The 57,671-nt window shown below is 37.6% G+C and carries 55 protein-coding genes and 2 tRNA genes (2 of these 57 cut by a window edge); 17 read left to right on the top strand and 40 right to left on the bottom strand.

The window, feature by feature from the left end; translation table 11 throughout:
- The 7 genes from ggt to ABXZ36_RS09770 form a co-directional block, all read right to left on the bottom strand.
- A protein-coding gene (gene ggt / locus ABXZ36_RS09800) for a gamma-glutamyltransferase (RefSeq protein WP_354615338.1) crosses the window boundary here: on the bottom strand, positions 1-541 show its 5' portion. Its footprint begins 1,175 nt before the window's first position; 541 of the gene's 1,716 nt are visible here — the first part of the coding sequence; the start codon lies at positions 539-541; its stop codon lies off the left edge, out of view.
- A 239-nt stretch (positions 542-780) separates the two neighbouring features.
- Positions 781-1,695: an MBL fold metallo-hydrolase gene (locus ABXZ36_RS09795; protein WP_354615337.1), complete on the bottom strand. Its 915-nt coding sequence runs from the start codon at positions 1,693-1,695 to the stop codon at positions 781-783.
- Between the two features lie 268 nt (positions 1,696-1,963).
- Positions 1,964-2,647, bottom strand: coding sequence for a class I SAM-dependent methyltransferase (locus ABXZ36_RS09790; RefSeq protein ID WP_354615336.1), 684 nt, complete (start codon positions 2,645-2,647; stop codon positions 1,964-1,966).
- Positions 2,648-2,708: 61 nt separating this feature from the next.
- Positions 2,709-4,877 (bottom strand): molybdopterin-containing oxidoreductase family protein, encoded by a 2,169-nt coding sequence (locus ABXZ36_RS09785; RefSeq protein WP_354615335.1) that lies wholly within the window; start codon positions 4,875-4,877, stop codon positions 2,709-2,711.
- 287 nt (positions 4,878-5,164) lie between these two features.
- Positions 5,165-5,563 carry a response regulator gene (locus ABXZ36_RS09780; protein ID WP_354615334.1) on the bottom strand — a complete coding sequence of 133 codons (399 nt, stop codon included), beginning with the start codon at positions 5,561-5,563 and terminating at the stop codon, positions 5,165-5,167.
- A gap of 7 nt (positions 5,564-5,570) precedes the next feature.
- Positions 5,571-6,404 carry a sensor histidine kinase gene (locus tag ABXZ36_RS09775; RefSeq protein WP_354615333.1) on the bottom strand — a complete coding sequence of 278 codons (834 nt, stop codon included), beginning with the start codon at positions 6,402-6,404 and terminating at the stop codon, positions 5,571-5,573.
- A 205-nt stretch (positions 6,405-6,609) separates the two neighbouring features.
- Positions 6,610-6,683, bottom strand: a tRNA-Met gene (locus ABXZ36_RS09770).
- Between the two features lie 137 nt (positions 6,684-6,820).
- On the opposite strand from ABXZ36_RS09770, the gene ABXZ36_RS09765 reads away from it, so the two are divergent.
- Both ABXZ36_RS09765 and ABXZ36_RS09760 read left to right on the top strand, forming a co-directional pair.
- Positions 6,821-7,204, top strand: coding sequence for an START-like domain-containing protein (locus tag ABXZ36_RS09765; RefSeq protein ID WP_354615332.1), 384 nt, complete (start codon positions 6,821-6,823; stop codon positions 7,202-7,204).
- Between the two features lie 55 nt (positions 7,205-7,259).
- Complete coding sequence (locus ABXZ36_RS09760) at positions 7,260-8,105, top strand: aminotransferase class IV (protein ID WP_354615331.1); 846 nt, start codon at positions 7,260-7,262, stop codon at positions 8,103-8,105.
- Here the strand turns inward: ABXZ36_RS09760 and ABXZ36_RS09755 are convergent.
- The 5 genes from ABXZ36_RS09755 to ABXZ36_RS09735 all read right to left on the bottom strand — a co-directional run bounded on the left by ABXZ36_RS09755 (position 8,102) and on the right by ABXZ36_RS09735 (position 12,593).
- Entirely contained in the window at positions 8,102-8,662 is a 561-nt protein-coding gene (locus tag ABXZ36_RS09755; protein ID WP_354615330.1) for a YqgE/AlgH family protein, read from the bottom strand. The two genes, ABXZ36_RS09760 and ABXZ36_RS09755, sit on opposite strands and share 4 nt — an antisense overlap.
- A 96-nt stretch (positions 8,663-8,758) precedes the next feature.
- Positions 8,759-9,031 (bottom strand): HU family DNA-binding protein, encoded by a 273-nt coding sequence (locus ABXZ36_RS09750; RefSeq protein WP_337300197.1) that lies wholly within the window; start codon positions 9,029-9,031, stop codon positions 8,759-8,761.
- 175 nt (positions 9,032-9,206) lie between these two features.
- The gene (gene fmt, locus ABXZ36_RS09745; RefSeq protein ID WP_354615329.1) at positions 9,207-10,154 is read right to left on the bottom strand and encodes a methionyl-tRNA formyltransferase; all 948 of its coding nucleotides are present in this window, start codon (positions 10,152-10,154) and stop codon (positions 9,207-9,209) included.
- Between the two features lies 1 nt (position 10,155).
- Positions 10,156-12,051 (bottom strand): RecQ family ATP-dependent DNA helicase, encoded by a 1,896-nt coding sequence (locus ABXZ36_RS09740; protein WP_354615328.1) that lies wholly within the window; start codon positions 12,049-12,051, stop codon positions 10,156-10,158.
- 2 nt (positions 12,052-12,053) lie between these two features.
- Positions 12,054-12,593: an AAA family ATPase gene (locus ABXZ36_RS09735; RefSeq protein ID WP_354615327.1), complete on the bottom strand. Its 540-nt coding sequence runs from the start codon at positions 12,591-12,593 to the stop codon at positions 12,054-12,056.
- Between the two features lie 87 nt (positions 12,594-12,680).
- On the opposite strand from ABXZ36_RS09735, the gene ABXZ36_RS09730 reads away from it, so the two are divergent.
- From ABXZ36_RS09730 to murA, 3 genes are all read left to right on the top strand, one after another.
- A complete protein-coding gene (locus tag ABXZ36_RS09730; RefSeq protein WP_354615326.1) occupies positions 12,681-12,968 on the top strand; it encodes a DUF493 family protein in 288 nt (95 codons plus the stop codon).
- Between the two features lie 88 nt (positions 12,969-13,056).
- Complete coding sequence (locus ABXZ36_RS09725) at positions 13,057-13,707, top strand: DUF4290 domain-containing protein (RefSeq protein WP_354615325.1); 651 nt, start codon at positions 13,057-13,059, stop codon at positions 13,705-13,707.
- Positions 13,708-13,721: 14 nt separating this feature from the next.
- A complete protein-coding gene (gene murA / locus ABXZ36_RS09720; RefSeq protein ID WP_354615324.1) occupies positions 13,722-15,029 on the top strand; it encodes a UDP-N-acetylglucosamine 1-carboxyvinyltransferase in 1,308 nt (435 codons plus the stop codon).
- Between the two features lies 1 nt (position 15,030).
- Here the strand turns inward: murA and ABXZ36_RS09715 are convergent, their stop codons facing one another.
- From ABXZ36_RS09715 to ABXZ36_RS09655, 13 genes are all read right to left on the bottom strand, one after another.
- Positions 15,031-15,444, bottom strand: a complete 414-nt coding sequence (locus tag ABXZ36_RS09715) for a hypothetical protein (protein ID WP_354615323.1) — start codon at positions 15,442-15,444, stop codon at positions 15,031-15,033.
- A 23-nt stretch (positions 15,445-15,467) separates the two neighbouring features.
- Positions 15,468-16,466: a pirin family protein gene (locus ABXZ36_RS09710; protein ID WP_354615322.1), complete on the bottom strand. Its 999-nt coding sequence runs from the start codon at positions 16,464-16,466 to the stop codon at positions 15,468-15,470.
- 48 nt (positions 16,467-16,514) lie between these two features.
- Positions 16,515-16,958: a VOC family protein gene (locus ABXZ36_RS09705; protein WP_354615321.1), complete on the bottom strand. Its 444-nt coding sequence runs from the start codon at positions 16,956-16,958 to the stop codon at positions 16,515-16,517.
- 46 nt (positions 16,959-17,004) lie between these two features.
- Entirely contained in the window at positions 17,005-17,418 is a 414-nt protein-coding gene (locus ABXZ36_RS09700; protein ID WP_354615320.1) for a GNAT family N-acetyltransferase, read from the bottom strand.
- Positions 17,402-18,094 carry a lysoplasmalogenase gene (locus tag ABXZ36_RS09695; RefSeq protein WP_354615319.1) on the bottom strand — a complete coding sequence of 231 codons (693 nt, stop codon included), beginning with the start codon at positions 18,092-18,094 and terminating at the stop codon, positions 17,402-17,404. The genes ABXZ36_RS09700 and ABXZ36_RS09695 overlap by 17 nt, the downstream gene beginning before the upstream one ends.
- Before the next feature lie 44 nt (positions 18,095-18,138).
- Positions 18,139-18,561 (bottom strand): beta/alpha barrel domain-containing protein, encoded by a 423-nt coding sequence (locus ABXZ36_RS09690; RefSeq protein WP_354615318.1) that lies wholly within the window; start codon positions 18,559-18,561, stop codon positions 18,139-18,141.
- Positions 18,562-18,652: 91 nt separating this feature from the next.
- Complete coding sequence (locus tag ABXZ36_RS09685; protein ID WP_354615317.1) at positions 18,653-20,080, bottom strand: amidohydrolase; 1,428 nt, start codon at positions 20,078-20,080, stop codon at positions 18,653-18,655.
- A 125-nt stretch (positions 20,081-20,205) separates the two neighbouring features.
- Positions 20,206-20,379 carry a hypothetical protein gene (locus ABXZ36_RS09680; protein WP_354615316.1) on the bottom strand — a complete coding sequence of 58 codons (174 nt, stop codon included), beginning with the start codon at positions 20,377-20,379 and terminating at the stop codon, positions 20,206-20,208.
- Positions 20,379-20,501 (bottom strand): hypothetical protein, encoded by a 123-nt coding sequence (locus tag ABXZ36_RS09675; RefSeq protein ID WP_354615315.1) that lies wholly within the window; start codon positions 20,499-20,501, stop codon positions 20,379-20,381. Before ABXZ36_RS09675 ends, ABXZ36_RS09680 begins: the two co-directional genes overlap by 1 nt.
- 72 nt (positions 20,502-20,573) lie before the next feature.
- Positions 20,574-22,055, bottom strand: coding sequence for a cryptochrome/deoxyribodipyrimidine photo-lyase family protein (locus tag ABXZ36_RS09670; RefSeq protein WP_354615314.1), 1,482 nt, complete (start codon positions 22,053-22,055; stop codon positions 20,574-20,576).
- Complete coding sequence (locus tag ABXZ36_RS09665; protein ID WP_354615313.1) at positions 22,055-23,365, bottom strand: cryptochrome/photolyase family protein; 1,311 nt, start codon at positions 23,363-23,365, stop codon at positions 22,055-22,057. The genes ABXZ36_RS09670 and ABXZ36_RS09665 overlap by 1 nt, the downstream gene beginning before the upstream one ends.
- Before the next feature lie 15 nt (positions 23,366-23,380).
- The gene (locus ABXZ36_RS09660; RefSeq protein WP_354615312.1) at positions 23,381-24,073 is read right to left on the bottom strand and encodes an SDR family NAD(P)-dependent oxidoreductase; all 693 of its coding nucleotides are present in this window, start codon (positions 24,071-24,073) and stop codon (positions 23,381-23,383) included.
- Positions 24,074-24,110: 37 nt separating this feature from the next.
- Complete coding sequence (locus ABXZ36_RS09655; protein ID WP_354615311.1) at positions 24,111-24,608, bottom strand: SRPBCC family protein; 498 nt, start codon at positions 24,606-24,608, stop codon at positions 24,111-24,113.
- Positions 24,609-24,797: 189 nt separating this feature from the next.
- Here ABXZ36_RS09655 and ABXZ36_RS09650 point away from each other — a divergent pair, with 189 nt between their 5' ends.
- A complete protein-coding gene (locus ABXZ36_RS09650) occupies positions 24,798-25,925 on the top strand; it encodes a T9SS C-terminal target domain-containing protein (RefSeq protein WP_354615310.1) in 1,128 nt (375 codons plus the stop codon).
- A gap of 91 nt (positions 25,926-26,016) precedes the next feature.
- Complete coding sequence (locus tag ABXZ36_RS09645; protein ID WP_354615309.1) at positions 26,017-26,862, top strand: DUF2911 domain-containing protein; 846 nt, start codon at positions 26,017-26,019, stop codon at positions 26,860-26,862.
- Positions 26,863-27,010: 148 nt separating this feature from the next.
- On the opposite strand, the gene galK is transcribed toward ABXZ36_RS09645, so the two are convergent.
- From galK to ABXZ36_RS09605, 8 genes are all read right to left on the bottom strand, one after another.
- Complete coding sequence (galK, locus tag ABXZ36_RS09640) at positions 27,011-28,171, bottom strand: galactokinase (protein ID WP_354615308.1); 1,161 nt, start codon at positions 28,169-28,171, stop codon at positions 27,011-27,013.
- Positions 28,172-28,369: 198 nt separating this feature from the next.
- A complete protein-coding gene (locus ABXZ36_RS09635) occupies positions 28,370-30,085 on the bottom strand; it encodes a sodium:solute symporter family protein (protein WP_354615307.1) in 1,716 nt (571 codons plus the stop codon).
- A gap of 105 nt (positions 30,086-30,190) precedes the next feature.
- On the bottom strand, positions 30,191-32,725 hold the full coding sequence (locus ABXZ36_RS09630) for a PIG-L family deacetylase (protein ID WP_354615306.1): 2,535 nt from the start codon (positions 32,723-32,725) through the stop codon (positions 30,191-30,193).
- Between the two features lie 77 nt (positions 32,726-32,802).
- The gene (locus ABXZ36_RS09625; protein WP_354615305.1) at positions 32,803-33,345 is read right to left on the bottom strand and encodes a mechanosensitive ion channel domain-containing protein; all 543 of its coding nucleotides are present in this window, start codon (positions 33,343-33,345) and stop codon (positions 32,803-32,805) included.
- The gene (locus tag ABXZ36_RS09620; protein WP_354615304.1) at positions 33,345-34,295 is read right to left on the bottom strand and encodes a septum formation inhibitor Maf; all 951 of its coding nucleotides are present in this window, start codon (positions 34,293-34,295) and stop codon (positions 33,345-33,347) included. Before ABXZ36_RS09620 ends, ABXZ36_RS09625 begins: the two co-directional genes overlap by 1 nt.
- 36 nt (positions 34,296-34,331) lie before the next feature.
- On the bottom strand, positions 34,332-34,919 hold the full coding sequence (locus ABXZ36_RS09615; protein WP_354615303.1) for a Maf-like protein: 588 nt from the start codon (positions 34,917-34,919) through the stop codon (positions 34,332-34,334).
- A gap of 6 nt (positions 34,920-34,925) precedes the next feature.
- Entirely contained in the window at positions 34,926-35,453 is a 528-nt protein-coding gene (locus ABXZ36_RS09610) for a KdsC family phosphatase (protein ID WP_354615302.1), read from the bottom strand.
- Positions 35,437-36,201, bottom strand: coding sequence for a Rossmann-like and DUF2520 domain-containing protein (locus ABXZ36_RS09605; protein ID WP_354615301.1), 765 nt, complete (start codon positions 36,199-36,201; stop codon positions 35,437-35,439). The genes ABXZ36_RS09610 and ABXZ36_RS09605 overlap by 17 nt, the downstream gene beginning before the upstream one ends.
- 140 nt (positions 36,202-36,341) lie before the next feature.
- Here ABXZ36_RS09605 and ABXZ36_RS09600 point away from each other — a divergent pair, with 140 nt between their 5' ends.
- The 3 genes from ABXZ36_RS09600 (at position 36,342) to bshB1 (ending at position 41,521) form a co-directional block, all read left to right on the top strand.
- On the top strand, positions 36,342-39,512 hold the full coding sequence (locus tag ABXZ36_RS09600) for a cytochrome c biogenesis protein (RefSeq protein ID WP_354615300.1): 3,171 nt from the start codon (positions 36,342-36,344) through the stop codon (positions 39,510-39,512).
- An 85-nt stretch (positions 39,513-39,597) separates the two neighbouring features.
- Positions 39,598-40,782 (top strand): trans-sulfuration enzyme family protein, encoded by a 1,185-nt coding sequence (locus ABXZ36_RS09595; protein ID WP_354615299.1) that lies wholly within the window; start codon positions 39,598-39,600, stop codon positions 40,780-40,782.
- Between the two features lie 16 nt (positions 40,783-40,798).
- Positions 40,799-41,521 (top strand): bacillithiol biosynthesis deacetylase BshB1, encoded by a 723-nt coding sequence (gene bshB1, locus ABXZ36_RS09590; RefSeq protein ID WP_354615298.1) that lies wholly within the window; start codon positions 40,799-40,801, stop codon positions 41,519-41,521.
- Here the strand turns inward: bshB1 and ABXZ36_RS09585 are convergent.
- Positions 41,518-43,545 (bottom strand): tetratricopeptide repeat-containing sensor histidine kinase, encoded by a 2,028-nt coding sequence (locus ABXZ36_RS09585; protein WP_354615297.1) that lies wholly within the window; start codon positions 43,543-43,545, stop codon positions 41,518-41,520. The genes bshB1 and ABXZ36_RS09585 overlap by 4 nt on opposite strands.
- Before the next feature lie 493 nt (positions 43,546-44,038).
- Here ABXZ36_RS09585 and ABXZ36_RS09580 point away from each other — a divergent pair.
- Positions 44,039-44,114: transfer RNA gene (locus ABXZ36_RS09580), tRNA-His, on the top strand.
- Positions 44,115-44,327: 213 nt separating this feature from the next.
- On the opposite strand, the gene ABXZ36_RS09575 is transcribed toward ABXZ36_RS09580, so the two are convergent.
- Positions 44,328-45,890, bottom strand: coding sequence for a M28 family peptidase (locus tag ABXZ36_RS09575; protein ID WP_354615296.1), 1,563 nt, complete (start codon positions 45,888-45,890; stop codon positions 44,328-44,330).
- A gap of 69 nt (positions 45,891-45,959) precedes the next feature.
- Positions 45,960-46,820, bottom strand: a complete 861-nt coding sequence (locus tag ABXZ36_RS09570) for an AraC family transcriptional regulator (RefSeq protein ID WP_354615295.1) — start codon at positions 46,818-46,820, stop codon at positions 45,960-45,962.
- A gap of 146 nt (positions 46,821-46,966) precedes the next feature.
- Here ABXZ36_RS09570 and ABXZ36_RS09565 point away from each other — a divergent pair, with 146 nt between their 5' ends.
- From ABXZ36_RS09565 to ABXZ36_RS09540, 6 genes are all read left to right on the top strand, one after another.
- Positions 46,967-47,905 carry a dihydrodipicolinate synthase family protein gene (locus ABXZ36_RS09565; protein WP_354615294.1) on the top strand — a complete coding sequence of 313 codons (939 nt, stop codon included), beginning with the start codon at positions 46,967-46,969 and terminating at the stop codon, positions 47,903-47,905.
- A 27-nt stretch (positions 47,906-47,932) separates the two neighbouring features.
- Positions 47,933-49,510: an aldehyde dehydrogenase (NADP(+)) gene (locus ABXZ36_RS09560; protein ID WP_354615293.1), complete on the top strand. Its 1,578-nt coding sequence runs from the start codon at positions 47,933-47,935 to the stop codon at positions 49,508-49,510.
- A gap of 14 nt (positions 49,511-49,524) precedes the next feature.
- Positions 49,525-51,255, top strand: coding sequence for a DUF885 domain-containing protein (locus tag ABXZ36_RS09555; RefSeq protein ID WP_354615292.1), 1,731 nt, complete (start codon positions 49,525-49,527; stop codon positions 51,253-51,255).
- On the top strand, positions 51,248-52,255 hold the full coding sequence (locus ABXZ36_RS09550) for a 4-hydroxyproline epimerase (RefSeq protein WP_354615291.1): 1,008 nt from the start codon (positions 51,248-51,250) through the stop codon (positions 52,253-52,255). The genes ABXZ36_RS09555 and ABXZ36_RS09550 overlap by 8 nt, the downstream gene beginning before the upstream one ends.
- A 167-nt stretch (positions 52,256-52,422) precedes the next feature.
- Positions 52,423-53,331 carry a DnaJ C-terminal domain-containing protein gene (locus ABXZ36_RS09545; protein ID WP_354615290.1) on the top strand — a complete coding sequence of 303 codons (909 nt, stop codon included), beginning with the start codon at positions 52,423-52,425 and terminating at the stop codon, positions 53,329-53,331.
- 16 nt (positions 53,332-53,347) lie between these two features.
- Complete coding sequence (locus ABXZ36_RS09540) at positions 53,348-53,641, top strand: chaperone modulator CbpM (RefSeq protein ID WP_354615289.1); 294 nt, start codon at positions 53,348-53,350, stop codon at positions 53,639-53,641.
- Positions 53,642-53,662: 21 nt separating this feature from the next.
- Here ABXZ36_RS09540 and ABXZ36_RS09535 read toward each other — a convergent pair whose 3' ends face one another.
- The 4 genes in view from ABXZ36_RS09535 to ABXZ36_RS09520 are tightly spaced (at most 9 nt apart) and all read right to left on the bottom strand, a layout consistent with a single transcriptional unit that may run on beyond the window.
- Positions 53,663-54,340, bottom strand: a complete 678-nt coding sequence (locus ABXZ36_RS09535) for an ABC transporter ATP-binding protein (protein ID WP_354615288.1) — start codon at positions 54,338-54,340, stop codon at positions 53,663-53,665.
- Between the two features lie 9 nt (positions 54,341-54,349).
- The gene (locus tag ABXZ36_RS09530; protein WP_354615287.1) at positions 54,350-55,612 is read right to left on the bottom strand and encodes an ABC transporter permease; all 1,263 of its coding nucleotides are present in this window, start codon (positions 55,610-55,612) and stop codon (positions 54,350-54,352) included.
- Positions 55,609-56,694 carry an efflux RND transporter periplasmic adaptor subunit gene (locus tag ABXZ36_RS09525; protein WP_354615286.1) on the bottom strand — a complete coding sequence of 362 codons (1,086 nt, stop codon included), beginning with the start codon at positions 56,692-56,694 and terminating at the stop codon, positions 55,609-55,611. The genes ABXZ36_RS09530 and ABXZ36_RS09525 overlap by 4 nt, the downstream gene beginning before the upstream one ends.
- 2 nt (positions 56,695-56,696) lie before the next feature.
- Positions 56,697-57,671, bottom strand: partial view of a site-2 protease family protein gene (locus ABXZ36_RS09520; protein WP_354615285.1) — the 3' portion only. The gene runs 114 nt beyond the window's last position; only the last 975 of its 1,089 coding nucleotides appear in the window; its start codon lies off the right edge, out of view — the gene reads right to left on this strand; the stop codon is at positions 56,697-56,699.

The raw sequence follows: 57,671 nt of genomic DNA, 5'->3' as shown, positions 1-57,671 counted from the left end.
CTCTAGAAAGACTCCACGTAAGCGGAAAGCCATTTTCCGCTATATCGATCGAAGGTTGAACCAAAACTGCCCAAGGGAGAGTGCCATATTTTTGATGAGCAAGATACAGACCAGCCACGGTACCAGGAACTCCTATTGACTTAGCACCAATGTGATTGCCGGTGGATTCCTGTCCGTACAAATTCTTTCCTTTCGTAAGGTTTCCGTCAATATCCAGAAACATATTAGGAGACGCTTTTAGAGGTGCTTTTTCACGAAAGTCAATTGTAGTAGTTGTTCCCGACGAATCCATAAAGACCATAAATCCTCCTCCACCAATATTTCCGGCGGCTGGATGAGTTACGGCTAGTGCAAAAGCGGTGGCGACAGAAGCATCAATTGCGTTTCCTCCTTTTTTTAAGATATCGATGCCGATTTCGGATGCTACTTTATTACTTGAAGCGACAATGCCGTTTTTTGCATACGTTTGACCAGCAGCATCGATAGCTTGAAGGAAAACGAATAGAAATATGATACTAAATAAATGATTTATGTGCTTCATATTGAATATTTTAAAGATCAATCTATGAGTAGTGGGGAGGTAATAAAACCATTTCGTTCCCAGTCTATGCACATAGCAAAAGCTTTTTAGTTTAATTTATTTTTTGGACCTAAGCAATCCCAACGCTTCAGGATAAAAGCTTTTGATGAATTTATAAAGATAGACAAAACCTGAAATGAATCACCAAACCCGCATTGTATATAGATAGTGATATTGGTTGCGACTTTTTGCTTATTCCTTTATTCATTAGGGTAAATTATAAAATTTTTATGCACTTGTCTGGTTGGTTTGTCACCTAAATTATCGAGTGAAAATTGAAGCGTCCTTAGGTCTTCTAAAGTTAAGGGAAGTTTTTGCTCTTCGGGATGATAGGTTGAGCCTATCGGATAGTCAATCCCATCAGTTGCTGACATCTCAATATGATTTCCAAGTAGATATCGAATTTCATAATTATTTGAAAATTCCACGAGTCGGTCTATGCTTGATTTAAAGGAAGACCAATCTTCAACATAGAGACGACCAGGATAAAATGTATCCCCTGTAAGCAATAATTTAGATGATGCATCGTATAAAGCAATAGAAGCATTTTGATGTCCAGGGATAGGTAGTAATCTTAGAGTTCTATTTCCAAGTTCAAAAGTAACATCATCATTAGGCCAATTTTCAAACTTAAAGAAATCGATGACGTCAGTTTTTTGAATGCCAACCAAAGTTGTTTTTGTTTTATCTTTAAATTGAGCATCTGCGGCATAATGATCTCCGTGTTTATGAGTATGAGCAACGATTAATTCTATTTCTTTATTTTGTTGTTTTTGCCAATTGTCTATAATTGTGTTGACTGAAGTGTATAAAGGAAATAAATTCTCTTCCTTCGTGGCTCCCGTGTCCATCAATAGTCCTTTGTCTTCACCTAAAAATAAAAATATAAAAGGAGCCTCATAATTCACACATTTATTTTGTCTGAAAATCCAAGTGTTTTGGTCATATTGCACTACTTGTATGGGATCTTCTATATTATTTTGGCAATCTTCCGATCCATGAATCCAATGTTGTTCGTCAAGATTAATTTGTCCTTTAGCAGGTAAAGAGTAGCTACTAATTAGTAGGAATACAATTAGGGTAGGGACAAAGCTTTTTTTTATGTTTGTTCTCATTTTCCTGAGGGTATACTTGGCTAAAAATGTTAGTTAAGAGAAGTTTTAATTCCTTTTTAGAGGTTGATCACGAAGTTCGTTATTTCCAACTAATGAATTGACCCCTAAACTACAGGATTTTAAGATGTTATTAACGAAAGGTGCAAAATAATTAAATCCGCTCCCTAGAATGCAAGATTTATAATTACTGTTGTGGAGAGTAGTCAAACCAAAGAGGAATACTTGGATTTTCTTCCAGACATAACCTGATGGGCGCTATTGTCTTATTTTATTTCATGGCTTGCAGGTGCACCCAATACTCTTCTCTAAAACCAATTTCAATAGTACTAAATCCGGCATTACTTATCCAATCTTTTTGGAGTGGATAATCTGTTGGTTTGTCAAAGGTCTGATAATGTTCCATTAGCCAGTTCCATTTTTCGCCATCTGGAAAGTTGATACGTACAAACTCTTTCCATTGTTGCATTAGCCTTTTGTGATCTGGATTTGTTTTACTTATCATCAAATCACAATATGAAAATATGCCGCCTTTTTTTAAAGAATTATATATATTCCCAAACATAGCTTGTTTCTCGTTTTCATCGCAATGATGAATGCTAAACCCTGCTACCACTAAATCGTAACTTTCTTTGTTAAATGAAAAATCCTTGAAGTACTTATTTTCATAAATAATAGTGTACTCATTAAAATGATTACGACACAGATTGATCATTTCAGAGGATGCGTCAACAAGAGTGTATATTGCATTTGGGAAAAAAGAAATAAGTTGAGCCGTTACATTTCCATTACCACTTCCAAGATCAAGGATAGATTGAGGTTTAAAATTTTCTGGAAGTGAGTTTACGAAACCTGAAATTAGTGACATGTAATGTGGGACACAACCAATCATATCATTAGTATAGTTTTTCGAAAATTCGTTAAATTCTAGCGCTATATTTTTTTCTGTCTTCATAAGTACGTTATAGTTGGATTTAACTAAAGCATTTAATCAAGGGTGGTGAACAGCGTTGCTTTTAAACTTTTACAACTTCTACTTTCGCTTCTTGTATAGCACCACCTCTACCCATATCAGTTAATAGATCATTTGTTAGCGCATTAGCAGAAGATCCACCTTTTAATAAAGATGGCCAAAATCCTTGCGGCATGCATACTACTCCCTGTTTTACCTTATTGCTGATTCGCGCTGTTATGAGCACCCTACCTCTGCCGTTAAATACTTTGAGCTCATCTCCATCAGTAATATTTCGTAAGGCGGCATCACTTGGATTGACCTCTAAATAGGGTTTGCCTTCCTTCTCAAGGTTGTGATCCACGTTTGCGTGGCTACTGTTTAAGAAATATTTAGGCGTTTTGATTGTTAATAAATGCAATGGGTATTGCTTCTTTTCTTGATCGCTATAAGAGATAGGTATAAAATCAGGTAGCGCTTGTTCCAGATTAGGATCATAAAAATGACACTTTCCAGAGCTGGTCTTGAAGTTTCCTTCTACATGAGGCATCCATTTTTCCGGTAGGTTCAACTTTGCCCATCCAGTCTTTCGTAGTGATTCAAAAGTGATACCTTTTAAATAATCGTGGTTGCTTTCTAACGTTCTCTTTACAATATTGATGTCTGATTCGTATAAGTAAGCCTCTTTGAATCCCATTTCTTGTGCCAGAAGTCGGAATAATTCTGAATTGGGTTTTGATTCTCCCAAAGGTTCAATGGAAGGTTCATTAATGTTAATATAGGGTGTTCCCCAAGAGTCTAGAATATCCCAATTTTCGAGGACACTGGTGGCTGGAAAAATATAATCAGCATACCTAGCCGTATCAGTAAGGAAATGCTCTGATACTATAGTAAGTAGGTCATCTCTTTCAAGACCCTTACGTACTAAGTTTTGATTAGGAGTGGTAACTGCTGGATTTGAGTTATAAACAAATAAAGCGTTTATACTAGGATTTATTGCACTGTTGTTCAACGCTTTTCCTAATTCAACCATATTGATTGATCGGGTCTTTGGATTAACTAACTCAGTAGGAAGGTTTATACTTTCCCAGTTAAGTGCTTCACCAAAAAGTTCATAGGTCATGTGCATTAATCCACCACCGAAATGTCGCCAAGCACCAGTTAGCGCTGGTAGCATAGCCACTGCTCTAAAAGCGCTTGCCCCATTCACCTGATGCTCCATGCCAATCAGTACTCGAATCAATGAAGGCGTACTTTCTGCATATGCTCTGGCAAAGGCAATAATGGTTTCCTTTTCCAGATTTGTGATATGGGCAACTGTTTCAGGGTCATATTTTTGTACATGCTCCTTCAACTGTTCAATCCCTAAAGTGTAACGGTCAATATATTCCTGATCCTGCAGGTTCTCGGTTAAAATCACATGCATTAATCCTAATGCGAGAGCAGTATCTGTTCCTGGTCGCGGCTGAATATGCCAGTCTGACTCCTCTGAAGTTTTAGATTGAAATGGATCGACCGTAACGATTTTGGCACCGTTGCTTTTTGCTTTCTGAATGAAAGGCCATAAGTGCTGATTTGAAAGAATAGGATTGGTACCCCATAATATAATATATCTGCTATGAATAATATCTTCAGGTAGCACGCCTGTTGTTTGACCATTTGTAGCTAGAACTCCTTCTACAGCTGCATTTCCACATATTGTGCGCTCCAATTGACTGGCGCCGATATGCGCGAAGAATCTACTGGAAATGGCGTCTCCCTGAACTAATCCTTGATTGCCTCCAAAACTATATGGAAGAATTGCCTCCCCTCCCTTTTTGTCAATAATATCTTTTAGAGTAGTGGCTACTTCACTTATGGCTTGTTCCCAACTGATTTTGAAAAAACTACCGCTTCCTTTTGGTCCACTTCTTTTAAGTGGTGACAAAATTCGATCTGGATGGAAGGTAACATCAGTGGGAAAACTGACCATCTTATCACATAGATTACCGGCAGTATATGGATTGTTTTTACTCGCCTGAAAGTCCGTCACTTTATTTTCTACAGTTGTTACCTTCCAACTGCAACGGTCAGGACAATCATGATAACAAGCGCCAAATACTATTATTGCCGTTTTGCTATTAGCACAACTAGATAGAGCGGGAAGTGGAGATAAGCTAATTGCCGCGGCACCCTTTGCGCTTATCTCAATAAATTCTCTGCGATCAATACCTTTATTTTTTCTCGAATCCATATTCTGATTACTAAGGACCACCAGGGTGTTCGTATATGTTTAGTTGGGTGTTTTAAGTACCTAATTTAGGAAATTTTAATCAAATGTTTTCTTCTTGATCTCGCAATATTTGACAGGGTTAAATTACAACGTAACTTGCTGTCCTAAATTTGGGGAGTAGTATACTTTGGATGACAATTATGAAGAAATCATGAACACAATTAAAAACAAAAAAACAGAGAGTACATGTGTTGGCGATAGTTACAAGTTGATGTGGATGGAAAAAAATAACACAAATCCCCCTTCCTTCATCCAAATATTTTAACAAGCTTAGCTTCGTTGAGCGGCTTTTCTATAAAGTCACAAACGAGGGGATTTCCTTTTGCGAGGTTTATTTCGTTTGGATCAATAGAGGATGATAGAATGTAAATGTTGTATTGCTCTTTTATTGATATATCAAAAAGTTCAAACGCTTCAAGGAACTCCCATCCTGATATTACAGGCATATTGATATCGAGAAAAAGTGTTGTTTTTCCATTGGTAGGATTATGGACGGGTTGAGATCTTATAAATTCCAATCCATTTTCTGGATTTGTAAAGTCGATAATGTGGACTTCTCCGAGTGATTTTTTTAGTGTTTTTTTTGTGATGTAATTGTTTAATGGGTCATCATCAACTAGGAGGAACCGTTTTGTTATTAGTGTCATTTTAAATCTAGATTTCAAATATGAGTGTAAATACAGTTCCTTTATTAATTTCACTAGCAATGGTTATTTTACCTCCAAGTGATTCTACTTGTGCCTTTCCCATGAATAGCCCCATTCCTTTGCCTTTCAAGTGTGTATGAAAGCGGTTGCAAAGTCCGAAAACTTTAGCGTCTTGTGTATTTAAATCAATTCCTAATCCGTTGTCTTTAAAAGTGATAAATATTTTTCCATTTTTTTTTGTGCTTTTTATTTCAATGAGTGGCGGTTGGTCTAGTTTACTGTATTTAATGCTATTTCTTATGAGGTTATTGAAGATACTGTGCATATAATTTTTGAGTGAATAAATGTTATCCACATCTGTGAAATCAGCTACAATGCGTGCGCGCTTTTTGCGCATAAGGTTGGTTATGCTCATTTTGATTTCATTAACCAGTTGTGAAAATAGTATGACTTCTTTTTCCTCACTGTCTTTATTTTTTACCTGCAAGATTTTGTTCAGATCTTTGATAATGTTATCAAGTGCAGACACGGATTTAGAAAGCCCCTGAAGAAGTTCTTTTTGTTCCAGCTGATTGATGGTTTCATTTTGTAAAATTTCTACGAAACCTATAATGTTGGCAGTTGGTGCGCGAAGGTTGTGCGATACTATATAAGAAAATTGCTCAAGATTGCTATTGCGCTGAAAAATGTCAGAAATCATTTTAGTGCGTTCGGTTTCTGTATTTTTACGTTCCGTAATATCCTGGAGACTACCATATATCTTGATACATTTCCCCTCAAAAAACTCTCCTTGGCCAATTGTACGTACCCATTTTATTATTGGACAAGACCGATAATTCAAAAAAACAGTCAGTTTTTAATAGTTGGTATTGGGACTATTTTACCCAAAAAAGTATTTCCACCTAATTTTTTCTTTTGAAAAAGCCAAGACTAAAGTCAGGTATCGATTGAATTCAATTGAAATGGGTAGACGAAAACATCAAAATGGTGTACACAACAAAAAAAACCCAAGATGGAAATCTTGGGTTTTTTTTATTATCGAAAAGTAGCGAGAGCGGGGCACGATCCCGCGACCTCCGGGTTATGAATCCGACGCTCTAACCAACTGAGCTACCTCGCCATTGCCGTTTTAAGCGGGTGCAAATATAGAGTTAAATTTCTTTTCAATCAAAATTCAAATGGTAAAAAATAAATTCGAGCAATTATTTTTTTATCTTGGAAAAAAATATATATTGCCCATCGAAAACATTATATAGAATGAGTGATAAAGTGAAGTTTGAAGTTGAGTTTGTGATACAATCATCTCAACCCCTATTATATCAATATATATCTACACCTTCTGGGTTATCTGAATGGTTTGCAGACAACGTAAATTCTAGAGGAGAGTTGTTTACATTTATATGGGATGGGGCAGAAGAAGAGGCTAAATTGTTAAAGAGAAAGAGTGATGAATTTGTGCGATTTGCTTGGGAAGAGGCAGAGGACGATGCTTATTTTGAAATGCGGATTATTGTAGATGAAATTACCTCTGATGTTTCCTTATTCATTACAGATTTTGCAGATGAAGATGAGGTAGACGAATCTAAAATGCTTTGGGAAAACCAAATCTCTAGTCTAAAGCAAGTTTTAGGTTCTTCCTAAAGGTTTTAGACCATAAATCAATATCTTTGCGCCTTTAATTTTCAAGGCTTTTTTTATGGTTAATTTTAATGGTGATATCCTATCCCAAGACACGCTTTATCTCAATCACGAAAATAGGGGGATGAAGTATGGTGATGGACTTTTTGAAACCATTCGCGTAGTTAATGGAAAGATTTTCTTTTGGGAAGACCATTACCTTCGTCTCATGGCTTCTATGCGTATTATGCGGATGGAGATTCCTATGAACTTTACCATGGAATTCTTGGAAGAGCAATTAGCACGTACCATCACTTCTAACGGATTGGATACTGCATCGGCCAGGGTACGTTTGTCTGTTTTTAGAAATAACGGCGGCTATTATTTGCCAAAAACCAATGATATATCTTATATCATAGAAGTGGGGGAGTTAGATTCCCCATTTTATATGCTTCATAAGCAGGATTATGTTGTAGAACTTTTCAAGGATTTTTATGTGAATCCGGATATGCTTTCCACCTTAAAGTCTAATAATAAAGCCATTAATGTTGTTGGAAGCATTTATGCGCAGGAAAATGGATATCAGAATTGTTTATTACTAAACAACCAAAAGCAAGTGGTAGAGGCCTTAAATGGAAATTTGTTTTTGGTAAATGGCAATACCATAAAAACCCCTCCAAAAAAGGATGGGTGCCTAAATGGTATTATTAGAAAGAAACTGATTGAAATAGTAGGAAAACTAGAAGCCTATACTTTGGAAGAGGCCTCAATTTCTCCTTTCGATCTTCAAAAGGCCGATGAGTTGTTTATAACCAATGCTATAGTGGGTATTCTTCCTATTACCAAGTATCGCAAAAAGAATTTTGAAACAAAGGTGGCTGCAGACTTAGTTGGGAAACTTAATGCTGCGGCTAGACTGGGTTAATTAAGATTAGGGTTTTCAGGAAAATTGGACCATAGGACATAATCACCCCCTAATTCAATCATTTTTTCCTTCCAAAACGTTTGGGCAGATTTATGGATAATATCACTCTTGTATTTGTTGTTCACTACTACCCAGGATTTTGAGGTTAGTTCTTGATCTAATTGTAATGAGGTCCAACCAGAATAACCCAAGAAAAACCGAATATCTTTTTCCGTAATAAGGCCTTTATTGATAAGATCCACAATCTTTTCGAAGTTGCCTCCCCAATAGATACCATGTGATATTTCTATGCTTTCGACTATTAGATCGGGTACTTTGTGTATAAAGTATAAGTTATCCTGTTCTACAGGACCACCATTGTACACTTGGAAGGGTACGCTAATTTCAGTGACCAATTCATTAATACTGTACATCAGTGGTTTGTTAAGAATAAAGCCAACCGAACCCTCTTGATTGTGCTCAGCAATCAAAACTACAGACCTGTTAAAGGAAACATCACCAGTAAGTGTTGGTTCTGCGATTAAAAGCTTCCCTTTTTTTGGTTTAATGCTAACCATAACACATGGGTTTTCACTAAAAATAAGACAAATCTTATTAAAAACAAAAAAGCACTCCGTTTTAGAAGTGCCTTTTTCAAATTTATACAATATAAATTAGTTTACTGCACCTGCTAATTCAGCACCTGCTTTAAACTTTACAACGTTTTTTGCTGCAATTTGGATAGTTTTTCCAGTTTGTGGATTTCTACCTTCTCTTGCTTCTCTTTTAGATACAGACCAAGATCCGAAACCAACTAAAGAAACTCTTCCGCCTTTTTTAAGAGATCCTTCAACATTTCCTAAAAAAGATTCTAAAGCTTTCTTTGCTGCCGCTTTTGTGATGCCAGCGTCTGCTGCCATTGCATCGATTAATTCTGTTTTGTTCATAATTGAATTAAATTAATTGTTGTTAAAATAATTTTGTACTCTAACAAATTTATACGGATTTGTGGTTAACGCAAGTAAAATCAAGGGAAATACCCGATTTTGTTGATAACTTGGGGTGTTTGTTGATAAAGTAGGGTTTTTTCTACATTTCATTCAGCCCTTTGGTAGCAAGGGTTTAGCCCATATATGCCTTTTTTGATAATTGAAGTCCATTCAAGACTTCAGAGGTAGCCATCTTTCGTTTTCCAGGTAATTGTATTTCTAGGAGTTGGATGAACCCTCCTTCAACTGCAACTTTTAGGTTTTTTTTATCGAAGATCAACTGCCCATTTTTGAATTGATGTTCCTGTTCTTCCTTAGCAACTGAATAGATCTTCAGGAACAATTCTTCATCACTGTTATGCAGAGTGGTCCAAGCTGCGGGGTAAGGGCTGAGGCCTCTAATATGGTTGAAAATATCAGAGATGGTCAAATTCCAATTAATTTGGCAGGTTTCTTTACTTATTTTATGTGCCAATTTTAAGTTCCCTGTCTCTGGTTGCTTTATTGTTTTAACTTCGCCTGTCTTTAAAAGTTCTACAGTTTCTACAACTAGTGATGCTCCAAGGTGCATCAATTTATCATGAAGCTCCCCAGCGGTTTCATTCGGATCAATGTTCGTTTTTTCCTGAAGGAGTATTTCCCCTGTATCAATTTTATCATCTATATAAAAGGTACTAACTCCTGTTTCTTTCTCTCCATTTATGATTGCCCAATTGATGGGAGCTGCGCCCCTGTATTGGGGCAGGAGGGAGGCATGCAGGTTAAATGTGCCGTATTTGGGCATTTCCCAAACTGCTTTTGGTAGCATGCGAAAGGCCACTATAATTTGTAGATTGGCGTCCAAGGCCTTTAATTCAGTCAAAAATTCCTCACTCTTTAAGTTTGTAGGCTGCAAAATTGGAAGATTCTGTGAAACGGCGTATTGTTTTACAGCAGATTCATTCAATTTTCTTCCCCTTCCTGCAGGTTTGTCTGGTGCGGTAATTACCCCCACTACATTAAGGGAATTTTGGACAAGCTTGTCCAAAATGGCAACCCCAAAATCTGGGGTTCCCATAAATACGATTCGTAATGCTTCCATGTTAAGTTATTTTATATTCATTTTTTGAAGTAATGGAAATATATCCATCTTCCAAGAGTCCCTGTAATACGATCAATATGGTTTCTTCCTTATAGGTAAGAGCCATTGTTAAGTTTCTTGATGTCTGATTGTCTCTACGCAATATTTTCAAGATATCTTCTGCTACTAAATTCTGGATATCGTTATCGATGTTGTTTTTACTTAGACACACATCACAGATGCCACAGGCTTTCCGTTCCTCACCGAAATAGTGCAGCAATTGTTTGCTTCTGCAGACCTTATCGTTATTGACATAGGCTAAAATACTTTCAATATTATTGATTTTGACCTGTTGTTGCTCTTTTACTTTTCTGGAAAACATATTGATTGTCCTGTCATCTTCTCTAGGTGCTAGAAAAATAATTTCCAAATCACTACTCTGTGCCTTGTAATCCACAATCCCATCAGTATGTAATTGTTCTAGTGTTAAAAGGATTTTCTCCTCTGAGACATTAGTTTTCTTTGAAATTAATAAAGGGTTAATTTTGGTGGGGTGTTCAAAAATGCCCCCATAGGTCCTTAGAATAGTTTGGATCATTGGGGCTATAGATTTATGGTTGTCTAAGTAGTAAAATAACTGCGCTTTGGTAGCTATAAATTGTAGGGTTATTTTTTTGGCAAAGGATTCTGACAATGCAATCACCGAATTTTGATCTAGAATACGCAGTCCATTAAAGGTTAGTGCTGTATTTAGGGTATAGGTGTCACAAAATTTATTGAAATGAAACTGAAAAGTTTCTGCACTCATTTCCCCATAGGGGATTTGAAAGTAGTTGTTTAGTTTTCTATACAGGAGCTTTAGAAAATCAACATCTGGAAGTACACTTAAAAATTGCCGTTTTACTTGGTTTTCATCGGCCTTATTTAGTACCATTACCGACTTGGCTGGAGTCCCGTCCCTACCGGCTCTCCCGGCTTCCTGGAAATAATTCTCCAGACTGTCAGGGATTTGATAATGTACCACAAGTTCAACATCTGGCTTGTCTATCCCCATACCAAAAGCGTTCGTGGCCACCATTACCCGAACTTTGTTATCTAGCCATAATTGTAATCGCTTTGTTTTTTCTTTTTTTGGAATACCTCCATGAAAAAAAGTGGCAACACATTTTTGTGTATTCAGGAAGTCAGACAACTCCTTCGCAGCCCTTCTTGTTCTAACATAGACAATGGCGCTTTTTTGTAACTTTAGGCAGAGGTTTTTTAATTGGAATTTCTTATCCTCGCTCCAATGCACGTGAAAAGAAATATTGTCTCTAGAAAATGAGTCTTTATAAATAGCCGCCGCAGATAATTGAAGGTTTTCAATTATATCTTCTGCAACTTTTGTGGTAGCCGTAGCGGTAAGGGCAATGATTGGAGTTTCTGGTAATAGTGCCCTTAGAATATTGCAATGGAGGTAAGCAGGTCTAAAATCATTACCCCATTGAGAAATACAATGAGCCTCATCTATAGCGATTAGATTTACGTTCATCTGCTGAATACGTTCCTGTACCAACTCCTGTTGCAATCGTTCCGGAGATAAATAAAGGAACTTATAGTTTCCATACAGACAATTATCCAGGAGGTCTATGACTTCATCAAAAGAAATTCCACCGGTAAGGGAAAGAGCCTTAATCCCCTTGCTCTTTAGAGCATCAACTTGGTTTTGAATCAAAGCTATTAAGGGAGATACAACAATACAAAGCCCATCTTTTGCCATGGCAGGTACTTGATAACACATAGATTTACCTCCACCGGTGGGGAGTAGTGCAAGCACATCTCGACCTTGGATTACAGTCTCGATAATTTGTTCCTGTGACCCCCTAAATTGAGAAAATCCCCAATACTTTTCTAAAATTTTATGAGGGTCTTTAACCACAATTAGTTTTTTACTTTATTAAGAATAAAGGATAATCTTTCCGCTATAGTGCCCTTAGGAACGTGTTTGGGCTTATAACCATATTTTTTATAACTGGTTTCCAAGCAATCATGTATGCGCAAGGCCTCATCAAAATTTTCATAACGTTCTTCGTCCGTGGAATAGATTTCTTTCCATGGGGGCAAGAGAAATACGTCGTCATAGATATAGTTTTCACAGGCTTCTATAAAGCTATGATCGTATTCTTGGCCAAAACAGTCCATATAGGCAACAACATCCGGTAATCCTCTATCCATAAAAACGTGTTTTACAGGAAATTTGGATGCTTCATGAAACTGATTGATTCTACCTTCTGTAATTTTTTTACTGAATAGTAGAGGATCCGAAACGAATAATTGCTGAATGCCTTGTTCTCTGGCTTCCAGGGTAATACTTCTAGAGATCTCATGAATACATGCATGCCCCATCAACTCTATTTTTTCAATTATGGATGTTTTTCCGGTACTAGGTCCCCCTGTTATAACAATCTTTTTTGGTTTCAATAAAAATATTTTATGGGACAAAGTTAATGAAATAGCTAGTAGCGTAAAAAATTGCAACGGTTACTTTATATTTGCAAAAAGAAAAGCATGGATACTGAAAAATCTGACGAATTTTACAGAAAACTAAAAACACAACTAGAAGAAACTAGTTCATGGCCCTCGGATTACCTCTATAAATTTATTGTTCCTACGGCTGGTGAACGGATTACACAAATCCATAAAATCTTCGATAATACGGGCGCCGTAATTGAATCTAAACAATCCAAAAAAGGAAAATACACGAGCTTGTCAATTACTGTAAATCTTAAAAATGCCGATGCCGTAATTGAGAAATATAAGGAAGTAGGCAAGGTCAAAGGGGTTATATCACTTTAATAATAGTATTTGTACCATATTTTTGCTAATTTGCAGACCTTATAAGACTTACTTCACTTATTATAACTTTTAAGCAAATTCTTTTAATTTGAATCTAGTAGAAAACATAGAGTATAATACTGAGCGTTCACACCTCATTATTCCCGAGTACGGAAGACATTTCCAAAAAATGGTAGATCATGCCATGACCATTGAAGATAGAGAGGAACGAAACAATGTTGCCAAAGCTATCATTAGTGTTATGGGTAATATTCAGCCTCATTTGAGGGATGTTCCAGACTTTCAACATAAGTTATGGGACCAGTTGTTTATCATGTCCGATTTTAATTTGGAAGTAGACTCTCCTTATCCAATTACCAGTAAGGAGGTTCTCCGTAAAAAGCCAGATCCTTTGGCCTATCCGCAAAATTTTCCTAAATATCGTTTTTACGGTAACAACATCAAAAAAATGATTGATGTAGCCGTGAAATGGGAAAAGGGTGATATGAGGGATGGTTTGGAGTATGCTATTGCCAACCACATGAAAAAGTGTTACCTAAATTGGAACAAAGATGTGGTAGATGATACTGCTATTTTCAATCATTTGTATGAATTGAGTGATGGGCAGATCGATTTAAAAGGCGAAAACCTTACCGAAAGTGGACAGTTTCTTAAGAATAGGGTTGCAAAAACCCCAAGAAACAGCAGTCCTAAAAAGAACCAAAGAAGTAATACTAACCGCGGTAAAAAGCGATATTAATATTTTCAACGTAAATGGGAACATTTAGGATTGAAGGTGGGCACCAACTTCATGGTGAAATTACACCACAGGGAGCAAAAAATGAGGCATTACAAATTTTGTGTGCTGTACTATTGACTTCAGAAAGCGTTACCATAAATAATATTCCAGACATTATAGATGTCAATAAACTAATATCTTTATTGGAGGATTTGGGCGTTAAAATCCAAAAAAAAGGAAAAGGATCCTTTACCTTCAAGGCAGATGATGTGAACTTGGATTACCTCCAATCTGATCAGTTCAAAAAGGACGGTAGGGGACTAAGGGGTTCTATAATGTTGGTTGGGCCTTTATTGGCTCGTTTTGGAAAAGGGTATATCCCTAAACCGGGAGGTGATAAAATTGGTCGTCGTCGTTTGGATACCCATTTTGAAGGACTAATTAAGTTAGGCGCTAAATTTAGATACAATAAGGAAGAGTTGTTCTATGGGGTAGAAGCCAAAAAATTAAAAGGGGCCTATATGCTCCTTGATGAAGCTTCTGTAACAGGTACTGCGAACATCTTAATGGCAGCTGTTTTGGCAGAAGGACAAACCACTATTTATAATGCCGCTTGTGAACCGTACTTACAACAATTGTGCAAGATGCTCAATAGGATGGGGGCAAAGATCAGTGGAATAGGTTCCAACTTATTAAAAATTGAAGGAGTTGATACATTGGGTGGAACAGAGCATACCATGCTTCCGGATATGATAGAGATTGGGAGTTGGATTGGTCTTGCCGCAATGACCCAAAGTGAACTAACCATTAAAAATGTGAGTTGGGACAATTTAGGTCAGATCCCCACAGTTTTTAGAAAGATGGGAATTACCTTGGAGCGCAAGGGAGATGATATTTATATTCCAGCACACAAAGATGGGTACGAAATACAGAATTATATAGATGGCTCCATTTTAACCATTGCAGACGCGCCTTGGCCGGGACTTACGCCAGATTTATTGAGTATTATCTTAGTCATGGCCACTCAAGCAAAAGGTGAGATATTGATACATCAAAAAATGTTTGAAAGTCGTTTGTTCTTTGTGGATAAACTGATAGATATGGGTGCTAAAATTATTCTTTGCGATCCTCATAGGGCTACCATTATTGGTCATGACTTTAAATCGACTTTAAAAGCGACTACCATGGTGTCGCCAGATATTAGAGCAGGGATATCTTTATTGATCGCTGCACTATCTGCAAAAGGGATCTCTACGATCCATAATATTGAACAGATTGACAGGGGTTACGAAAATATAGATGAACGTCTTAGGGCTATTGGTGCTAAGATCGTGAGGATCTAGTTTAGGATTGGAATACTTCCAAAACGCTCCAGACAAAAATTAAATTCCATAAAATAGTACGGATCCAATTTCTTTCTTCCAGTAGATGTAAATCTTCAGGTGTAAAGGAGTTGGATCCTATTTTTTCATGGATTGGTACAAATACAGAGAAGGTAATGACCCAAAGGGAAAGCACCAATATAAAGCTGCCTAAAGAATAGAAGGTTAGGGTTTTATAGGCCAAAAAACCACTTACCAGTAGTTGTCCAACCATTAGGGGCACTACAATGTAGGTAATGCGTACCGTATATTTTTGGTGCCATTGGAACAGATCAGCCGAAGTGAAGTATGTAAAACTTGGGTAGACAACAAGTTGTACCATCCAGATTAAGACAACTAGCCCTAAATCCAAGACAAGCCTTAATTCTTCTATCATTTATTCTTATAATTTGTGACTATTTATTTCTCAACCAAGGTGCCATCAGGATAATGGGCGAACCTCCCTTTTTTCCTGTCGTGAACATTATCCGAATAAGGCCATGGCCATCCTCCAAATTGGGTCAATTGATATTCTTGCATGGCCTGTTGTATTTCTTGGTCCGTATTCATCACAAAGGGACCATATTTGGCAACGGGTTCATTAATTGGTTTTCCTTGTAGCATTAGAAAGGAGGCTTTTTTAGCACCATTTTTTAAGACTACTTCCATTTCTGATTGTAGATCCATTCCATGATTGGGAGCGATTTTTTCACCGTCTACTGAGCACTGATCCCCTTCGTAAAAATAGAGGCTTCTGTGTACCTCTTTGTTAGAAGCGGGCAGAGTAAATTCGGTATTTGGTTCCAAATGAATGTTCCAAACTGCTACTTCGTTTTCAGGATCGGCAGCCCAAGAATTTGGTGCCGGTTTAGGCGCCTTATTTTCATTGAAGTTACCTGCCATGACTTTTACTGTAGTGCCATTTGCATTAACCACAGGAATATCCTCATGCCACAACATGGCAAAATGGGGTTCTACAAATTTATTTGCCTTGGGCAAGTTCAGCCAGATTTGGAAAAGCTCCAAAGGATTTTCCGCTTCTGTTTTTAATAATGGGAACATTTCTGAGTGTTGTACTCCTCTACCTGCAGTCATCCACTGTACGTCTCCTTCTCCAAAGCGTCCTGCTGCACCTAAAGAGTCCGAATGATCACAATATCCTTTATTGACAATGGTGATGGTTTCAAACCCTCTATGGGGGTGATATGGAAAACCAGGGATGGTTTGTCCGTGGTACATTCTCCATCCATCTTTAGTGGTAAAGTCATTTCCTAAATTGCGACCTTCAAGGGAGGCCGCGGGTCCCATTTCTTCATTGCCTTTTGGATAATGGTCCAGATGGTACACACAAAATAAAAAGGGATCTTGTGTTTGCCAAGGGAAGCTTAATGGGTATATGTTTTTAATGGAATTTTTCATGGTTAAGAATATTAGAAATGAAGCATAGTAATTTACTGGGCCTTACGGTTAATGTACGGCATCATTAATTTCTATCCAGTACCCTTCTGGGTCTCTCAAATAGATTTGACGTACCCCGTCGGCTCTTAAGGTAATGGCATTCTTGGTTCCTGGCCAATCCTCATATTCAACATTATTTGCATTCAAATTATATATAAAGGCCTCTAACTTTTTTGTGGAAAGACAAAGGTGCATAGATTTATGTTTTTTCATAACTACGGTGTCCTTTAAAATAAGGTGTAGTTGGGTATTTTCCTGCACTTGAAACCAACGAAAACCAGGATCATTGGTAGGATGTGAAATTTCTTTTAACTGCAGCACATTGGAATAAAAGTCACCAGTTTTTTTAAGATTGTTTACTATTAGGGACGAATGGTCAATAGTAAAATCAAAGCTCTGTGCTTTGGTGGCAATCGCCAAAAAAAATAGAATTAATAGAGGAATATATTTCATAAAATCTTTAATTTACTTTAAAGACCCAAGATACTTAAAAATAAGATTAAACTGTTATTTTCTCCATGATCACATATGTTATATTACCTTTGGAAAACGTGGTTGGTGTCTCTGAGAAACCAAATTTGCGGTAAAATTTGGTTTTGTCTTTTCTGGCATTACACCAGATCTTTTTTACTCCTTTTCTTTGGGCCTCTTTTAGTGTATAATTTAATAGTTGACTGCCATATCCCTTTCCCTGTTCTGAAGTTCTGGTGGCCAATTTCCGAAGCTGTGCGACATCTTGTATTATGAATAGCGATACTGTACTCACTAATTCTTCATTAAGAAATAATCCAAAATGTAGACCTTGTTCATCTTTAGGTAATTTGATGTAACTAAAAGGTTTACTTGGCCACATCACGGTATGGCGTAATGGCCAAGTTTTCTCAGCAGAAATAGATTTAATGTGTGTCCCCATGAGTGTCTCTAATTAAACCTCTTATAATTAGATATTGGGCAATGGCGTAGGTGCCCATTACCATTAAATTAGAGTAGGGAAGGGGCGTGATAAATTTATTGATTGCCAAAAAACTATCTGAAATTATAAAACTTAGTGCTCCAAAAAAAACCAAAAGAAAACTGTTGCCCGAAACGTTCCCTTTTCGTTTATAGGCCATTAGTATCATGATTAGAATGGCAAGAATATAGATAGAGACCGGTATTTTAATGTTCCCTAAATAGGAATAAAGAATACTATATAACGCAAATCCATAACCCGTAAAAAGTAGTGTCGTTATCCAAAGATCTAATCCGTTTTTTGAACTGCGTTGAGTATAAAAGCAAAATGCATAAAAAATATGTGCTAAAAGAAAGGAACTCAATCCCAAAATAAAGTAAAGCTCGGATACACTATCGAATAAAAGAAAAACATCTCCCACTAGCGAAAACACCAACGCCATTAATGTAAATTGTGAAGATCTTTTTTGCATCCCTTTTCTATTCAGAAAGAAATAGACTATCAGGGATGTTAGGATGAAGGGTTTGCTGACTATCCTAAAAAAGCTGTGCGAAGTGCTACTTAAATAAATATCCAAAGCCACCAACAAAAAGAAGATAAATCCAAATATGAGATGGTGAAGGGGTGTCTTGGTCACGTTTAAATATATTTTTCGCTGCTCTATATTTTGCTATAATGCCTTTAATGAGTTCTCCTGTTGTCGGAGGTATAGGATATGGCGTTGGCTCCTTTTTCAATTACCATCAAGATGCTATCGTCATTCTTTCCTCCAGTGGCAAGGAAGGCTACCTTGTCATCATATTCCCTTATCCGATGAACGATTTCCTTTGTTTTTTCAGCTCCAGAAACGTTAAAAATATTTACTCCTGCGGCTATCCTTCCTTTTATATCGTCCTTTTCGGAAACAATGGTAATTACTACTGGGATATCAATTTTTTGTTTTACGCGTTTGATCAGTTCATTAGGAGTAGGTTTGTTGAGGACCACACCCAAAGCGCCTTGGTATTCTGCCTGCATTGCTAGTTTATAGGATCCATATGACTTACTTCCTTCTTGGATTCTTCGCATCCAAAGGTGATCCAAATAATGAACAGGAACAGGCATATGGACCTCATAATTAATAGTTTTTTTAATGAATCAAAACATTTTATGTAGACCTCAAAATTAGTAAGCCGTTACGATCTTGAATCTTATGTTAGTTCTTTCCTATTGGCGGTGGCCCATCGGGCACAATAGCTTTATAAACCTCACTGCCTTTTCTCTCTTTGTATTCTGTCTTTACCTTTTCTACCAACTTAGGATTCTCAAAGAGGTCTACCATGGTCATGCCCATTGCTTTGGCTGCATAGGCCATTCCTTTATGGCCTATGCTCATTCCGCCGCAGGCAACTACCGCCCATGAATGCCAAGGTGTGTCCTTTGGGGCAGTGGTTACACCTAAATTGATGTTGGCCACATTCCAGCTTACATCCCCAACATCTGTAGATCCTCCTCCTGGGTTTTCTTTAGTTTCTTCTAAAGGATAAATCTTACTGTCCATCCCAACTTGCTCTTTTCCTGTCCCTTCTTGAATTTTCTTCCCAAAAGCAGTTTCTTCAGCTGTGTACGTAATGGGCCCTAAAAGTTCCAAGTTCTTCTGCATGATTTCACCTCCAGACCGATTGACTAGCGTTTCATAAATACCAGAAATCAAAGATATTTTATAATCCACATTAGCCATGATAGCGGCACCTTCGGCCATTTTTTGAACCCTTTCATATACAGGCATCATTCCACTGCGTTTACTATCGCGTACCCTTACCCATAAACGTGAATAATCTGGAACAACATTAACCACCTGACCGCCATCTTGAATGTGGTAATGAATACGAACTGTAGGTTTTATATGTTCCCTATAGTAGTTGATGCCATTGGTATATAATTCTAAGGCATCGGAGGCACTACGACCATTCCATGGATCCATAGAAGCATGGGCGGCTTGACCATAAAATTCAACCTTAAAGTCTACTAATGCCAATGAGCTTTGTACATCGGCCTTGGTTTCGGCACTAGGGTGCCAGCTGATATTTACATCTACTCCATCCCATATACCTTCGCGAACCATCCATATCTTTCCAAAGAACTTTTCTTCGGATGGGGTACCCATAAACTTAATGGTTCCTTTTAATTTTCCTTGTTCAATCAATTCCTTTGCAGCTATAGCCGATCCAAGCGAAGCAGCACCAAATAGGTTGTGGCCACAACCATGTCCGGCAGCACCTTCATCTAGGGGATCTTTGGTTGGTTGTGCCTTTTGGGATATTCCCGGAAGGGCATCAAACTCACCCAATACGCTTATCACAGGACTTCCGCTGCCGTAGGTAGCAACAAATGCTGTAGGCATTCCGGCAACCCCTCGTTCTACTATAAACCCATTTTTTTCTGCATAGTCGGCCAAAATTTTAGAAGATTGTTGCTCTTCAAAAGCAGTTTCTGCCAATGCCCAAATAGAATCACTAATCTTAGTCAAAGCTTCCTCATGGCGCTCTACGGAGGCTATGATTGCTTTTTTGTTGCTATTCATTTTTTGAGAGAATGCCGAAGCCGTAACAAGCATCGCCATTAAAAATATTGTTTTTTTCATCTGTTGGGTTATTTTATGTATTGTATTTGATGTTAAAGTGAGTATAGGAAATGACAATCAGTTCTTTTAAAATATCGATGTCAATATCTGATAATTTTTTAATATAAAGGCATGATTTCCCTGTTTTATGCCCCCCCCAATTTATGTAGGAGCTCATCGAATCGATCAAAACCGGTCATAATATAGAGGATAAGGTTATGTTTTCTAGGCGAAAATCCAATGAGCATCATATCTCCTTCGCGACCAGAATCGTATTTATAGTGGTAAGAATCGAATCCAACAAGGCTATCTCCCCACATTACCGCAGGCTTTCCATTTTCTCTATAAGAACAAAAGAGTCGTTACGTCTTGTTTCATTTTCAATGGAGTTCAAAAACCGGATGACCGAAGCCTTTGTAGGTTTGGTTTTATTTTCTATCATGGTGCTAACTTTCCCTAAATTTAATAATTAAGGAAGCAATTGAAAAACATGAAACTATAGTAGGTATCTAATTTAGGGAGTGTCTTGGTCATCCCAAACAGGTCTGCCTTCCAAGGTATGCTTATTTAAAATCCGAGTCCCTTCCAATTTTACAGGAGCTGAATTTTTGAAAGTCCATAGGGCATCACTAGCATGTTTTCTTGAACTATGCAGATTAACTATAGGGTTTGGATAGTTTTTTCCCAATTCAAAACCTAAGAATTGTTGTTCCATAAGGGGTATTTTCCATGGTTCATGTAGGTATTGATGAGGTAGGTTGGATAGTTCTGGCACCCATTTTTTTATAAATAAGCCTTCTGGATCGTGATCGATCCCATTTTTAACAGGGTTGTAAATCCTTATGGTATTAATTCCAGTTTCTCCAGCCTGCATGTTCAATTGTGGAAAATGTATGCCAGGTTCAAAATCTAAAAAGTGCTGCGCCAAATGTTGCGTGCAATCTTGCCAAGGTTGCCATAGGAGATGCGTGAAAAAAGAAGCTAATAATGCCCTAAGTCTAAAGTTGACAAAACCTGTTTGGACCAAGCAGCGCATCGCGGCATCTACCATGGGAACTCCTGTTTGCCCATCCTTCCAAGCTTTTTGTAATTCTTGGTTTACTGGTTTTGCAAGTTGATGGTACCCAGCGTTGACACTTACAAATTCCATGCTCCCTTCCATTTCAAATTTTTGAATGAAATGGGCCTGCCAGCGTAAACGGGATAAAAAAGAGTTCAGGTTTCTTTTGTCTTTCACTTTGTTTTTATGGTTCGCCATAAATTGACAAACTTGGCGTACCGATAGATTACCCCAAGCTAGATAGGGGGAGACCCGGCTACTGTGTTTTCTAGAAGTAAAAGGCTTGGAATAATTTTTATTATAACCTTGTATACGCTGGTCTATAAAAGAACGCAGATATTTAACGCCTTGAGAGGTTCCGCCTTTTTGATAAAGGGGACTGTTGCTAGTATGTAGATCGGCAATAACAAAGAGAGGTTCAATGGACAATTGGATTTCTTCTCTAGTAAAGAAATCACCCATGTCCATTATAGGATTTACAAGGTTCTTATTGATAAACGCTACCCAATTTTTTTGCCAGTCGGCACGATTTTTACGACCTCTAAAAACACCGTTATGAATATTTTCCTGCCAATTAACTTGATGTGCTCTGCACCATTGGGCAACTTTTTTATCACGGTCATAGGTCATTTTCATACCCGTTTCTTGATGTGAAAATAGATAGGTGATCTTTTCCACGCCATGCAATTTTTCCAATGCTACAGGGAAATTTTCAGAAACGCAAAGTACTTGGGTGTTGAATGTTGCCAATTGGACATTGATATCAGAAAGGCTTTGTTTTATGAAATCTAGGTGAATCTTACTGTAGTGACCGTCCTCGGTCCACAAGGGTTCAAAGCTATAAATCAATAGTATTTTTTGGTTCTTGGCGATAGCTTGGGCCAAGGGTTCATGATCCATGATCCTTAGATCTCGTTTAAACCAAACAATAACCATTAGGCCAACGCTTCCTTATAGGTGATTAAACAGCGTTCCCTAGCTTCTTTATGGTCTACTACCATATTAGGATAGGAACTCTTTTCCAATTCAGGGACCCATTTATGGATGTATTTCTTTTGCTTATCAAACTTATCAACTTGGGTCATTGGGTTAAAGATCCTGAAATAGGGAGCGGCATCAACACCGCTACCTGCTGCCCACTGCCAATTGCCCACATTACTGCTCATTTCATAGTCCAAAAGCTTTTCAGCAAAATAAGCTTCTCCCCAGCGCCAATCTATCAATAAATGTTTGCATAAAAAACTAGCCACCAACATCCGCACCCTGTTGTGCATGTAACCAGTGGTATTTAGCTCTCTCATTCCGGCATCTACCAAGGCGTATCCGGTTTGTCCGCTTGTCCATTTGTCAAATTCCTCTTCATTGTTCCTCCATGTTATCCTATCGTATTTTGGTTTAAAAGAATTATGGACTGTATGTGGAAAATGCCATAAAATCTGCATAAAAAATTCTCGCCACACCAGCTCGCTCCAAAATACTTCGTTCTTTTCCGCAAGGGCTTTTTTCATCATTTTACGTATAGACACCGTTCCAAAACGTAAATGTGGCCCAAGTCTAGAAGTGCCGTTTTCAATAGCTGGATAGTTTCGGGTGTCCTCATAGTTCTCAATAAGGGTAGGTGTTACGTCATACTCATGAACCTTAATATCGGATTTTTTAAATCCTATATCAGCTAAGGAAAAATTTGGGAGGCTGCTTTGTTGGATTAGGTTATGAAGGTATTGACTAGTAGAGTGAATGGTAAGATGCTCCTTTTCTGAAAATGCGTCTTTCCATTTTCTTTTAAAGGGGGTATAGACCACATAAGGATTTCCATCATCTTTAACTACCTCATTCTTTTCAAAGATAACCTGGTCCTTAAAAGTATGGAATGGGATGTCTTCCGCATCTAAAAGTTTTTCAATGGCCGAATCCCTTTTCAACGCATATGGTTCATAGTCCCTATTGGTATATACTTCAGCGATTTCATTTTCTTTTAAGAGGTTCTGAAAGATTTGATATGGTTTTCCATGATAAATAGCAATGGAACTTCCATGGATATCTTGAAGCTCTGAACTCATTTGTTGTAGGGTTTCATGAATGAATGTTATCCGAGGATCTTGCTCAGGGAGCTTTTCTAAAATTTCACTATCGAATATAAAAATAGGCATCACAGGATGCCCACTTTTTAAAGCTGCCAAAAAACCAACATTGTCATCCAATCGCAAATCTCTCCTAAACCAAAAAACAGAAACTTTTTTATTCATGCGCCATTTTACTTTCTAATTTACATTTAAGGTCGACAGACCACCATCCACACCAATGATTTGTCCGGTCATCCAACTACTGTCATCGCTTAACAAAAATACGGCAATATTGGCGATATCCTCTGGGGTTCCTACTCTTTTCAAGGGATGTCTTTCTGCCATTGCTTCCCTTTTCTTATCGTTATTCAGCAACCTTGAAGACAATGGGGTGTCTACTAATGAAGGAGCTACCACGTTCACGCGTAATTTAGGAGCATATTCTGCTGCTAGGGATTTTGCAAATCCTTCTATTGCCCCTTTTGAGGCAGAAACACTAGTATGGAAGGGCATGCCGTTGGTGACCGCAACGGTACTGAAAAATACCATGCTGGCATTATCTGTCATTTTTGACATGATGGCTTTCAGTACTTTTACAAGACTAAAAAAGTTCAAATGCATGTCTTGTTCAAAGGTATCTAGCCCCATCATTTTAAAAGGTTTTAAATTGATGCTTCCTGGACAGAAAACAAAACCGTGTATCTCGTTAGGAAACTTACTGGCATCTAAATCATCTTTTGTGGCATCAAACTGTATGTGTGTTACATCGAGGTTTTCTAAACCTTCGTTGCTACGTGATGCTACAAATATGTTGTTATCAGGAGCTAATTGGGTGACTATGGCATGTCCTATTCCATGAGATCCTCCAATTAATACGATGTTCTTTTTCATATATTTAATTTTTTAGTAGTTGTTCTTTTTATGGTTTTTAAAATGAATCAAAAATTAATTCGCTAGGCATGTTTTCCATTGTTCCAAATAAATTGGTCAATTTCTCTTCCCTGAATTTAAAGATTTGCTTTAATTGCTTTTTAACAATAATGGGGTGTGCCATTTGTCCCAATATTCCAAGAGGAATCTTGTAATCAATAATATCTTCCATCACCACTCCACCCTCAATCTCATGGATAAAATGTTTATGATGCCACAGGGCATAAGGTCCAAAAAGTTGGACATCCACAAAATAATTCCCGTATTCTACTTGGGTTATTTCTGACACCCATTTAGTAGTAAATCCTGGAAAAGGGGATACTTTATATTGTATGATTTGCCCTGGGAACATGGGTTTGTCACCTCCAGAAAGAACATGAAACCCCATGTGCTCAGGAGTAATGACCTTTAGATTTTTAGGCTGGGATAGAAAGTTCCAAGCTTTTTGCTTACTAATAGGCAAAGACTGTTTTGAGCGTAATTGGTACAATTTCATTGTTTAGGTTTGTCCAAAGATAGGGGTATTATTGTTTAGATAATAATTATAAAAGTTAAACAAAATTAAAATAATATGTATTTGTGTATTGGAAATATTGATTTGAGGTTAACGATATATTGTTCACAGACGGCTTAAATTATTTAATAGGTCCCTCTAATTTTGTACATTTCCCAAAGCACAATAGTCATGAAAATAACTTTTTTAATTTTTTGCACACTACTGTTTTCTATTTTAGGTTTAGCGCAAGATAATGCTAGGGAGTTGGGGATGCTCCCAGAGGCAGTTTTTGAGACTTCTGGATTAATTTTTCACAATAATAAAATTATCACCCATAATGATTCTGGAAATAAGGCCCAGCTTTTCGAACTGGATACGATCTCGTTACAGATTACACGTACCGTTACCATTTCTAATGCGGTTAATATAGATTGGGAAGATATTGCACAGGACGACACTTATATTTATATTGGAGAAATTGGAAACAACAATGGCAGTAGAAGGGATTTGGCAGTATATAGGATATTAAAAACAGATTATGACAGATCGGATTCCGTTACGGCAGACAAAATTAATTTTTCATACCCTGATCAAACCGACTTTACTCCAAGTCCTAATAGTGATTGGGATGCCGAAGCCCTTTTTGTTTTTAACGACAAACTTGTTATTCTAACAAAACAATGGCAGAGTAATGGGACTAAGGCATATAGAATGCCGAAAATACCGGGGAGCTATGTGGCAACCCAAATTGGAAATTATCCCGTAAACGGTCTAGTGACCGGAGCCAGTTTTAATCCTGATACCCGTATTCTATATTTTATTGGGTATTCTAAGTTTTTACTTCCTTTTATAGTTCGGGTGGATGCATTGGAACCGGAAAATATATTTGTAGGAACTGTACAAAAAACTAACCTAAATTTAGGTTTTCTTCAGGCAGAGGGAATCGCGTACGTTTCTGAGAATCGTTATATGTTTTCTTCAGAAAAGTTCACCAATAGCAGTCCCATGATTACTTCGGAATCAAGACTCTTTTTGTTTACTACGGCAGATAAAGTAAAAGAAGAACCTTTGTTGGAAGGAGATAAGCAAGGACTCCTTATTTATAAGCGATTTGGTGCTAGTGAACTGGAATACGAGATTCAGGGAAAAATTCTGGGAAGAGCTATTTTTGATAGCAATGGTCGACGCATACATTATATTCTAGGAAAAGACATAGGCGAAAATATTGTCAACTTGGGAACCTTAAATTCTTCAATTTATTACCTCACATTTTATACGGACAAGGGCATAGTATCTGCCCCATTTTGGATGAATTAAGCAAACTTTTCATTTTTTTATTTAAGGAATTATTAACAAACCTACCTTGTCATTATAAGTAGTTTTGTAAAAACGTATAAATCGTAAAAAAATGAAAAAATTAATACTACTATTATTAGCAGTTGTTGCCACATATTCTGTACAGGCACAAATTGAAACTCCAGCTCCGAGTCCGGCCGCAAAAGTATGGCAGACCGTGGGGATGACCGACGTTACCTTAGAATATTCAAGACCATCCATGAGGGGTAGAACTATTTTCGGGGATTTGGTGCCTTACGATATGCTATGGCGCACTGGAGCCAACGCCAGAACACTAATCACCTTTAGTACTGATGTAATGGTAGACGGGCAAGCTCTTAAAGCAGGTACCTATGCTATCTTTACCAAACCGGGAGCATCTACATGGGAGGTATTTTTCTATACAGATACACAAGGTGGGGGAACTCCTGCAGAATGGGATGAAACAAAAATAGCAGCAAAAACTGTTGTAACGGTTGATGCAATGCCATCGCCTGTTGAAACATTTACAATGACCTTTGATGATTTAACAAGTACTTCAGCTGTGTTGGGTATCCTTTGGGAGAAAGCATATATTGGGGTAAAATTTGATGTACCTACAGATGCAATGGTTATGAAAGCTATTGAAAAAACTATGGCAGGACCAGACGCAGGTGACTATTATGCTTCGGCTGTATATTTTTACAGTGAGGGGAAAGATATTGCAAAAGCTAAGACTTGGATGGATAAGGCAATGGCCATGACCACTAAACCAGCTTACTGGCAATTGAGACAGCAATCTTTGATCTACGCAAAAGCCGGAGATAAAAAGGGAGCTATAGAAGCTGCTAAAAAATCTTTGGCCGGTGCAGAGGCTGCAGGGAATGCAGATTATGTAAAAATGAATAAAGATTCCTTAAAAGAGTGGGGAGCTAAATAATATAAAATCTTTAAATTTTAAGACCCAGCAGTTTAACTGTTGGGTTTTTTTATGTCCTTTATTGAAAATTTCCAATTCCAATGCTCTTGTTACTTTGCTGCACTATCAAGAATTAGTAATATCATAATTCTCTTTCAGATTGTATTTTTTAGGAAGATAACAATTGCACACTATCTCCAATTTCCAAATGGGTATAGACAGCCTCAATTCCTGTTTGAGTCCTGTAGGCTTCTATAATATCTTTTACGGCAGTCGCTAGGTATTCATGTTTGATAAGATTAATGGTACATCCTCCAAAACCTCCGCCCATCATTCTAGATCCTAGCACCCCTTCTTGTTTTTGGCTAATTTCTACCAGAAAATCCAATTCTTTGGTACTCACTTCGTATTTTGTGGACAAAGATATATGGCCCTCCAGTAAAATTGAGCCTACCAGTTGTGCATTTCCTGTTTTAAGGGCATCAATCATTTTTAAAACACGTTCATTTTCTTGGATTACATGGAGTGCCCTTTTGAAATTTGTCTCAGGTAGAAGGTTTTTTATTTTCATTAAATCTTTTATGGAAACATCCCTAAGCGAATTAATTCTTGCGTTGGCCTTTTTTAATTTCTGCACTACTTCTTCACAAGACTTTCTACGGAGGTTATATTCAGAATCCACAGCTAATTCATGTTTAATATTGGAGTTGATCAAAATCCAACTATATCCCTTTAAATTAATTGGGATATAAGCATAACTCAAATCTTTACAATCCAGAAATAATGCATGTGATTTTTTACCAAATAGAACCGCATATTGGTCCATTAGGCCGCAATTCAAACCTATTTTATGTTCAGCTTCTTGTGCAATCAGGGCTATTTCCTCCCTAGGTATTTTAATATCCAATACCACTGAAACAGCATAGGTAAATCCGCAGCAAAGAGCAGCGGAGGAGGATAGTCCAAAACCTATGGGGATATTGCCCCCAAATACGCAGTCCAATCCCTGAATAGGATATTTCCTTTCAACTAGAATGTGAAGGATTGCCTCAAAATAGTTTCCCCAAAAAGAATTGAAACTATGACCTTTACCGTTAATAGATAAGGTAATTTTTTCTGGTTCGGCTAAAAAGGCTTCAATTTGGAAGTATAGGGAATTGTTTTTATTAATAGCAAAGTAGATCGACTTTTCAATGGAAGCAGGTAAAGCATAACCAAGGTTATAATCTGTATGTTCCCCTATAATATTAATCCGACCAGGAGATTTTATGATATAGGGATTGTTAGTATACTGTTTTTTGAAATAAGCCTCTACTATATCCCGAGTCATCTTACATAGAATTTAATATGCGCTAGTTCTCACAGAGCTGTTTATCACGAATTAGTCATCTAATGAATAGCACCTGCACCTCTTGCTAATCAATTCTTCAAAGGACCGTTATATAAATTGGTTTTACTTTATAATCTTTATCTCGGGATAGTAGTGCTTTTCTATATAATTTATAGAGATGGATCTTTTGTAATTAAATTAAAGGTCTTCAGCCTTTATGGGAGGATTTTTAAGCAATCTATCAAAACCTTCCAGAATGTAACCCAGGGTGATAACCAACCCGCAACCAAAAGCATTTAACCATAAATAGGACATCCAATCGTATTTATACCCAATAATCACAATTACTTGGGTAATCACTGCCGCAACAAAAACCCCATTTCCTTTAATAAATTTAAAAAAGAAGGCTATTAAAAAGATGCCCAGCACATTACCATAAAATATAGAACCAATAATATTTACCAATTGTATTAGATTTTCAAATAAATTGGCCACACATGCAATGATGATGGCCACTATTCCCCATAGCAAGGTAAATAATTTCGAAATCTTCACATAGTGCTCGTCTGTAAGGCCAGCAACCCTATAGCGCTTATAGAGATCCAAGGCTGTAATGGTACCTAAGGCATTTAATTCGGCAGCAGTAGAAGACATGGCTGCGGACAGAATAACTGCTAACAATAGCCCAATAAGCCCCTTTGGTAGGTAATTAAGGATAAAATGGATAAATACATAATCCTTATCATTGGTTTCTATATCACTATCGGCCTTTTGAATCATGGCTTTGGCCGCTTCCCGATTATATCTTTCCCTTTTATTTATGGATATGATATTTTGTTTGGCCTCTTCCGTAGCATCATATTCCTTGAGATCCAATGCAGCAGAATATCTGTTCTGTGCCATTTTTTTCTCAACTTCCAATTCCAAATGCCCTTCTTGTAAAATTTTGTAATCATTGGCCAAGGGCGATTCCATAACGGCATTGGTAGCAGCCGGATTGAAGTTTAGCGGAGAGTGATTGTATTGAAAGAATACGAAAACCATAACACCCACCAAGAGGATAAAGAATTGCATTGGGATTTTTAGAATCCCATTAAAAATTAATCCCAATTGACTTTCCCTTACAGATTTGCCGGACAAATAACGTTGAACCTGACTCTGATCGGTACCAAAATAGGCCAAGGCCAAGAATAATCCGCCTGTTATACCGCTCCAAAAGGTATATCTAGTATCGGTGTCAAAATCAAAATTTAATATCTCTAATTTATTGCTCGCTCCTGCAATTTTTAATGCCTTACTGAAATTTATATCATTGGGAAGATATCCCAAAATAAAAAAGAAGGCTACAAACATCCCCGTCATTATAATGAACATTTGTTGCTTCTGTGTAACGCTTACCGCTTTGGTACCCCCAGAAACGGTATAGATGATGACCAGTGCACCTATAATGATATTCAAGGTCCTTAAGTCCCATCCTAGTACGGCAGATAATATGATGGAAGGCGCATAAATGGTAATCCCGGCGGATAGACCTCTTTGTATTAAGAATAGGAAGGCGGTAAGGGTACGTGTCTTTAGATCGAAACGGTTTTCCAATAATTCATAGGCAGTGTATACTTTTAATCTGTGATAGATAGGAATAAATACAATACAGATAATGATCATAGCCAAAGGCAGACCAAAATAGAATTGAACAAAGCCCATTCCGTCGTGGAATGCCTGTCCTGGGGTAGATAGAAATGTAATGGCACTTGCCTGGGTAGCCATAACGGAAAGCCCTATAGTCCACCATTTTGCCTCACTGCCTCCTAAGACATAATCATTAACGCTTTTGCTTCCTCGTGTTTTCCAAACACCAAAACCAACAATAAATAACAAAGTACCCACCAGTATACTCCAATCTAATGCTCCCATATTACTTATTAAAGGTCATTATGAAGTAAAAAACAAGAATGTAGATTACATTTAATATAATCACTGCAGTATATTCTTTTTTCCAATCAATTTTCTCTTGCATGGCTAGTTTTTAAGCAAATTTTCTAGATTGCTATCGGTTTTGCCTAAAGATAACATATTTGCGAATAGTTTATATGCACCAGCAACGCCTTCCGGCAATTCCCTAAAGAAACTCAATCCAGTGTAAATATAGTTACCCTTGCCATAAGGAGCTACTAACAAACTGCCATTTGTTACAGGATCTCCCTTGTCTTGCATGGATAGGATAGGGGTAAACTCCGTACCCCATTCATTAGGAAAATATAAACCTCGCTCTTGAACCCAGCCATTAAAGTCTGATGCATTTATTTTATTAGGTACGTTTACAATAGGATGCTCTTTTGCCAAAATAGTTACTTCTGAATTTTCATCAGTAACCCTGTCTCTAGAAACGGTAAGCTTATAAGGCGCAAGATTGGGGAAATCCAATCCACTCCTTCCGGAGGTATTATATTGGATAATTAAATTCCCTCCATTTTTCACATAGTCCAATAAATATTTCTGTTTAAATCTCAAGGCATCCACAACGTTATATGCCCTTATTCCGACTACAATGGCATCATATTTTGACAAAGTTCCTTCTTGGACACTAATTAGATCTATTGGGTAAACTTTATATCCAATCTGTTCTAAACTTTTTGGTACATCATCCCCAGCTCCCATTATATATCCGATATTTTCGCCTTTCTTTTCAATATTTAGGCGTACCACTTTTACAGACGCTGGTAAGAGCACGGATTGTTTAGGTATGTGGTCATAATTGATGACTACCAACTCTTGGGAATAAACATGTTCATTTACGGTTACCCTAGGTGTTATTTCTCCTTCACTTTCTTTATTGGGGGGTGTAACCTTAAAGTATACGGTACTTTCATCCCCTTTTTGCGCAATGGTAACATTGATTTTAGTAGGATTTACCGTCCAATTTTTAGGGACCTCCAATGAAACAATTCCACGTATATTATCTTGGCCCGCTCTTATTTGGACTGGTATTTCTTTGGATTCAGAATCAGAGAAGATATTGACTTTGTTGTTAATACTGGCAGTTGTTTTAGGCAATACTGCAAATGGCTCATAAAGTTCTCCTTTATCAGGTTTTGAGTAATGGTGAATTATTGGACTTTTTAGAGCGATGGGTGTGCCGTCTATTTCCAGGTTGAAGGTTGTTGTAAATGGAATGGGAGTTTCGGCTTTTCCTATTAATTTCTGATCATCAACAGCATACATTCCTAGACTTCCTTTTTTTGATAACCAGTAGGGACTTGTGTACTTAGTATTTTCAGGAATTTTAAAATCTATTTTGAAATTCTCTTTGATATTGGTTTTTAAAGGAAGGTTAGGGAGTAGGGTAGTAGGTGTACCAGAGATTTCTATACCTTTCAAGGTAATATTAACGGTGCTTCTTTTCACTGCTTCAATATCAATTGTAATGGTGCTGCCTGGAACGGCATCAGCTACTTCTGAGGAAGCTTCCAAATATAATCCTGCTACGGCGCTAATAATATCTTCTAATTCCTTTGTCTTGATGGACTTCCAGTGCTCATCTGAAATATTTTTAAGGAGTTTATAGGCTTCCATCAATTTAGGTAGATGAATTGCAGGGTCCTTAAAGTTGAAGTTGTTTTCAACCTTGTATAAAAGCTCACCAATTGCTTGACCACCTTTTACTCTTGACCAAGAGGTATCAATACCGTCGAAAACATTATTCTTATCTAAGGGGAGGTCTCCCTTAAGCAGTTCAATGTATTCCTCTTCGCTACCTCTGCTAGAAACCCTCCCAAATCCTTGACATAAATGCTGGCTACTGGCCATGGATGCTATCTCATTATTGGAAAGTCCCATTAAAGGATAATAAACACCCACATCTAATGAAAGCATTTTGGATTTATCAGCATTTTTGAAATTCTCTTCACTGCCATAAAACCACCAACTAGTGTTAAAGAATAACCTTTTGGGTTGCCATGTCTCTGTTAGGGCTAATTGTGATGGATACGCATTTTTGTCATTTACAAGGTCAAATGCTTCTACACTTAACATGGCAGATGAGGTATGGTGTCCATGGGTAGAGCCTGGCGACCTATGGTCAAACCGATTGATTATCACATCGGGCTTTAAGTTGCGAATGGCCCAAACAACGTCACCTAAAACAGCTTCTTTGTTCCATATTTCCAAAGTCTCATCAGGATGTTTGGAGTATCCAAAATCGTTGGCCCTAGTAAAATATTGTTCGCCTCCATCTATTCTCCTAGCGGCTAATAATTCTTCTGTTCTGAGAACCCCTAAAAGTTCCCTAAGCTCTGTACCTATAAGATTTTGACCCCCATCTCCTCGTGTAAGGGATAAATAAGCGGTCCTAGCTTTTACTTCATTGGATAGGTATGAAATTAACCTAGTATTTTCATCATCGGGATGTGCGGCAATATAGAGTGCCGTGCCTAAAAAGTTTAATTTCTGAATGGAGTGGTAGATGTCTGAAGTTGTGCTTTTTTTTGGCAGTTGGGCAAGGATCAAATTGGTGGAAAATAATATCCCTGTACAAAATACCAGAAAATGACGCATACTTTTGATTTTAGTTGGTGCTCAAATATAGAAAGATTAACAACGAACCCGCAATTTTTAGAACTTCTTTAACAAGACTAAAGGATACCACTGCCATCCTCATCTAAGTGTACCTGTTTTTCAATAAGAACAACTCCTTTTTGAAGTAACAGGTTATTAGGGTAGGTGATGTGTTCCCCATGATCGTTAATCATATGAAAATAAAACGCTTTGATGTCTATAATTACAGCTTCATCCGGAACCTCCTTGTCTAAAATCCGTATTCTATCCCCAATTTTAAATGGAAATGAAAAGAAGAGGATAACGCCGGCGGTAATGTTGCTTAAAATGGACCAGTTTGCAAAGAGTGCTACTCCTAGAATTGCAAAAACAGAGGAAAGAACCAATCCTAATTCTCTAAAATTTACGCCCCAAACAAAAATTAAAACGCTAAATGCTAGAATGGTGTGTCCTACAGAAACATACTTTATAATCAGGCGTGTTCGCGCTTCATGGATATCCCTTAATTTTCCAACCTTTCGGATGGCCTTTGTACTAGCGAATCTAGAGATCAATAAAATTAAGACACAAATAATGGTACCTAATAACTGTCTCTGATATTCAAAAATTAATTCTTTCATTATTTTAAACCTAAAATATCGCGCAAAAATAGGTCACTGTTATGGTTTTCTTGCCAATAAGGCGTGTTTAATGTCTTCATTTTTGTTGCTTTGGTTATTAGTGGCTTGGCACCACCACCAAAACCGCTTGGAGCTGTTTCGGACCAGTTTTCTATAATATAAGGAAAGTCAGTAGTAAAGTTAATTTCCAAGGTCCGCTCTAATGTTGGGTAATCTATAGTATAATTTGTTAATGCTCCATTATTAGTTAGTCTAGCGATGGCATCATATTCCTTAAAAGTTTTATGATGTAACCTAGTGTATTCCATAGACGGTATCACCTGAAGCGATCCTATTGGTAGACTTCCTGGATTTATGCGAATTTTGTTCCATAGCTCATCCTCCAAAGTGGCCTTTTCTAATTTGAATTCTTGATCGGCCTCACTTTCAAAATAAGAGTGCGATAGTACCTCAAATTTATCCCTATTATTTAATTGGGCATATACATGCCCGCACCACTCCTGAACGCTATTAGAAATTTTTAGAGCATGAGCATTATCATGAACGGAGTAAAAGCTGCTCGTCATGATGGAGTATGGGTAGATTCCGGTTCGGAATTTTTTATTTGTATTTAGTTTAAGAACGGGCACATTATTTGCATTGCTTTGATCTGCCTTTACTTGTTTGTCGGCTAAAAAAGGCTCGGTTACAAATACCAATACAGCTTCTCCTTCCCTAATCTCACCATACCTTGCTTGCTCAAGTTTATAGGAGGTTATTTCTGCAGTTCCTGCATACCAGTAGTCTTTAAATGCTTTGGATACTTCTTTTTTAGGAATATCCTTAATTTGACTCCTATTTTCTATTAATTCTGTGTTCTTTTTAGAGGCTACTTTTTTGCAAGAAGTAAAGCAAAGAGTTGATAAAGTCAATAAAAAAATAAAGGTTTTAAGGTTAAATGCCAATTTCATTTTTCATCTGTTTTTCTCAAAATTACCCAAAATCGTTTAGTTAGCCATGTCCATTAACGTTTTGTAAACGATATGCGTAGGGAGACCCACCACATTGGCATAAGACCCTTCAATTTGTTCAATGCCAATGAGCCCTATCCACTCTTGTATACCATAACCACCAGCCTTATCAAAAGGCTTGTAGTTTTCAATATAATACCAAATTTCATCTTCTACCAGTGGTTTGAATTTCACCCTCGTGATGTGATGTTCAGTTTTTTGCGTTAAAGAGGTGGTAAAACATACAGAGGTAATCACCTCATGCCAATCATCGGATAATGCCTTAATCATCTTAAATGCCTCCTTGGCATCCTTAGGTTTAGCCAATGACGTTTCGTTGTGCCACACCACCGTGTCCGAAGTGATCAAAATTTCTTTTTCTATGAGTTCATTTTTAAATGGTGCCGCTTTTAGAACAGCCAGGTAATCTGAAATTTCGGCACCTCTTAATTCCTTTGGATATACTTCTTCCACAGGCTTTAGGCGGATTTCAAAATCCAACCCCAATTCCTTAAAAAATTGCTGTCGCCTAGGAGACCCAGAGGCTAAAATAATTTGAAAATTTTTCAAGTGGTCAAATAGCATTGGGCACTAATCGTTTCTAGCATTAAAATTTCCTTCCCAGTCGCCCCTTACCTTCAATACCTGTTCAATAACGTCCCTAACGCAGCCATGACCACCATTGATGTGTGAGATGTATTTACATACCTCTTTTACTTCTGGAACAGCATCCTGGGGGCAGGTAGGCAAGGCCACCATTTGCATTACGGGAACATCTGGAAGATCATCTCCCATGTAAAGGATCTGTTCAGGTGTAATGCCATATACATCCATGTATTCCTGTAGGGGATCTTGTTTATAATGGGCTCCCAAATAGATATCTGTAACTCCAAGGTCTCTAAATCTGATTCTTACCCCTTCATTGGTTCCTCCAGAAATAATGCACACATTGTATCCTTTTTGAATTGCAGTTTTAAGGGCGAAACCATCCTTTATATTCATTTTTCGTAACATTTCTCCGGTGGAAGTAATGGTAACCGTGCCATCTGTGAATACGCCATCAACATCAAAAACAAAAGTATTGATGTCTTTTAGATATTCTTTATAACTCTTGCTCATAATCTTTCTGTATTGAATTGCTAAGTAAGGAATAAATTTCCTTGTAGGTTTTATTTTCGAGTAGTCCTAGGTGATTATTGATGGTTGTCATGTCTCCTCTTCTGGCGGGACCAGTTTGTGCCTCATGTGGATTTAGGGTGTTTATTTTGTGCGCCGTTTCCTGTATTAATGGTTGTAAAAGTTCGAATGGAATTTTTTTTTCAGCACAAATTTCGCTTCCGATTTGATATAGATGGTTGGTAAAATTATTGACAAACACGGCCGCTAAATGAATTGTTTTTCGCTGTTCCGAAGAAATGTGGAACACCTTGTCAGAAATCAAATGGGCCAATTGTTGTAAGAGCATAAAATCATCATGATGTTTTGCCTCCAAGCAGATTGGAATCTCCAAAAAATCGACCTTCTTGCCTTTCGTAAAGGATTGCAAGGGGTAAAACACACCTCTTCTTTGGTTTGGAACTAATACATCTAATTCGCAGCTACCGGAGGTATGCGCTATAAGGCCTTTTTTATCCTTGATTTTTTTGGATACTTCTGCTATGGCATCATCACTAACGGCGATAAGGTAGATATCCGCATCCATCAGGTAACGATAATCTGATATTACCTCGGTATGTTTGGAATACGCCAAGAGCTTATCTTCCGTTCTTCCTACCACTTGTAGAATTTTTACATTGTCCGTTATTAAAAAGGCATCGTAAAGATGTTTGGCGACATTACCGGTACCTAGGATTACTATTGAAATCATGTTTCAAAAATACAAATTAATGCAGTGTTGACTTGTGAAATAATTAACAAAGTTGTTTAACTTTTTAAAAGCGGCTTAGACCGTTAAAATCATAAAAAGACCGTATTTTCGCATCCTGTAATAAAACCTTTATCCTAGCGATGACAGAACTGTTTAAAAAGATTTTCTTTTCTACTCGTTTAACAGCCATTCTTTTTATCCTATTCGCCACAGCCATGGCGTTTGGTACCTTTGTAGAAAGTTGGTATAGCACGGAAACTGCAAGAATTTGGATATACAATGCTACTTGGTTTGAGGCTATTATGGTCTTCTTTGTGATCAATTTTAGTGGTAATATATTCCGATATAAACTTTTGAGAAAGGAAAAATGGCCAGTGCTCATGCTCCATCTTTCATGGGTCTTGATCATAGTTGGTGCTTTTGTGACCAGATACATTAGTTTTGAAGGGATGATGCCCATTAGGGAAGGTAATTCTGAAAATGTGTTTTATTCTGACAAAACATATTTGACAGCTTTTGTAGACGGAGATGTGAACGGACAATTGCAAAGGCGAAGATTTGAAGATGATCTAATAGTTACCCCTGAAGCATTGAAGTCTAGCCTTCCATGGAATTTTGACTTTAATGGGCAGGATTTCTCCATTACCTATTCAGGTTTTATAAAGGGTGCAGAAGAGGGGTTGATCCCAGATGAAAACGGGAAGCAATATTTAAAAATTGTTGAGGCTGGGGACGGTGATAGGCACGATCATTTTTTAGAAAACGGAGAGATTACCAGTATTCATAATGTGCTTTTTGCCTTGAATAAAGAGACTCAAGGAGCTATAAACATTATGACCACAGATAGTACGTACCTTATAAAATCTCCTTTTGAAGGTAATTTTATGAGAATGGCAGATCAGTTCCAGGGCCAGTTGTACAAGGATAGTCTGCAAACATTGCAATTGAGATCACTTTATAATGCTGCGGGCATGCAGTTCGTTATACCTGAGCCAGTAACTAAAGGATCTTATGGTGTAGTTGCTCTACCTGAAAACGAAATTACCAAGAACTCCCAAGATGCCATCATCTTGGATATCACTTCCAATGGGCAAACCGTGCAGAAAAAGCTATTGGGAGGTAAAGGTGCCTCTAATTTCTCTGAAAAATTTAAAGTGGGTGGATTAGATTTTTCACTTTCGTATGGTTCTAAGATCAACGAGTTGCCCTTTAAAATTAAGTTGAACGATTTTATTGCCGAAAAATATCCTGGTACAGAAAAAGGGTATGCTTCCTTTATGAGTAAGGTGACCGTAGAGGACGAGCGTCCTTTCGATTACGATATATTTATGAATCACGTCCTAGACCACAAAGGCTATCGTTTTTTTCAATCTAGTTTTCATCCAGATGAAAAGGGAACTGTATTGTCTGTAAATCACGATATTTGGGGTACTTGGATTACCTATATTGGATATTTTCTTTTATATATTGGTTTAATGGGGATTATGCTTTTTGGTAAAACGCGTTTTAAAGATCTAGCACAATCCTTGGATAAGTTAAAAGCAAAAAAGAAGACAATGGCCACTTTACTAGTGGTTGCTTTTACCTTACAGGGGATAGCACAGGAGGCCGATGATCATGATCATACAGTGTTACCTAAGGTTGTAAAAGTAGATTCCATGCTCCAGGCATCGGCTGTTTCTGTTGCCCATGCTGAACAATTTGGGAAATTGGTGATTCAGGATGATGGTGGACGTATGAAACCCATAAATACTTTTGCCGCAGAACTATTACGAAAATTGAGCTTCAAGGATAATTATGAATCGTTGAATCCAGATCAGGTGTTCTTGTCTATGATGGCAAATCCGTCCCTATGGTATAATGCGAAATTCATTGCTTTGGACAAAAAGGGACAAAACGATAGCATCCGCAAGATCATAGGAATTCCAGAGGGTCAAAAATATGTAAAGGCTACTGATTTTTTTGATGCAAAAGGACAGTACAAATTGGCCCCCTTTTTAGAAAAGGCATATGCTACCAATACTCCTAATAAATTTGAACAGGATTTTAAGGATGTAGATCTACGTTTGGGGTTATTGAATAGGGCTTTAAGTGGTGAGATTGTTAAAATATTTCCTTTGTTGAACGATGAGAACAATAAATGGATTTCTACTATAGAGTACCGATCGGGAAAATTTCAGATACAGGATTCACTTTACGCGAATTTTGTTAAAAATGCAATTCCGTACTATTTGATGTCCTTGGATAAGGCTACTACATCTGGGGATTACACAGAAGCAGACAAATTATTGGCTGCTTTTAAGAAAAACCAAGAAAACCATGGAAGTGAAGTTTTACCTTCCGAAAGAAAAATAGAGGCAGAGATTCTATACAATAAGTTGGACATTTTTAATCAATTGTACAAGTATTATGCCTTAATAGGAGTATTGATGTTCTTCTTTTTAATCTTTCAGATATTTAAAGACCGTTCTTTATGGAGGGTGGGCATCTACTTTTTCAAAGGCGCTATTATTCTATTGTTCTTATGGCATACAGCGGGACTTATATTTCGCTGGTATATTTCTGGACACGCCCCTTGGAGTGATGCCTATGAAAGCATCCTTTATGTGGGTTGGGCCACCATGGGGATTGGTCTGGCCTTTGGACGAAAAAGTGATATGACCATTGCATCTACGGCATTTGTTGCTTCTATGTTGTTATGGATAGCCCATCAGAGTTGGGTAGACCCTTCCATAGCTAATTTACAACCGGTATTGGATAGTTATTGGTTAATGATTCACGTGGCTGTTATTGTTGGTAGTTATGGCCCATTGACAGTGGGGATGATTTTAGGGGTGGTTTCATTGATCTTGATAACCTTGACCACGAAGAAAAATAAAAAACGAATGGAGATCAACCTTAAGGAACTTACCATTATCAACGAACTTGCACTTACCTTGGGCTTGATCATGTTGACCATAGGTAATTTCTTGGGCGGACAATGGGCCAATGAAAGTTGGGGAAGATATTGGGGATGGGATCCAAAAGAAACTTGGGCCTTGATTTCCATTATGGTTTATGCTTTTGTTATTCATGGGCGACTTGTTCCTGGATTGAGAAGTAAATGGACATTCAACTTTTTAAGTGTAATTGCTTTTTCCAGCATCATGATGACCTATTTTGGAGTGAATTTCTATTTAGTAGGACTCCATAGTTATGCCAGTGGAGACCAGGTGATAACCCCAACCTTTATTTGGTACACTGTTGTTGCGGTCTTTGTATTGGGAGCAATTAGTTTTTGGAGGTACCGCGTTAATTATGTCAAAAATTAAAAATGGAAACTTTTCATTTTGTAACTTTAAATCTTATAAAAGGTGTTTTCGGATACCTTTATAATTCTAAAATATAGAAGCCATTATGGACGAGAAGATAAAAGGTCTTAATACCATTTGTACCCATTTTGGGGAAATTCAGGATGAACAGTTCAAAGGAGCCGTTTCTCCACTTTTTATGAGTACCTCTTATGCTTTTGAGGATGTAGATGTAAAACGCTATCCCAGGTATTTTAATACCCCAAACCAAGTGGCCCTCTCAAAAAAAATCGCTGCTTTGGAACATGCAGAGGCTGCCATGATCTTTGGTAGTGGTATGGCTGCTATTAGTACTACTTTATTGGCATTTCTAAAGGCTGGAGACCACATTGTACTTCAAAAAACGCTTTATGGTGGCACCTACAATCTAGTGATGGAAGAATTCCACAAGTTTGGGATAGAGTATTCTTTTACTAAAAGCTTAGAGCCAGAAGATTTCCTTGCAGAAATTAAGCAAAACACCAAGGTAATTTATTTGGAGACACCTTCTAATCCTTTATTGACCATTACAGATTTAAAAGCCGTGGCTCAAATAGCCAAAAAGCATGGTTTGGTCTCTATGATTGATAATACCTTTGCGAGTCCGGTGAATCAAAATCCTATCGACTTTGGTATCGATGTTGTGCTGCACAGTGCTACTAAGTACATGGGCGGGCATTCGGATATTTTGGCAGGGGCCGTAGCATCCTCTCAAGAACATATGGACCGTATTTTTCAATTAGCCAAAAATTTTGGTGGAAGTTTAAGTGATTACACTGTGTGGTTATTGGAACGAAGCATAAAGACCATGGGAATACGGGTAAGGGCACAAAATGAAAACGCCATGAAGATGGCTCAGTTCCTCTATGAGCACAACGATATACATGCCGTTTATTACCCAGGGTTAGAGTCACATCCCGGACATGAATTGGCCAAAGCTCAAATGAAAGGTTTTGGAGGGATGTTGTCTTTTGAATTGGACAAAAATCTAAACTCTTCCACCTTCCAAAAATCTTTGCGACTTATAAAATCCTCTATGAGTTTGGCAGGAGTTGAGAGTACCGTACTATCGCCAACCTTAACTTCTCACTCCCTTTTGACTGCAGAAGAACGAGAAAAACAGGGAATAGTAGATGGTCTTATCCGTTTTTCGATAGGTATAGAAGAAATAGAAGACCTCATTGCAGATATAGAACAAGCATTAGAATCGGTAAAAGCAAAAACTACCGCCTTACAGAGCAACGAAATATAAATTTAAATTAGATTCTTTGAAACTAGATATTTTAGTATTTGGCGCGCATCCAGATGACGCTGAACTTGGAGCAGGAGCAACTATTGCGAAGGAAGTGGCCCATGGTAAAAAAGTAGGGATTATAGATTTGACAAGAGGGGAGTTGGGCACAAGAGGCACCCCTGAAATAAGGGATAAGGAAGCTGCTGCTGCTGCAAAAGTGTTAGGAGTTGCGGTCAGGGAAAACTTGGAATTTGCCGATGGCTTTTTTGTAAACGATAAAAAGCATCAAATAGAAATTATCCAGGTACTTAGAAAATACAGACCGGATATTGTATTGTGTAATGCTATAGATGATCGTCATATTGACCATGCAAAAGGGAGCAGTTTAGTGAGCGATGCCTGTTTTTTAAGCGGTTTAATGAAAATAGACACTAGACTAGAAGGTAGTGAAGAATGGCAAAATGCTTGGAGACCCAAGCAGGTGTACCATTACATACAATGGAAAAACTTAAAGCCAGATTTTGTTATTGATGTGAGTGGTTTTATAGATAAGAAAACGGAAGCTATTTTGGCTTACGGTTCCCAGTTCTTCGATCCAAAGAGTAACGAACCAGAAACACCTATTAGCAGTGAAAATTTTATAGACAGCGTAAAATATAGGGCAAGAGATCTAGGAAGATTGGTGGGTACGGAATACGCCGAGGGTTTTACTTCAGAAAGGCCTGTTGCGGTTGGCAGTTTAGACCATTTAATCTAACCCACATTTTTATAGTCCTTTTTTGATTTTGGTAAAGTAAAGTAGAAACAAGTACCATTCCTCAATGCACTTTCTACCCAAATTTGCCCATTATTTTTTTCTACCATTTCTTTACAAAGGGAAAGACCAAGTCCAGTTCCTTTTTCGTTATTGGTTCCATAGGTGGTATGGTTTGAATTAGGATGGAACAATTTGTCCTGTGTGACTAAGTCCATACCTATTCCGGAGTCCTTAACCGATATTTCCCAATGATTGCCTCGCTCATTAGCTTCTATGGTTACCGTTCCACGTTCAGGGGTGAATTTGAGGGCATTACTAATAAGGTTTCTTATCACAATATCAATTTGATTCACATCTGACCAGATTATGGTATTATCGGAAATTTTATTGATAATTCTGATAGATTTGTTTTCTGAGATTTCTGAAAGTAAATTAATGTTGTCCGTAACCAATTCTTCCAAATCAAAAGCACTAGCCTTAGTTACTGCACCCTTCATTTGGGTCTGCCCCCACGAAAGTAGGTTGTTTAGGGTAAAAGATATGTGTTCAACATCATCACGTAATTTAGGAATGAAACCCATAAATTCTGATTGCAGTATTTCTCCTACCTTCAACATCCTTAGCAGTTCTTGAAGAGCGCCTATAGGGCCCCTTAAGTCGTGGCCGATAATGGAAAATAATTTGTCTTTGGTGAGATTGATTTCATTTAACTCTTTTTCTCTTTTTAAAAGGTCGCTCTTTTGATGCTTAAGCCTTTTGTTCAGTTTCTTCTGAATTTTTTGGCCTCTGTATATTAATAAGCTAATGATAATAAAAATCACAATGACCAAAATGGCAGCATACATAAAATATTTTTGCTTTGCCAGTGCTTGCTCATTTTCAATAATTAATACTTTTTGTTCTTGGTCATGATCTATCTTGGTCTTTAACATGGCCAAGCCCCTTTTATTTTCATCTCTGGACAATGTATCCGATACCTGTTGATATATCTCATGGAACATTAGCGCCTCACTAAATTTTGCTTTGCTCTTATTTATCCTATAAAGGGTCATAGCACATTTTTGTATGCCCTCTAGAAAATTGATCTTTTTCGAGATCTCATATGATTCCAAGGCGTATTTTTCTGATAAGGAAATATTCCCAAGACCATAATATGCCTCTGCCATTCCATTGAGCAGATCTATTATACCTCTATCATCATTTATCTTTTTGTGCAATAAGTTACATTGATTGTACCAATGAAGTGCCCAATTGTATTTTTGTTGGCGAAGGTATGTTTTACCTTTTATTTCGTATGAATATGCGAGCCAATCTATGACCTGGTTTTTTTCAAAAATAGTGATACTGTTATTTATATTGAACATGGCATATTCAAAATTGCCCATATCGGCATAAATAGATGCCAGATTACTCATAGACTTGGCGGAATCTACCTCGTTACCTATTTCTTTGTTCAGCTTTTTTCCTTTTTCATAAAAAACAATCGCTTGTTTATAATCTTTTTGGGTGGCATATAAATTCCCCATATTTCCTAGTAATTTGGAATACAAGTAAATATCTCCAACTTTTTCTGCCAATTCTGTTCCTTCTATATAGAGATCTAAAGATTTGGAATAGTCACCGGCATAATTGTACTCTGTTGCCAGTAAGTTTATGATACGTAGTTTTAAATTGGAATCGTTTATTTCATTGGCCATGGTTATGGCTTCCATGAAGTGAGCAATGGCTTCTTTGGTCTCGCCTAAATTGGAATGATAAGATCCCATATTCATTAAAGATTCACTTTCACCAAATTTATAATTAGATTTCCTACTGTATGTTAAGGCTTGTTTTGTAAGTAAAATAAGACTATCGGAAGTATCAAAGGTCAATTCCCACCCTAATTTATTTAGTAGGTTAATATAGGTGGTGTCCGAAGTAGTAAAATTCCGTTTTGCTTGAATTTCTTTGAGCTTCTCCGTTAAACTATCCTTTAGGTTGTTTTGTGCTTCTACAACAGTAAAAGCACCTAGAACAAATATCATACATACGATGATTCTTTTGGATACAAATTTGCAGTTAAAATAAATTGGTCTTAATAAGGGCATTGGGCTCTTCAAATTATTACGGATAAAATTAATATCTTAACGCTGGTATATCTAATTTATGTTGTGAAATCTTAAAAAATATGTGTTTTAATCGTGAAAAACGGTATTTCACCGATTTTTATTGTTAATTGGAGAGTGCAAAAGATCCAATTTAAGATTTTAAACCTTTATGCATACTTAACAGAAACACTATTAAATTAGTAGTAGATGAAGGCTAAGTATAAGAAAGTGTCCTGTCATTTTGAAATATTGGGCGACAAGGATTTTGATCTAGCCATAAAGAAGTTAGTTTTATAAAAGCCTTAACTATCAGAAGTTTAATTTGGTTGTCCCTATCTCCCTCATAAAAGGGGATTAAAAATTAAAAAAAATGGAATATTTTATTTTGAAAGAAGGTTTTAAAAAATTACATTTGCATCCGCATACAAATGGTGGTTGTAGCTCAGCTGGTTAGAGCATCGGTTTGTGGTACCGAGGGTCGCCGGTTCGAACCCGGTCTTCCACCCAGAATTACAAGCCTCGTCTTCATTGGCGGGGCTTTTTTTGTGCTTTCTATATTTTAGAACAAGTAGATCATTATTTTTAAGGTTTCCAAGTTGTTTTGTGCCCTAAATAAAGCGAAAGTTTAATAGTGCATATTACCCTAATAATTCCTTTAAAACTAAAAAAAAAAGCCCCAATCTTTTAGAATTGGAGCTTTGAAATATGTTGTGATATAATTATTTTGTTGCCTTATCCACTACAATGCGATTAGCGCGATTGGCAAGCTCCCAAGCCGTATAAAAAACGAGTCTAGCTCTATTCTCCAACAGGTCATAATTAATTTTATCTGGGGTATCCCCTGGTCTATGGTAATCATCATGGGTTCCGTTAAAGTAAAATATAATCGGAACATTGTTTTTGGCAAAGTTATAATGGTCACTCCTGTAATAAAAACGGTTAGGATCGTTTTCATCGTTGTAGGTGTAATCTAACTCCATATTGGAATATTTTTTATTGACCTCTTCCGATAATTCGTGCAGCTCAGTACTCAATTTATCTGATCCAATGAGATAAATGTAATTTCTATCCCCTTGTCTTTCTGGGTCAATTCTTCCAATCATATCAATATTAAGATCTGCTACAGTTTGTGCCAATGGGAAAATAGGTTCTACATCCGTATAATACATGGAACCTAGAAGTCCTTTTTCCTCACCAGTTACGTGCAGGAACACTACAGATCTTTTTGGACCGTTACCAGCATCAGTAGCTTTTTTAAAGGCTTGGGCAATTTCTAACAAACCTACCGTACCGGATCCGTCATCATCTGCACCATTATTGATTTCACCATTTTTACTTACCCCAATATGATCTAGGTGGGATGAGATAATGATATATTCTTCCGGTTTTTCTGAACCTTTAATGATTGCAGCAACATTCTCTGAGTTCAATTCTATATTGGCACTTTCAACGGATAACACAATATCCATGGGAAGTACTTTTGCAGCGGCAGCATTTTCAATGCTAGGCATTAGGATTTTGGACATGTCCGCATTTATGAAAAAGCTAATAAAATCATCCTCTTTAGAAGCCTTTAACCCCATTCTCCCGCTATCATTTTTCAACATGTAGTCATAACGGGTTTTAAATCGGGTAAAATTATCAGCATCAAAGTACAAAACTCCTTTTGCCCCTTTTTCCAATGCCAATTCCATTCTTTTTCCAATGGATTCCGACATATTGCTCCAAACCGATTTTTCTTTTGTTCCCGAAAGGATATAGTTTCCATTTTTAAGTGTTGGTTCACCTGATTTTATCAATATCATTTTCCCACTTACATCCAAACCGTCATAATCCGAATAATTTTCTTCTTCTATTCCGTAACCCACATATACAATTTCATTAAAGCTTCCTTTTGCCTCCGAAAAGGTTAGGAAGTTTTCTCCCATGGGATAAGCTTTTCCATTAATGGAAATAGTCCCTGTTGGTAATTTGCTCATTTGTAAGGGAACAGTTTGAAAATAGTCCCCATTGCTCTGGGCTGCTTTAATTCCCATTTTTTGGTACTGTGCCCTAAGGTATTCAACAGCTTTCTTTTGACCTGGCTGACCCGTTTCTCTCCCCTCAAACTCATCCGAGGCGTAGGTATACAGGTGATCCTTTAATTCTGTTTCTGTGATGCTCAAAGCATATGTCGTTGGGCTGACCTCCTTTGTGGCCACTGATGTAGGCTCGGAAATGGTCTTTTGTGCAGTATTACAGGCAAAAGCAAGTCCAATTGCTACGAATGCTAATTTTTTCATATTTTTTTCAGTATTTAATTAACTAGTCGACCCAAAAATAGTGAAAAGCTAGCTAATGTAAATCGAAAGTTAACTGTAAATATTTGATTTCTTGAGTTCCTTATATTCAGATGGAGTTGTTCCTTTTAATACTTTGAATTTTCTATTGAAATTAGAAATGGAATTAAATCCAGAGGCATCCGAAACTTCTGTTACGGACAAGTCTCCTTGGTTCAATAACAATTGACAAGCATGTTCTACACGTAATTCAATCAAGAATTGAAAGAAAGTTTTATTGGTTCGTTGTTTAAAAAACCTACAAAAGGCATTTGGAGTCATATATGCAATAGAGGAAATGGTATTTAGGGAAATTTCATTTTGGAAGTTATGTATCACATAGTCAAAGATGGTCCTCATACGTTGCCCTTCATTTAGGGAAATGGTTTTTGGATAAACAAATTTGGTCAATACCTTAGTTTTAGCATGGCATATTTTTTTTAGCAGCTTTAAGAAAAGGAGGAACCTATTGAATTTATCGGTTTCACTTATTTTGTATATGAGATGGGCAACATTTGTTTTTTTGGTCAAAAGTTGGAAACCCGATTCTGCATTGGGAAAAAATTGATTGATTTCCTCCAGTTCTGGATTATTAAAAAACTCTTCCCCAAATGTGTATTTGGTAAAAAAGAGAGAAATCATTTTACAAGAATTCTTTTCTAGACCATTATCTTGGAATAAATGGGGACAATTACGACCTATTACAAATATATCCCCTGCTTCAAATTGATGAATGCTATCTGCCACAATCAACTTGCCCTGCCCTCTAACAATCAAACTTAATTGTATTTCCTCATGTTGATGTAATTTATCATAAAAGTGAATTCCTTCATCAATTTGAAGTACGAGATTCTCGTTTATTGGCTTAGGGATATTAAAAGGATATACTTTCATGGTTGATACAAATAGGCATATTAGGCATAAATATTTTATCTAATTTAGAAAATCAAGGTAAGATAGTCTCAGTATAAGTTAATATCCTTTTAATTTTTGAAGGTGTATCAGTCTATTTTTGTGTGATAACCACAATTAAAAACATTATGAATGTAAAATGGGAAGGGGTAATGCCCGCAGTGACCACAAAATTCAAAGCAGATGATTCCTTGGATTTGGATGCTTTTGGGATAAATATAAGGGCACAATTAGAGGCTGGGGTTAGTGGTATTATTCTAGGGGGTACTTTAGGGGAGGCCAGTACACTTTCAGACAATGAAAAGAAAACGTTAATCACCGAAACGGTCCGTTTGGTCAAGGATCAAGTTCCTGTGATCATCAACATTGCCGAACAGACTACTAAAGGTGCTATCAATGCTGCCATCAATGCCAAAACCTATGGTGCCAGTGGATTAATGATGTTGCCCCCAATGAGATATAAGGCTAATGATTTTGAGACGATGACATATTTCAAGGAAGTGGCCAACAGTACAGATTTGCCTATTATGGTTTACAATAATCCAGTGGATTACAATATAGAGGTTACCTTGGATATGTTTGATGAATTACTAAAGAACAAAAATATACAGGCGGTAAAAGAATCTACACATGATATATCTAACGTTACAAGAATTAAAAATAGATTTAGGAATAGGCTTAAAATTTTATGTGGGGTGGATACCCTTGCCTTGGAAAGTATCCTAATGGGTGCCGATGGATGGGTAGCCGGATTGGTAGATGCTTTTCCTGCAGAGACCGTTGCCATCTATGAATTGGCTAACGCAGGAAGAATTCAGGAAGCACTAACCATTTACAGGTGGTTTTTACCCTTGTTGGAATTGGATATCAATCCTCAATTGGTTCAAAACATTAAATTAGCAGAAGTTGCAACCGGGATAGGAACTGAGAGGGTACGCGCACCTAGATTGCCTCTGCAAGGTTCAGAAAGGGAGCGGGTTTTGAAAATTATTGAAGAAGGTTTAAGAACAAGACCCAAATTACCGGATTATAAGTCGCTCAGTAAAGCATCATTATCTAACATATAGACATTAAATTAAAATAACAAGTAACAGATGATAACTGGCAAAAACTATATAGGCAATACATTATCCTCCCAGGGGAATCAATCCTTTAAGACATTCAATCCGAGAGGGAACGTGGAAAATAATTGGGAATTTAGGGAGGCTTCCAATGTTGAAATAAATACAGCTGTTGGTTTGGCAACAGAAGCTTTTAAGGAGTATAAAAACGTTTCCGTCCATAAAAAAGCACAATTCTTAAGAACGATTGCAACTGAAATTGAGGCTCTAGGGCAAGAACTTATAGATACGTATGTGGCCGAATCTGGTTTGCCAGAAGGTCGCGCTATTGGGGAACGAGGAAGAACAATGGGGCAATTGAGAGCCTTCGCCGATCTTCTTGAGGAAGGTTCTTGGGTCGAAGCCAGCATAGACATGGCGCAACCTGATAGAGCACCTATGCCTAAATCGGATATAAGAAAAATGTTGGTTCCTTTAGGACCAATAGCAGTTTTCGGATCAAGTAATTTTCCATTGGCATTTTCAACCGCAGGGGGAGATACTGCGAGTGCCTTGGCTGCTGGTTGTCCAGTTATAGTGAAGAGTCACCCCATGCATGCGGCAACGGGTGAATTGGTTGCTTCTGCAATCATAAAAGCCGCCGAGGATACTGGCATCCCCAATGGTGTATTTTCTAATTTAAACAGTTCGGGAGTCGAGGTAGGTCAATCCTTGGTGATGCATCCTGGAATAAAAGCTGTGGGCTTTACAGGCAGTATAAAGGGGGGGATGGCCTTGTATAAAATGGCCTCGGAACGCGAGGAACCTATTCCGGTATTTGCAGAAATGGGAAGCATAAACCCAGTGGTTATTTTTCCTTCGGCCTTAAATGAAAAAGGAGATTTTTGGGCAAAACAATATGCTGGGTCCATTACCTTGGGAGCAGGGCAGTTTTGTACCAATCCGGGATTGATCCTTGGAATGGAAGGAGCTGCCTTAGATAAGTTCATTACCTTACTAGGTCATGAAATTGAAATAATAGAACCTTCCTGCATGTTACATCCAAATATCCTTAAGGGATATAGTGAAGGTACAGATCATCTTTCTAAACAGGAAGGGACCAAGGTGGTTGGATATTATAAAAAGGAGGTGGCTCCCAATTATGCACAGCAAAAAGTGATAACCGTTAAAGGTGCCCAATTTTCAGCAAACCCAACACTCCATAGGGAGGTCTTTGGTCCATTTTCTTTGATTGTAAAATGCAAGGACAAACGAGAATTGAGAAACATACTTGATCATTTGGAAGGTCAGCTCACAGGATCCGTTTTAGGGAATAGGGAAGAATTGGAACAAAACCATGAAATTATTGAAGCCTTGACCAATAGGGTAGGTAGAATTATCTTTAATGGTGTTCCTACTGGGGTAGAGGTTTGTCCATCCATGCAGCATGGAGGTCCATTTCCGGCATCATCAGATAGCAGATTCACTTCTGTGGGGGTTTCGGCTATTAAAAGATGGGCTAGGCCCGTTGCTTTTCAGGATTGGCCCAATGAATTGCTGCCAGAAGCATTGAAGGATACGAATCCCTTAGGCATTACTAGGCTATTAAATGGCAAACACACCAACAACTAATTAAATACGATGATATGAAATATAGTAGGGTCTTTTATGTTCTTCTATTTTTTTTGCACCAAGGTTTAGCTCAGAACACAATATCGGATGCTATTGCATCCCTTCAAACTATTATTCATAACTATGAGGAACACAAAGGTTATGATGAAAAGGTATATCCCTTGGGGCTTTTTAGCAAGGAGCATTATGCGTCCGAGGCAGATTTTGCAAAATCCATACTTTTAGCGCTTTCAAAAGTATCATTTGAACTACTTAATGACACTGACAAAATATCTTTTGAGCTCCTCAAATTCGAACTACAAGACGCAATTGATTTTTATGAATTTGAAGGGTATTTAAATCCTTTGCTTTCAGATTCAGGATTTCACAATAACTTGACCTATTTAGTTAGGCCTTTAACCAATTATGAGCAGGTTAGAAATTATCTTTTGAAATTAAATGCGGTTCCAGATTTTGTAGACCAGCATCTTGTGAACTTAAGGGAAGGTTTAAAAAAGGGGGTGTCCCAGCCCAAAATCATTTTTAAAGGATATGAATCTACCTATAATGATCATATAGTTGAAAGTTTTGAGGATAGTTACTACTATTCCCCTTTTAAAAATTTACCCAAAGACCTGTCCGGTACCCGAAGGGATTCTATTTTAAAGGCGGCAAAGGAAGTAATTGAAACTAGGGTAACTCCACAATTTATTCGAATTAGGACATTTTTTGAAACAGAATATCTACCAAATACCCGGACTACCTTAGGCGTATCGGAGACCCCTAATGGGAAGGCCTACTATCAAAACAGAATAAATTTTTATACTACGGATACTCTTTATTCCGCCGATGATATACATGAAATCGGATTAAATGAAGTGGCTAGGATCAAAGTCCAAATGGAAAAGATTGTAAAGGGTCTAAATTTTAAAGGAAGCTTTAAAGATTTTCTACAGTTTCTAAGGACAGATCCCCAATTTTATGCCAAAACACCCAAAGAATTGTTGATGATTGCCCGTGATATTGCTAAAAGAGCAGATGCCCAGCTGCCACGATTCTTTAAAACATTACCACGCAAACCCTATGGTGTGGCACCAGTACCTGATGCAATCGCTCCCAAATATACAGGTGGGCGATATGTAGGCACTTCCAAAAATAGTACAGATCCGGGATACTATTGGGTAAACACCTATGATCTCCCAAGTAGAACCCTATATACCCTGCCTTCTTTAACCGTTCATGAAGCGGTGCCTGGACACCATCTACAAGGAGCTCTGAACCTAGAGTTAGGAGACAGTATCCCAAAGTTTAGGAGAAATTTATACCTCTCGGCCTATGGGGAAGGCTGGGGTTTATACAGTGAGTTTTTAGCCGAGGAAATGGGTATGTACACTACCCCTTATGAACATTTTGGAAAACTTACCTATGAAATGTGGCGAGCTTGTCGTTTAGTAGTAGATACAGGAATACATGCTAAGGGATGGACAAGGGAAGAGGTAGTAGCATTTATGGCATCGAATACGGCCCTTTCAATACACGAAATTAATACGGAAACAGATCGCTATATCTCTTGGCCTGGACAGGCATTATCTTATAAAATAGGGGAGTTGAAAATAAGGGAGCTTCGGAGTAAAGCGGAGTCTAAATTAGGGTCTACATTTGATATTAGGGAATTCCACGAAGTTATTTTAGGACAGGGAACAGTGACCTTATCCATTTTGGAACAAAGAGTAAATGACTATATCAATACATTGACCAATGAGTAGGAAAACATTTTTTTGCATTGATGCCCATACGTGTGGGAATCCAGTTCGAGTTGTTGCTGGTGGAGGTCCAAATTTAATTGGGAAAAACATGAGTGAAAAGCGCCAACACTTCCTAAAGGAATATGATTGGATTCGCCGAGGGCTAATGTTTGAACCAAGGGGGCATGATATGATGAGTGGAAGTATCCTTTTTCCTCCCCACGATCCAAATAATGATTTTGCTATCCTATTCATAGAAACATCTGGGTGTTTACCCATGTGCGGCCACGGTACCATTGGAACAATCACCATCGCCATAGAGGAAGGATTGGTGATCCCTAAAATTTCAGGAAAAATTTTAATGGAGGCCCCAGCAGGATTAGTAGAGATAGCCTATCAACAAACGGGTAAAAAAGTGGATTGGGTGAGACTGGTCAACGTAAAGAGTTACTTGGCTGCGGAAGATTTGACCATTGATTGTCCTGAATTGGGAGAACTGGTTTTTGATGTTGCTTATGGTGGTAATTTTTATGCCATAGTGGATCCACAAGAAAACTTTTCAGGGATGCACAATTTTACGGCCAATAGGATTATTCAATATTCACAGGTCATTAGGGATGCTATCAATAAAAAGTATCCTGATAAATTTATACATCCAGAGAATGGCACCATTAGGGATGTTACCCATATTCTTTGGACCGGAGACCCTATAGACCCATCATCTTCTGGGAGAAATGCCGTTTTTTACGGGAATAAGGCCATAGACAGGTCACCCTGTGGAACGGGCACCTCTGCTCGGTTGGCTCAATTATATGCTAAAGGCAGACTCCAGATTGGGGAAGAATATATCCACGAGAGTTTTATTGGTTCCAAATTCATAGGAAAGGTAGAATCGGTTACTACATTGGATGGAATAAAGGCAATAATTCCAAGTATCCAGGGCTGGGCAGTTGTTTATGGGTATAATAATATTATTATCGATGATGATGACCCTTATGCACATGGGTTTCAGGTCCTATAATTTAAAGATGTGCTTCTGCTTACCAAATAATGAATAGAGTAACAGTTAAGCTGATAATTATCATGGAAAATTAGACCATACAATGATAGCTTTGATTTTGTTTCCCTACTTTTAATTAAGAGGGGAGAGCTCTTGATTAATGAGCCTCATTATACGAAAATTTCAATATGGATTTTATAGATTATTATAAGGTGTTGGATTTAACGAAGTCGGCTTCAGACAAGGATATCAAGAAGGCTTATCGGAAATTTGCCCGTAAATACCATCCCGATCTGAATCCAAATGACAAAGAGGCCGAAAAAAAGTTCAAGCAGGTTAACGAGGCCAATGAGGTTCTGAGCGATTCGGAAAAACGCAAGAAGTACGACCAATATGGGAAAGATTGGGAGCATGCAGAAGCTTTTGAAAAGGCCAAAAAAGAGCGTTCACAAGCTTCGGGATTTGGGGGTGGCGGTTATGAGGGCTATTCCTATAGCGGGGGAGAGTCAGCCGAGGATTTTTCAGATTTTTTTAATACCATGTTTGGAGGGCGAAGCCAGAGAGCAGGGGGTAGGACAGTTAAATTTAGGGGGCAGGATTATAATGCGGAATTACGCCTCAACCTTACTGATGCTTTTTCCACCCATAAACAGACACTTACGATTAACAATAAGAACATAAGGATTACCATACCAGCCGGAGTGGAGAATGGACAGACCATTAAAATACAGGGGCATGGGGGGGCTGGAGTAAATGGTGGTCCCAATGGCGATTTATATATTACTTTTTCTATCAGCAATAATACCGAGTTTAAGCGAGAAGCTGAAAATTTGTACAAGACAGAGGAAATCCCACTGACCACAGCCATTTTAGGCGGGGAGTTAACAGTACTAACATTATCTGGTAAAGTTAAACTGAAGGTAAAACCCAATACACAAAACGGTACTAAAGTAAAACTAAAAGGGAAAGGCTTTCCTAAGTATAAAAAAGAACCGCAATTTGGGGATCTTTTTATAACGTATTCTGTAAAAATACCATCCAATCTAACGGAAAAACAAAAGGAATTGTTTGAAGAACTTGCAAAAACAAATCTTTAACCTTTAAACCGAGATTATGAACACAACATATTATATCACTATAAAGGATTTTTGTGAAAGCCATGAAATTGAGGAGTCATTTATATTTTCGCTTAGAGAGCATGAGTTGGTGACCTTGGAGGTCAAGGAGGAAGAATACTTTATCCGTCAAGAGGAGTTGCCAAAACTGGAGAAAATGATACGACTATCTCAAGAACTAGGCATTAACCTAGAGGGGTTAGAGGCTGTTCACCATCTATTGGAACTAGTGGAGCAAATGCAAGATGAGGTCAATCAACTAAAAAATAAACTACGTAAATGGGAGGATTGATTTGTAAAACTGTCAATACTATTACGGACTTATAATTCTACCATCTTCCATTTCAATGATCCGATCGGTGCGTTTTGCAAAATCATGATCATGGGTCACAATCAATAAAGAAAGCCCTTTTTCTTCCTTTAGTTCTTTAAAAATATGAAATACGTTTTCCGAATTATGGCTATCCAAGTTCCCAGTGGGTTCATCACCCATTAAAATGGTGGGATTATTAATCAACGCCCTAGCTATCGCCACACGTTGTTTTTCCCCACCCGATATTCTGGAAGCTTTTTTTGTGGCCAGTTGCTCAATATGCAACATCTTTAGTTTTTGCATGGCATCGTGCTCTATTTCTTGAACCGATTTTTCTGCCAGTTTTTTTGCTGGGAGCATTACATTTTCCAACACACTAAATTCGGATAAAAGATAATGGAACTGGAAAACGAAACCAATATTTTTGTTTCGGATTCTAGAAAGTTCTTCGTTGGATTTTCCTGTAATCAGCTGTTGATTAAAATATAGTTCCCCCTCATAGTCCGTATCCATGGTAGAAAGGATGTAAAGTAGGGTAGATTTTCCTGAACCAGATTTTCCCATAATGGACACAAACTCCCCATTTTTAATTTGAAAGGAAATAGCCTTTAACACATGGAAAGGCACTGGTTTTTTAAAATGTTTATTAATATTTTTTGACTCTAATACCAGCTTCATTTTTTGATTTTAAGTTCCTCTTATAATACGTACCGGATCTATTTTTTTAGCCTTGTTAGCAGGTAAATAACCAGCAATAAAAGTGGATATTAAGGCGAATACGATTCCAATGACATAGTACCAAGCGTTAAAATTGATGGGATAGGTAGTAATAGTGGGTAATGCTTCCGTTTTAAAGGGAAGTCCATCGATGAAGGTAGTAAGTATATACCCAATACAAAGTCCGGTTATACCTCCCAGAATACCTATGATCATAGCCTGACTCATAAAAATGAGTTTTACGTCCCTCCCCGAAAAACCGGTTGCTTTTAAAATGGCTATATCTTTCATTTTTTCATAAATGAGCATATTTAAGATATTGTATATACCAAATCCAGCAACGATCAAGAGCGTGACCGAGACTGCGTACGTTATTAGGTTTCTAATATTGGAGCCTGTTTCGAACTGGGCGTTGGCCTCATTGATATCTGTGGCTTTTACATTAAATTGGTGCTCTAAAGTTTTAGCCATCGGTGCAGCCAAATTAATATCCAAGAGCTTTACATTAATATCGGTAATGTAGTTTTCGGCTTCCCCTAAAATCCGTTGCACAGTTTTTAGGTTGGTGTAACTCTGAACATTGTCAATATCCGCTATACCACTTTGGTATAGTCCAACTATTTTTAAGGGAAAAATAGTACCAGAAACTGTGCTTATCTGTACCCGATCCCCCGGTGAGAGGGACATTTTTTTGGCCAGGCCAGCTCCAAGTAAAATCCCATTTTCGTTATTTTTTAAACTAGTAGGAGTACCTTCGGTAATGTAATCCTGCATGTTGGAAAGTCGTACTTCTTCCATGATATCTATTCCCGTAAGCCTACCCCCAAGTTCTATAGATCCAGATAAATAAAAGATCTGTGCTCCTAATTGGGGTGTAGCTCCCAAAACATTTTTATCGGCCTTTAAATAATGTAAAATGGGGAGTGCATTATGAATTTTTCTCTGGTTTTGTTTTGGCTTAATAGAATGCACTGCATTAAAGGATCCTTCGAATGACTGGTAAAGGTCTATGGGTTGTTTTTCACTAGGTTGAATTTCATTGTAAATATGAATATGCGGAGTTTGGTTGAGGATTAAATCATCTAGCATTCCATTTAGTCCTGTCATAAAACTCACCAAGGTAATATAGGCCGCTATTCCGAAAGTAACCCCAAGGGAGGCCGTAATGGTAGATTTCATCTTGGTGATAAGATGTGTCTTGGCAATGTTTAGTATGACTTTCCAATTGGTCATTTTTCTGGCTTTTGCAAATAGGTATCTTTAGTAATTCCTGATAAGATTTCCACCCTGTCCAAATTTTGAAGACCAATAGTGACATCCATCAATCCGTCAGAGGTATTAACCTTGTTTCCTTCTATTAAATATTCCTTGGGTATCGTCAATGTTTTTTCCTTTTCTGCGATTATGATGTTTCCTTCTCCGGACAGTCCTGGATATAGGACTTTGGGTGGAGCGGTAAATTCGGCTTCTATTATAAAGGTTTGGGAACGTTCATCTTTTCTCGGGTAAATTTTACTGATTTTGGCTTCAAAAACGTCAGACCCGTATGCGTCTAGCGTAATGAGAGCCTTTAAACCCAGGGAGATTTTTACGATGTCAACTTCGTCTACCAACATTTCTATCAAGAAGATATCCTCTTTGCCAATAGCGGCTATAGGCTCCATAGTATTGACAAGCTCCCCTGGATTTTTTAAAAGTGCATAGATCTTTCCGTTAATTTTACTGTCCACAGTAAAATCCTTCGTGTTTATCAATGACGTTTTATAACTGTTTTTTGCTTGCTCCAATTGGGTCTTGAGTTCATTTTTTGTTCTATTGTATTTTGTTTTTAAAAGTTGTAGCTGATTCGTGGAAAGCTCAAAATTTAATTTTTTGGTATCGTATTCTAGTTTCGAACCAATTTTTTGTTTCCAAAGGTTCTCTTGTCTGTAAAAATTAATGGAGTCGTTCTTGAAACGAAGGAGTGCTGCATTCATTTCGTCTTCTATATCCCTAAGAATAGCAAAGCTTCCTTGGTAATTTTCATTTGCCAATTGCACATTAAGTCGGGCATTTTCTGTATTTAATTTTGGAGAGGTATTGATGATCTGTAGTATGGGTTCTCCCTTGGCTACTAGATCGCCTTCCTCTACCAAGTTAATATCCAAAATACCATTAACAGCTGCATATACCTGGTATAGGCTATCGGGTTGTATGGTGACAGAAGAATAAACGGATTCTGTCATTTTTGTTTCAAGTGGGAGAATGGAATCTTGTTTTTTACCACAGGAAACCAATACTAGTAATAAGGGTATGGCTCTTTTAATAAATGTCATGGTTACTTGTATGGTTCGGATTTAAAAACAATAAATTCACTGATGTTGGTCATATCAATGGCCCCTACCACTTCATTTTTACTGGTAACTGGAAAAAAGGTGTTCTTTTCATTTCGGATATATTCCAGAATCGTGGTAATTGTTAAGGAGACATCTACAGTTCTGATTTTGGTTTGCATAACATCCTTAATTAAGATTGACGGATTATGGGCATTTTTAATGATATCTTTTTGATATAATACTCCAGCTATTTTATTGTTTTCTAGTATAACAAAGTCTTTTTCGGTACTGGCCAGAACCGTATTCACCACTTCTTCCATAGTGTTTGAAGGATGCAAGAAGGTGATTTTGGTAAGCATGGCCTCTTTAACAATATGGCCTTCCAAGATGGACTGCTGTTTTACCATTTGGTTCTCTCCATAGGCTCCTACAAAAATGAACAATGCTATCAATATTAGAAAGGGATTGAAAAGAACGCCTAGCATAAAAAAAAGAATAGCCAATATCTGTCCCAATCCAGACGCTATTTCAGTTGCTTTTACACGTCCCAACTTAAACGACAATAAAGCCCGGAATACCCTGCCGCCATCCATGGGAAACGCTGGTATCATATTAAATACCGCTAACATAATATTGGCTATAAAAAGGAAAAGGAGTAGACTTTGGAATCCAGTGGTGTTCAAAAACCCCTCTAATCTAGAAGGATCCATTCCAAAATAGGATTTAAAAGGAATAAACAAGGACAGGAGTATGGCAATTACAACATTTACTGCCGGTCCGGCAAGGGCTACCAATAGTTCCTGCCCTGGTTTTTCTGGCATTTTATCCAAGAGAGCAACACCTCCAATAGGCAAGAGGGTTATTTTTCTTGTTCCAATTCCGAATCTTTTGGCCGTTAGCGCATGCCCTAGTTCATGAAGCACAACGCAAAGAAAAAGGATTAGAATTAGGAGTACATTTAAGAGTGCCGAATTAAT

The sequence above is a fragment of the Sediminicola arcticus genome (assembly GCF_040566695.1).
GTDB classification, from domain to species: domain Bacteria; phylum Bacteroidota; class Bacteroidia; order Flavobacteriales; family Flavobacteriaceae; genus Sediminicola; species Sediminicola arcticus.
Note: the sequence above shows the minus strand (reverse complement) of the source record. Positions and strands in the feature narration are given on the sequence as shown.

What these genes read in the sequence shown, in the direction of transcription:
- ABXZ36_RS09700 (WP_354615320.1), bottom strand. Translation starts at nt 17,418, where the DNA reads ATGGGGACACACATTAAATCTATTTCTGCTGAGAAAACTTGGCCATTA.
- ABXZ36_RS09795 (WP_354615337.1), bottom strand. Translation starts at nt 1,695, where the DNA reads ATGAGAACAAACATAAAAAAAAGCTTTGTCCCTACCCTAATTGTATTC.
- ABXZ36_RS09615 (WP_354615303.1), bottom strand. Translation starts at nt 34,919, where the DNA reads ATGCTATTTGACCACTTGAAAAATTTTCAAATTATTTTAGCCTCTGGG.
- ABXZ36_RS09540 (WP_354615289.1), top strand. Translation starts at nt 53,348, where the DNA reads ATGAACACAACATATTATATCACTATAAAGGATTTTTGTGAAAGCCAT.
- ABXZ36_RS09705 (WP_354615321.1), bottom strand. Translation starts at nt 16,958, where the DNA reads ATGAAATATATTCCTCTATTAATTCTATTTTTTTTGGCGATTGCCACC.
- ABXZ36_RS09605 (WP_354615301.1), bottom strand. Translation starts at nt 36,201, where the DNA reads ATGATTTCAATAGTAATCCTAGGTACCGGTAATGTCGCCAAACATCTT.
- ABXZ36_RS09530 (WP_354615287.1), bottom strand. Translation starts at nt 55,612, where the DNA reads ATGACCAATTGGAAAGTCATACTAAACATTGCCAAGACACATCTTATC.
- ABXZ36_RS09710 (WP_354615322.1), bottom strand. Translation starts at nt 16,466, where the DNA reads ATGAAAAATTCCATTAAAAACATATACCCATTAAGCTTCCCTTGGCAA.
- ABXZ36_RS09760 (WP_354615331.1), top strand. Translation starts at nt 7,260, where the DNA reads ATGGTTAATTTTAATGGTGATATCCTATCCCAAGACACGCTTTATCTC.
- ABXZ36_RS09575 (WP_354615296.1), bottom strand. Translation starts at nt 45,890, where the DNA reads ATGAAAAAATTAGCATTCGTAGCAATTGGACTTGCTTTTGCCTGTAAT.
- ABXZ36_RS09625 (WP_354615305.1), bottom strand. Translation starts at nt 33,345, where the DNA reads ATGAAAGAATTAATTTTTGAATATCAGAGACAGTTATTAGGTACCATT.
- fmt (WP_354615329.1), bottom strand. Translation starts at nt 10,154, where the DNA reads ATGGAAGCATTACGAATCGTATTTATGGGAACCCCAGATTTTGGGGTT.
- ABXZ36_RS09560 (WP_354615293.1), top strand. Translation starts at nt 47,933, where the DNA reads ATGATAACTGGCAAAAACTATATAGGCAATACATTATCCTCCCAGGGG.
- ABXZ36_RS09690 (WP_354615318.1), bottom strand. Translation starts at nt 18,561, where the DNA reads ATGCCTGTTCCTGTTCATTATTTGGATCACCTTTGGATGCGAAGAATC.
- ABXZ36_RS09525 (WP_354615286.1), bottom strand. Translation starts at nt 56,694, where the DNA reads ATGACATTTATTAAAAGAGCCATACCCTTATTACTAGTATTGGTTTCC.
- ABXZ36_RS09650 (WP_354615310.1), top strand. Translation starts at nt 24,798, where the DNA reads ATGAAAATAACTTTTTTAATTTTTTGCACACTACTGTTTTCTATTTTA.
- ABXZ36_RS09765 (WP_354615332.1), top strand. Translation starts at nt 6,821, where the DNA reads ATGAGTGATAAAGTGAAGTTTGAAGTTGAGTTTGTGATACAATCATCT.
- ABXZ36_RS09555 (WP_354615292.1), top strand. Translation starts at nt 49,525, where the DNA reads ATGAAATATAGTAGGGTCTTTTATGTTCTTCTATTTTTTTTGCACCAA.
- ABXZ36_RS09755 (WP_354615330.1), bottom strand. Translation starts at nt 8,662, where the DNA reads ATGGTTAGCATTAAACCAAAAAAAGGGAAGCTTTTAATCGCAGAACCA.
- ABXZ36_RS09550 (WP_354615291.1), top strand. Translation starts at nt 51,248, where the DNA reads ATGAGTAGGAAAACATTTTTTTGCATTGATGCCCATACGTGTGGGAAT.
- ABXZ36_RS09610 (WP_354615302.1), bottom strand. Translation starts at nt 35,453, where the DNA reads ATGAGCAAGAGTTATAAAGAATATCTAAAAGACATCAATACTTTTGTT.
- ABXZ36_RS09675 (WP_354615315.1), bottom strand. Translation starts at nt 20,501, where the DNA reads ATGATAGAAAATAAAACCAAACCTACAAAGGCTTCGGTCATCCGGTTT.
- ABXZ36_RS09785 (WP_354615335.1), bottom strand. Translation starts at nt 4,877, where the DNA reads ATGGATTCGAGAAAAAATAAAGGTATTGATCGCAGAGAATTTATTGAG.
- ABXZ36_RS09585 (WP_354615297.1), bottom strand. Translation starts at nt 43,545, where the DNA reads ATGATATTTGTTCTAGGTGCTTTTACTGTTGTAGAAGCACAAAACAAC.
- ABXZ36_RS09535 (WP_354615288.1), bottom strand. Translation starts at nt 54,340, where the DNA reads ATGAAGCTGGTATTAGAGTCAAAAAATATTAATAAACATTTTAAAAAA.
- ABXZ36_RS09660 (WP_354615312.1), bottom strand. Translation starts at nt 24,073, where the DNA reads ATGAAAAAGAACATCGTATTAATTGGAGGATCTCATGGAATAGGACAT.
- ABXZ36_RS09630 (WP_354615306.1), bottom strand. Translation starts at nt 32,725, where the DNA reads ATGCGTCATTTTCTGGTATTTTGTACAGGGATATTATTTTCCACCAAT.
- ABXZ36_RS09570 (WP_354615295.1), bottom strand. Translation starts at nt 46,820, where the DNA reads ATGAAAGTATATCCTTTTAATATCCCTAAGCCAATAAACGAGAATCTC.
- ABXZ36_RS09545 (WP_354615290.1), top strand. Translation starts at nt 52,423, where the DNA reads ATGGATTTTATAGATTATTATAAGGTGTTGGATTTAACGAAGTCGGCT.
- ABXZ36_RS09780 (WP_354615334.1), bottom strand. Translation starts at nt 5,563, where the DNA reads ATGACACTAATAACAAAACGGTTCCTCCTAGTTGATGATGACCCATTA.
- ABXZ36_RS09565 (WP_354615294.1), top strand. Translation starts at nt 46,967, where the DNA reads ATGAATGTAAAATGGGAAGGGGTAATGCCCGCAGTGACCACAAAATTC.
- ABXZ36_RS09620 (WP_354615304.1), bottom strand. Translation starts at nt 34,295, where the DNA reads ATGAAATTGGCATTTAACCTTAAAACCTTTATTTTTTTATTGACTTTA.
- ABXZ36_RS09685 (WP_354615317.1), bottom strand. Translation starts at nt 20,080, where the DNA reads ATGAAAAAAACAATATTTTTAATGGCGATGCTTGTTACGGCTTCGGCA.
- ABXZ36_RS09645 (WP_354615309.1), top strand. Translation starts at nt 26,017, where the DNA reads ATGAAAAAATTAATACTACTATTATTAGCAGTTGTTGCCACATATTCT.
- ABXZ36_RS09665 (WP_354615313.1), bottom strand. Translation starts at nt 23,365, where the DNA reads ATGAATAAAAAAGTTTCTGTTTTTTGGTTTAGGAGAGATTTGCGATTG.
- ABXZ36_RS09730 (WP_354615326.1), top strand. Translation starts at nt 12,681, where the DNA reads ATGGATACTGAAAAATCTGACGAATTTTACAGAAAACTAAAAACACAA.
- ABXZ36_RS09790 (WP_354615336.1), bottom strand. Translation starts at nt 2,647, where the DNA reads ATGAAGACAGAAAAAAATATAGCGCTAGAATTTAACGAATTTTCGAAA.
- murA (WP_354615324.1), top strand. Translation starts at nt 13,722, where the DNA reads ATGGGAACATTTAGGATTGAAGGTGGGCACCAACTTCATGGTGAAATT.
- ABXZ36_RS09600 (WP_354615300.1), top strand. Translation starts at nt 36,342, where the DNA reads ATGACAGAACTGTTTAAAAAGATTTTCTTTTCTACTCGTTTAACAGCC.
- ABXZ36_RS09635 (WP_354615307.1), bottom strand. Translation starts at nt 30,085, where the DNA reads ATGGGAGCATTAGATTGGAGTATACTGGTGGGTACTTTGTTATTTATT.
- ABXZ36_RS09655 (WP_354615311.1), bottom strand. Translation starts at nt 24,608, where the DNA reads ATGAAATTGTACCAATTACGCTCAAAACAGTCTTTGCCTATTAGTAAG.
- ABXZ36_RS09670 (WP_354615314.1), bottom strand. Translation starts at nt 22,055, where the DNA reads ATGGTTATTGTTTGGTTTAAACGAGATCTAAGGATCATGGATCATGAA.
- ABXZ36_RS09750 (WP_337300197.1), bottom strand. Translation starts at nt 9,031, where the DNA reads ATGAACAAAACAGAATTAATCGATGCAATGGCAGCAGACGCTGGCATC.
- ABXZ36_RS09715 (WP_354615323.1), bottom strand. Translation starts at nt 15,444, where the DNA reads ATGATAGAAGAATTAAGGCTTGTCTTGGATTTAGGGCTAGTTGTCTTA.
- galK (WP_354615308.1), bottom strand. Translation starts at nt 28,171, where the DNA reads ATGACTCGGGATATAGTAGAGGCTTATTTCAAAAAACAGTATACTAAC.
- ABXZ36_RS09680 (WP_354615316.1), bottom strand. Translation starts at nt 20,379, where the DNA reads ATGTGGGGAGATAGCCTTGTTGGATTCGATTCTTACCACTATAAATAC.
- ABXZ36_RS09595 (WP_354615299.1), top strand. Translation starts at nt 39,598, where the DNA reads ATGGACGAGAAGATAAAAGGTCTTAATACCATTTGTACCCATTTTGGG.